Annotated in this window: 44 protein-coding genes and 1 tRNA gene (2 of these 45 cut by a window edge); 12 read left to right on the top strand and 33 right to left on the bottom strand. The window is 34.9% G+C overall.

Translation table 11 applies throughout. The features are described from left to right. Positions 1-574, bottom strand: the 5' portion of a protein-coding gene (locus IWX80_RS10350; RefSeq protein WP_196853375.1) for an energy transducer TonB. It extends 257 nt beyond the left edge of the window; the window shows 574 of its 831 coding nt (coding positions 1-574); its start codon is at positions 572-574; its stop codon lies beyond the left edge, outside the window. Positions 575-830: 256 nt separating this feature from the next. Continuing rightward, complete coding sequence (locus tag IWX80_RS10345; protein ID WP_196853374.1) at positions 831-4,007, bottom strand: TonB-dependent receptor; 3,177 nt, start codon at positions 4,005-4,007, stop codon at positions 831-833. A 266-nt stretch (positions 4,008-4,273) separates the two neighbouring features. On the opposite strand from IWX80_RS10345, the gene IWX80_RS10340 reads away from it, so the two are divergent. Further along, entirely contained in the window at positions 4,274-5,026 is a 753-nt protein-coding gene (locus IWX80_RS10340; RefSeq protein ID WP_196853373.1) for a glycerophosphodiester phosphodiesterase, read from the top strand. A 111-nt stretch (positions 5,027-5,137) separates the two neighbouring features. On the opposite strand, the gene IWX80_RS10335 is transcribed toward IWX80_RS10340, so the two are convergent. From IWX80_RS10335 to recF, 9 genes are all read right to left on the bottom strand, one after another. Then, entirely contained in the window at positions 5,138-5,689 is a 552-nt protein-coding gene (locus IWX80_RS10335) for an RNA polymerase sigma factor (RefSeq protein ID WP_113635168.1), read from the bottom strand. Continuing rightward, positions 5,680-6,786 (bottom strand): glycosyltransferase, encoded by a 1,107-nt coding sequence (locus tag IWX80_RS10330; RefSeq protein ID WP_196853372.1) that lies wholly within the window; start codon positions 6,784-6,786, stop codon positions 5,680-5,682. The genes IWX80_RS10335 and IWX80_RS10330 overlap by 10 nt, the downstream gene beginning before the upstream one ends. A gap of 112 nt (positions 6,787-6,898) precedes the next feature. Further along, positions 6,899-7,054, bottom strand: coding sequence for a hypothetical protein (locus IWX80_RS10325; protein WP_196853371.1), 156 nt, complete (start codon positions 7,052-7,054; stop codon positions 6,899-6,901). 17 nt (positions 7,055-7,071) lie between these two features. Next, complete coding sequence (murB, locus tag IWX80_RS10320; protein WP_334682346.1) at positions 7,072-8,121, bottom strand: UDP-N-acetylmuramate dehydrogenase; 1,050 nt, start codon at positions 8,119-8,121, stop codon at positions 7,072-7,074. A gap of 12 nt (positions 8,122-8,133) precedes the next feature. Continuing rightward, a complete protein-coding gene (asnB, locus tag IWX80_RS10315; RefSeq protein ID WP_196853369.1) occupies positions 8,134-9,981 on the bottom strand; it encodes an asparagine synthase (glutamine-hydrolyzing) in 1,848 nt (615 codons plus the stop codon). Positions 9,982-9,983: 2 nt separating this feature from the next. Beyond that, positions 9,984-11,051 (bottom strand): glycosyltransferase, encoded by a 1,068-nt coding sequence (locus IWX80_RS10310; protein WP_196853368.1) that lies wholly within the window; start codon positions 11,049-11,051, stop codon positions 9,984-9,986. A gap of 5 nt (positions 11,052-11,056) precedes the next feature. Next, positions 11,057-11,728 carry a DUF2461 domain-containing protein gene (locus IWX80_RS10305; protein WP_196853367.1) on the bottom strand — a complete coding sequence of 224 codons (672 nt, stop codon included), beginning with the start codon at positions 11,726-11,728 and terminating at the stop codon, positions 11,057-11,059. A gap of 6 nt (positions 11,729-11,734) precedes the next feature. Then, the gene (locus IWX80_RS10300) at positions 11,735-12,433 is read right to left on the bottom strand and encodes a thioredoxin domain-containing protein (RefSeq protein WP_196853366.1); all 699 of its coding nucleotides are present in this window, start codon (positions 12,431-12,433) and stop codon (positions 11,735-11,737) included. A gap of 78 nt (positions 12,434-12,511) precedes the next feature. Further along, the gene (gene recF, locus IWX80_RS10295; protein WP_196853365.1) at positions 12,512-13,591 is read right to left on the bottom strand and encodes a DNA replication/repair protein RecF; all 1,080 of its coding nucleotides are present in this window, start codon (positions 13,589-13,591) and stop codon (positions 12,512-12,514) included. Between the two features lie 232 nt (positions 13,592-13,823). Here recF and IWX80_RS10290 point away from each other — a divergent pair, with 232 nt between their 5' ends. The 6 genes from IWX80_RS10290 to IWX80_RS10265 all read left to right on the top strand — a co-directional run bounded on the left by IWX80_RS10290 (position 13,824) and on the right by IWX80_RS10265 (position 20,078). Next, positions 13,824-14,600 carry a tetratricopeptide repeat protein gene (locus IWX80_RS10290; RefSeq protein ID WP_196853364.1) on the top strand — a complete coding sequence of 259 codons (777 nt, stop codon included), beginning with the start codon at positions 13,824-13,826 and terminating at the stop codon, positions 14,598-14,600. A 106-nt stretch (positions 14,601-14,706) separates the two neighbouring features. Next, positions 14,707-15,282, top strand: a complete 576-nt coding sequence (gene ribH, locus IWX80_RS10285; RefSeq protein ID WP_113635146.1) for a 6,7-dimethyl-8-ribityllumazine synthase — start codon at positions 14,707-14,709, stop codon at positions 15,280-15,282. Positions 15,283-15,469: 187 nt separating this feature from the next. Beyond that, positions 15,470-17,311, top strand: coding sequence for a DNA mismatch repair endonuclease MutL (gene mutL / locus IWX80_RS10280; RefSeq protein ID WP_196853363.1), 1,842 nt, complete (start codon positions 15,470-15,472; stop codon positions 17,309-17,311). Next, the gene (locus IWX80_RS10275) at positions 17,308-18,054 is read left to right on the top strand and encodes a rhomboid family intramembrane serine protease (RefSeq protein WP_196853362.1); all 747 of its coding nucleotides are present in this window, start codon (positions 17,308-17,310) and stop codon (positions 18,052-18,054) included. Before mutL ends, IWX80_RS10275 begins: the two co-directional genes overlap by 4 nt. Positions 18,055-18,114: 60 nt before the next feature. Continuing rightward, a complete protein-coding gene (locus IWX80_RS10270) occupies positions 18,115-18,984 on the top strand; it encodes a rhomboid family intramembrane serine protease (RefSeq protein WP_196853361.1) in 870 nt (289 codons plus the stop codon). A 47-nt stretch (positions 18,985-19,031) separates the two neighbouring features. Beyond that, positions 19,032-20,078: an endonuclease/exonuclease/phosphatase family protein gene (locus IWX80_RS10265; RefSeq protein ID WP_196853360.1), complete on the top strand. Its 1,047-nt coding sequence runs from the start codon at positions 19,032-19,034 to the stop codon at positions 20,076-20,078. A 17-nt stretch (positions 20,079-20,095) separates the two neighbouring features. Here IWX80_RS10265 and IWX80_RS10260 read toward each other — a convergent pair whose 3' ends face one another. The 7 genes from IWX80_RS10260 to IWX80_RS10230 all read right to left on the bottom strand — a co-directional run bounded on the left by IWX80_RS10260 (position 20,096) and on the right by IWX80_RS10230 (position 25,614). Further along, the gene (locus IWX80_RS10260; protein WP_196853359.1) at positions 20,096-20,722 is read right to left on the bottom strand and encodes a WbqC family protein; all 627 of its coding nucleotides are present in this window, start codon (positions 20,720-20,722) and stop codon (positions 20,096-20,098) included. Between the two features lie 78 nt (positions 20,723-20,800). Beyond that, the gene (gene lepB / locus IWX80_RS10255; RefSeq protein ID WP_196853358.1) at positions 20,801-22,354 is read right to left on the bottom strand and encodes a signal peptidase I; all 1,554 of its coding nucleotides are present in this window, start codon (positions 22,352-22,354) and stop codon (positions 20,801-20,803) included. Positions 22,355-22,425: 71 nt separating this feature from the next. Continuing rightward, the gene (dapB, locus tag IWX80_RS10250) at positions 22,426-23,127 is read right to left on the bottom strand and encodes a 4-hydroxy-tetrahydrodipicolinate reductase (RefSeq protein ID WP_196853357.1); all 702 of its coding nucleotides are present in this window, start codon (positions 23,125-23,127) and stop codon (positions 22,426-22,428) included. 4 nt (positions 23,128-23,131) lie between these two features. Next, on the bottom strand, positions 23,132-23,332 hold the full coding sequence (locus IWX80_RS10245) for a hypothetical protein (RefSeq protein ID WP_196853356.1): 201 nt from the start codon (positions 23,330-23,332) through the stop codon (positions 23,132-23,134). Positions 23,333-23,382: 50 nt separating this feature from the next. After that, positions 23,383-23,943, bottom strand: a complete 561-nt coding sequence (locus IWX80_RS10240) for a DUF5683 domain-containing protein (protein WP_196853355.1) — start codon at positions 23,941-23,943, stop codon at positions 23,383-23,385. Further along, positions 23,943-24,842, bottom strand: a complete 900-nt coding sequence (locus IWX80_RS10235) for a ParB/RepB/Spo0J family partition protein (RefSeq protein ID WP_113635120.1) — start codon at positions 24,840-24,842, stop codon at positions 23,943-23,945. The genes IWX80_RS10240 and IWX80_RS10235 overlap by 1 nt, the downstream gene beginning before the upstream one ends. Positions 24,843-24,846: 4 nt before the next feature. Then, positions 24,847-25,614, bottom strand: a complete 768-nt coding sequence (locus tag IWX80_RS10230; protein WP_066082046.1) for a ParA family protein — start codon at positions 25,612-25,614, stop codon at positions 24,847-24,849. A 420-nt stretch (positions 25,615-26,034) separates the two neighbouring features. Here IWX80_RS10230 and IWX80_RS10225 point away from each other — a divergent pair. Next, positions 26,035-26,109, top strand: a tRNA-Pro gene (locus IWX80_RS10225). A 130-nt stretch (positions 26,110-26,239) separates the two neighbouring features. Next, entirely contained in the window at positions 26,240-27,187 is a 948-nt protein-coding gene (trxB, locus tag IWX80_RS10220) for a thioredoxin-disulfide reductase (RefSeq protein ID WP_196853354.1), read from the top strand. Positions 27,188-27,311: 124 nt separating this feature from the next. Here the strand turns inward: trxB and IWX80_RS10215 are convergent, their stop codons facing one another. The 5 genes from IWX80_RS10215 to IWX80_RS10195 all read right to left on the bottom strand — a co-directional run bounded on the left by IWX80_RS10215 (position 27,312) and on the right by IWX80_RS10195 (position 31,698). After that, positions 27,312-28,145, bottom strand: a complete 834-nt coding sequence (locus IWX80_RS10215) for a GIN domain-containing protein (RefSeq protein ID WP_196853353.1) — start codon at positions 28,143-28,145, stop codon at positions 27,312-27,314. A gap of 85 nt (positions 28,146-28,230) precedes the next feature. After that, positions 28,231-28,971: a head GIN domain-containing protein gene (locus IWX80_RS10210; protein WP_196853352.1), complete on the bottom strand. Its 741-nt coding sequence runs from the start codon at positions 28,969-28,971 to the stop codon at positions 28,231-28,233. A 2-nt stretch (positions 28,972-28,973) separates the two neighbouring features. Then, positions 28,974-30,710 (bottom strand): PspC domain-containing protein, encoded by a 1,737-nt coding sequence (locus tag IWX80_RS10205; protein WP_196853351.1) that lies wholly within the window; start codon positions 30,708-30,710, stop codon positions 28,974-28,976. Between the two features lie 2 nt (positions 30,711-30,712). Then, the gene (locus IWX80_RS10200; protein WP_091205948.1) at positions 30,713-31,045 is read right to left on the bottom strand and encodes a PadR family transcriptional regulator; all 333 of its coding nucleotides are present in this window, start codon (positions 31,043-31,045) and stop codon (positions 30,713-30,715) included. 197 nt (positions 31,046-31,242) lie between these two features. Then, positions 31,243-31,698, bottom strand: coding sequence for a DUF4870 domain-containing protein (locus IWX80_RS10195; protein ID WP_196853350.1), 456 nt, complete (start codon positions 31,696-31,698; stop codon positions 31,243-31,245). A gap of 193 nt (positions 31,699-31,891) precedes the next feature. Between IWX80_RS10195 and IWX80_RS10190 the strand changes: the two genes are divergently transcribed. Further along, entirely contained in the window at positions 31,892-32,344 is a 453-nt protein-coding gene (locus tag IWX80_RS10190) for a DUF4442 domain-containing protein (RefSeq protein ID WP_196853349.1), read from the top strand. Between the two features lie 90 nt (positions 32,345-32,434). On the opposite strand, the gene IWX80_RS10185 is transcribed toward IWX80_RS10190, so the two are convergent. From IWX80_RS10185 to IWX80_RS10165, 5 genes are all read right to left on the bottom strand, one after another. Then, positions 32,435-32,668, bottom strand: a complete 234-nt coding sequence (locus tag IWX80_RS10185; protein ID WP_113635439.1) for a hypothetical protein — start codon at positions 32,666-32,668, stop codon at positions 32,435-32,437. A 142-nt stretch (positions 32,669-32,810) separates the two neighbouring features. Then, positions 32,811-37,871: a LamG-like jellyroll fold domain-containing protein gene (locus IWX80_RS10180; RefSeq protein WP_196853348.1), complete on the bottom strand. Its 5,061-nt coding sequence runs from the start codon at positions 37,869-37,871 to the stop codon at positions 32,811-32,813. 367 nt (positions 37,872-38,238) lie between these two features. After that, positions 38,239-44,589 carry a T9SS type A sorting domain-containing protein gene (locus IWX80_RS10175; RefSeq protein ID WP_196853347.1) on the bottom strand — a complete coding sequence of 2,117 codons (6,351 nt, stop codon included), beginning with the start codon at positions 44,587-44,589 and terminating at the stop codon, positions 38,239-38,241. A 482-nt stretch (positions 44,590-45,071) separates the two neighbouring features. Next, a complete protein-coding gene (locus tag IWX80_RS10170) occupies positions 45,072-45,293 on the bottom strand; it encodes a hypothetical protein (RefSeq protein ID WP_196853346.1) in 222 nt (73 codons plus the stop codon). A gap of 58 nt (positions 45,294-45,351) precedes the next feature. Then, positions 45,352-49,296, bottom strand: coding sequence for a M14 family zinc carboxypeptidase (locus IWX80_RS10165; protein ID WP_196853345.1), 3,945 nt, complete (start codon positions 49,294-49,296; stop codon positions 45,352-45,354). A gap of 247 nt (positions 49,297-49,543) precedes the next feature. Between IWX80_RS10165 and IWX80_RS10160 the strand changes: the two genes are divergently transcribed. After that, positions 49,544-50,218 carry a TonB-dependent receptor plug domain-containing protein gene (locus tag IWX80_RS10160; RefSeq protein WP_196853344.1) on the top strand — a complete coding sequence of 225 codons (675 nt, stop codon included), beginning with the start codon at positions 49,544-49,546 and terminating at the stop codon, positions 50,216-50,218. A gap of 192 nt (positions 50,219-50,410) precedes the next feature. Here the strand turns inward: IWX80_RS10160 and IWX80_RS10155 are convergent, their stop codons facing one another. Both IWX80_RS10155 and IWX80_RS10150 read right to left on the bottom strand, forming a co-directional pair. Then, entirely contained in the window at positions 50,411-51,040 is a 630-nt protein-coding gene (locus tag IWX80_RS10155) for an MCP four helix bundle domain-containing protein (RefSeq protein WP_196853343.1), read from the bottom strand. A gap of 94 nt (positions 51,041-51,134) precedes the next feature. Beyond that, complete coding sequence (locus IWX80_RS10150) at positions 51,135-51,695, bottom strand: DUF6642 family protein (protein WP_196853342.1); 561 nt, start codon at positions 51,693-51,695, stop codon at positions 51,135-51,137. 365 nt (positions 51,696-52,060) lie between these two features. On the opposite strand from IWX80_RS10150, the gene IWX80_RS10145 reads away from it, so the two are divergent. Then, a complete protein-coding gene (locus IWX80_RS10145) occupies positions 52,061-53,785 on the top strand; it encodes a tetratricopeptide repeat-containing sensor histidine kinase (RefSeq protein ID WP_196853341.1) in 1,725 nt (574 codons plus the stop codon). 263 nt (positions 53,786-54,048) lie between these two features. Here the strand turns inward: IWX80_RS10145 and IWX80_RS10140 are convergent, their stop codons facing one another. From IWX80_RS10140 to cphA, 3 genes are all read right to left on the bottom strand, one after another. Next, positions 54,049-54,960, bottom strand: a complete 912-nt coding sequence (locus tag IWX80_RS10140) for a DUF6268 family outer membrane beta-barrel protein (protein ID WP_196853340.1) — start codon at positions 54,958-54,960, stop codon at positions 54,049-54,051. A 426-nt stretch (positions 54,961-55,386) separates the two neighbouring features. After that, a complete protein-coding gene (locus IWX80_RS10135; RefSeq protein WP_196853339.1) occupies positions 55,387-56,007 on the bottom strand; it encodes a YciE/YciF ferroxidase family protein in 621 nt (206 codons plus the stop codon). Positions 56,008-57,069: 1,062 nt separating this feature from the next. Then, positions 57,070-57,671, bottom strand: the final stretch of a protein-coding gene (gene cphA, locus IWX80_RS10130; RefSeq protein ID WP_196853338.1) for a cyanophycin synthetase. The gene runs 2,023 nt beyond the window's last position; the window shows 602 of its 2,625 coding nt (coding positions 2,024-2,625); the start codon falls outside the window, past its right edge; it ends in the stop codon at positions 57,070-57,072.

Below are 57,671 nucleotides of genomic sequence, written 5' to 3'. Positions count from 1 at the left end.
ATTTACTAATTCCGCCAGGGAATTCAGGGAGTTTATCTAATGATAAGCTGTTGACAATAGTATTTCCTGAATCCACAGTTGTTATTGCAGTCTCCGTTCCAACTCCCGATGAAGAGGTTGGATTGATTCCTACAGTTGCTGTTCCCTCCGAAGTCGTATTTGTCACACTGCTATTATCGATATTTTTAGCAATATCCTGATTGGCTTGCGAAGCCTGAACAATTACAGGATTAACAAGTTGGGCACTTTCGACAGTTTTTTCTGGAATTTGTTTTTTTATTTCTGGCAAAACTTGTTTTTGGGTTTCCAAAATTTGGTTTGGTACAATATCCGATAATTGAACTACTGTATTTGAAAAATCAGGTATGGTGGCAGTAACACCATTATCCGAACTAAAATGATTAATTAATGTTGGAATACTAAAAAGCGAGGCTAAAAGAAGTGTTCCCATAAAAAGTGCTCTTAAAGAAGTTTTAGTAGCTTCCTGGCGCAACTGATACGCTCCATATTCTTTGTTTCTGTCTTGAAAAACTAGGTTGATCCAACCGGTTTCGTAAATGCTTAATTTTGACATAATTTATGGATTTAAAGGTTAAGTAGTAATTAAATCATAAGCAAAAGATGTTTTTATTTTACAACGTATAAAATAGGAATTGTAGTATATAAACTTAGTGTTTATTTTTCATTAAATTAAATTTATGTTTATTTATTTAACAAAAAGAGTAAATAATTATTACCTATGTTGATTTTAGGTCGTGTTATCCATAAAAAAAGCGCATCCAAGTTAATGAATGCGCTTTGCAATTGTGTAAATATTTTATCAATGTGATTTAGAAAGCATATTTAAATCCAATTTGTATTTGAAATGGATTTCCTGAAAGCGAAGGAAGTCCGGCATTGTTTACTCTGTAATTAAATTGTTGTCTGGCGCTGTCAAATCCGGGAACTGCTGCTGTTGCTCCTGAAGCTGGTGTTCCTAAAGCATATAAAGATTGACTTCCCAACGATTTATTTACACCCCATTCTTTGTTTAATAAATTGGCAACATTAAATACGTCTGCTGTAAATTCCAAGAATTGTTTTTTGTCTAGCATAATCTTTTTGCTGATTCTGACATCTACAAGACCATAAAAGTCATTTATTCCGCCGTTTCTTTCGGCAATTTTACCGGAGTATTTATTGATATAATCTTTCAAACTTTGGCTGGCAGCCGGATTGTCAAGTATGGTTTGTAATCCCGTTTTTATATTTTGAGGAACTGCCGGATTATTAATATCAAATATATAAGCTAAATCATTGGATGAAGTTACAAAATCGGCATTTGTATTTCCTCCTGACAATAAACTGTAGCGTGTACCGCCAATACCAGAATAACGAACACCAACATTGAAACCATAAAAAGTAGGCAATGTTCCGTAAAAAACTACTTTGTGACGGAAATGGTTATCGGAATAACTCATTTTGCTCAAGTCTCTAGGATCATCATCAACCGGTAAAACTAAAGTTGCTGTGTTGGCTACGTTTCCGTTAAATGAAGTATTGTCTTTGGTATCATTCAAGGTATAACTGGCAGATATTTCACCATCTTTAAAATAGCGATACGTAGCATCTACCACCATAGCAAATTGATTGACTTTACCTTCGCTGTTTAATTCTAAAACACGTCCTAATTTATTGCTGATACGCCCTTGCATCCAGTCTCCGGCACCATTTGCAGGCATTGAACTTGCTGGAACGTAAACGCCACGATTGCCCTCATTTGCCAAAGTAAAAAATGGATTCGCTACCATATTGCGGTCTACATAAACATAGTTATTGCGTCCTAAAGTGGCATAACCCGCAATTCCTGCTTTTAATCTATCAGTAAAAAAATGCGAGTAAGATGCATTTGCTTTATAGACAACCGGAACTTTAGCATCTGTTCCCGTGAAATTAATAGTTGGTAATTGGAACGCATCCAAAGTTGGAATACTAACATAATTATTTCGATAATCAATGAAATTTGGCATAGGAACATTTGGAGATCTTACATCTACAGTTGCGGTGTGATTTCCATCAAAATATAAGTTGTTGATGACCGCATAATTATTTAAATCAGAAGCAAAAATTCCAGCTCCAAAGCGAATATAATCTTTGTGGTTCTCATTTACATCCCAAGACAATTGCACTCTTGGTTGAAGAATTGCTGACTGAAGTTTATTATCCGTACGAATAGCCAATTCATCAAAAACTAATTGATTGAAGGTAGCTGTTGGATATTTAGCATAATCAAATCGCAAACCTAAAGTCAGGTCTAATCCCACGCCAATTTTAGTTTGCAACTGACCATAAATTCCAGCGTTTAATATATTAGAAATCACAGTAGGATCAGCTACCAAAGGTACTTCTCTGTAATATCGATATGGCGTTAGGTTGTCAAAATTTGCAACACTGTTGAAATGAAAACGACCGTTTACCTCGCTTCCATATAAAGATTTTGAATTGGTTTGCATTAAATCAACCCCAAAAGTATATTTCACTTTGTCCGTGTTGTAGTATATGTTGTCAACAATTTGAAAAACATTATTAGTGAATTTTTCTTGTGCAAATCGATGTCCTCCAATTTGGATATTTGTAGTTCTTACTGCTCCATTAATAGTTGAAGCAACATTTTCTACAACAGCGCGTGGAATATTGTAAGAAGGCAATTGGTCTCCCGGATAACTGTCCTGAAACGTATATAAATGCTGAACTTTCAACTCATTCGTAACTCTTGCGTTAACTTTTGTTCGTAAAGAAGCTAAAATACTATTATCAATATTTAAATCGTTACCAAATGACTCGTATAAATTGATGGTTGTATTGTCTTGTAATCCCAATTTATTATTATCATAGGTGAAATTATTTCGCACCGTTAATAAATTATTGCTGTTAATTTGCCAGTCAATACGAGCGAAAGCAGCATCAGAGTTCCTTTTTTTATCAAATGTTCCATATTGTGGAGAGTTTGAAACGCCATATTTATTGCGGGCAATAGTCACAAAATTATCTAATGTCGCTCTTGTAACATTGAAACGCAATTCATCCTCTGGAGATTGAACATCAGCGATGATCAAGGGACGAGAATCTTGTTGGTGGTCCCAAGCTATGAAAAAATGTAATTTATCTTTAATGATTGGTCCGCCAAGAGTGAAACCATATTGGGACGTAGAAAAATCATTTTGGCGTCTGTTTCCTCTAATGTCGTACGGACTTGACAACCAATCTGCACGATTATAAGCGAACATGCTTCCTGTAAATTCATTTGTTCCTGATTTAGTCACCGCACTTACTGTTCCGCCGCCACTTCGACCGTAACTTACATCATATTGATTGGTAACCACCTTAAATTCTCTCACGGCTTCTATGGAAATTGAGTACGGAGCGCCGCTTCGACTGGTTGTAGATCCTGCCGAAGTTGGGTTTTTGGCATTCATTCCATCCAATGTGTAATTTGTAGAGGAAGCTAATTGTCCAGAAATATTCCCGCCTCTGGTTAAAGGTGATAAATCCATTAAGCTGGTGAAATTTCTTCCGTTGACCGGCAACGCATTAATTAGTTTAGCAGTGACAGCTGTTGCTGCTCCTAAATTTCCGGTTTTGTTTTTCAACCCTCGTCCTACAACTTCAACGACTTCCAGATTTTGAATGTCATCCTGCATCAGAATTTCGATATTTATTAAATCTCCTTGATTTAATGTGTAACCGGAACGCTGTTGTTCTCCAAAGCCTAAAGCTGTAACGCTAATAGTGTAAGGTCCGCCTAAAGGAAGTTCTTTGAATGTAAAAACACCTTTGAAATTAGACAATGAATTGGTTTTGAATCCTGTTGATTCATTCCGAATTTGCACTGTTGCATCTTTAAGAGGTTCTGAATTATTACCTAAAACGACACCTGAAATAGAGGCTTGAGTAGTTTGAGCAAAATTTGTAGCGCCAACAAAAACGGTCAGAACCATCGTAAATAAAAATAATTGAAGTTGTTTCATGAATACTATTTTTTTTGTTTTTTAGTGCCGACAAAGGAATTGACTAATTGAAAAAAGACTGTTATTTTAACAATAACTGTAAAATACTATTGTGTTAATGAAACCTTAAAAATCGAGTGTTTTATGAGCTTTTTTTAAGATATTGTTAACCAAAGCGGACCAAGAAAGATCGAATTTCTTTAGGTAAAATAGTCTTAATTTAATCCTTTCTTAATGTTTGGTTCCGGCGGTTCATCTATTTTTACGACAAAACTTAAATGGAAATTATGAAATTCACTACACTATTATTGGCTTCAGCAGCGGCCTTATTATTATCGAATTGTACTTCTAATAAATTTGTGGTTTGTGGGCACAGAGGTGCGATGGGACACGAAACCGAAAACACATTGGCATCCATAAAAAAGGGAATGGAATTAAAAGCTGATATGTTAGAAATCGATGTTTTCAAAATTAAAACGGGTGAAATGGTTGTTTTTCACGATGATGATTTGGATCGTATTACAAACGCAAAAGGAAAAATTGAAGAATATACTTTTGAAGATTTGCGAAAAGTTTTGGTTGCCGGAAAACATCAAATCCCAACTTTACAAGAAGTGATTGAGACTATGGATAAAAAAGCGGTGCTAAATATTGAATTGAAAGGAACGAACACCGCAACGGATACGTACAGAATTATAGAAGAGTACAAGAAAAAAGGGTGGAGAAATAAAGACTTTTTTATATCCAGTTTTCGAATAGGTGAATTGCAAAAAATGAGGTCTTTGAGTTCTGAAATTGCGATTGGTTTACTAACTTATAAAGATCCTATTGAGACAATTATTAAAACAGGAAAAGAACTGAAAGCACAGGCAATTAATCCCTATTTTAAAACTTTAACGACCGAGAATGTTGCGATAATGAAAGCTAATAATTTTAAAATATATCCTTGGACTGTTAACGAACCTGCGGATATTAAGAATTTACAACAACTTAAAGTAAGCGGAATTATAACGGATTATCCAGAAAGAATTATAAGATAATTTTCAATAATCTATAATTGCTTTTGATTTAATGAAGTGGTCTAAAATTAATTTAGATCACTTTTTTGCTTTTAGATAATTAAGAATCGATGCTGATTTTTTAAAATAATATTACCTTTTATTCTGAATGATTTCTGCCAGAAGTTTTTTGGCGCGAAGCAATTTAATTTTTACATTACTCAAAGGTTCATCAATTTTATTGGCAATTTCCTGGTAACTCATTTCCTGAAAATAGCGCAACTGAATCACTTCCTGATAATGTGGTTTCAATTCTTTGATGAATTGCAGTAATTGAGATAGATTTTGTTCCGTAATCAATTCGTCTTCCGCGGATGGAGTGGTGTCGGCAATATTGTAGGCTTGCTGATCCTGATCATCGGTAATTTCGATGAAAAGACTGGATTTCTTTTTTCGCAATAAATCGATGTGCACATTTTTTGCAATGGCAATAAGCCAAGTATTGAACTGGAATTCTGAGTTGTACGTGGCTATTTTATCAAATGCTTTGGAGAATGTTTCAATGGTTATATCCTCGGCATTGGTTTCATTTTCGGTACGTTTCAGCATAAAACCATACACTTCATTCCAGTAATGATTCAATAGAAAAGTAAAGGCAACCTGATCGCCTTGTTTCGCTTTTTCTATTTGTTTGTTTATTTCCAATGTACCGGTTTTGAGAATGTATTTGTTATAAAGATATTGATTTGTGTAAAGAGCAAGACCAATTCAAGTATCGGATACCAATATACAACATCTTTTTCTTTTAATTTACCTGCCGAAAATCCAACGATGATCCAAGTTACAATATATCGGAGAGCTATCAAACAGAGCACTAAAATCCATTGGAATTGAAAAGAAAGCAATACAATAGGCAATAAAATAAAAAACAATTGCGAGCAATAGAATGCTCCTAACTGCAATTTGTCAAAAGGTTTGTAATAATTTGCCGTTGCAACATGTCTTCTTTTTTGAATCCACCAGTCATTAAAAGTCGTTTTTGGTTTAGAAACCGTAAAACTTTCCGGACTATAAGCAATGGTTGTATTTTTAGCTTTTGCGGCTTGGTTTACAAATAAATCATCATCACCAGATCGAATTTGCATGTGTTCGATAAATCCATTTACATTAAAAAACTCTTCTTTTTTATACGCTAAATTCCTTCCTACACCCATGTAAGGATGTCCGATTTTTGCCCACGAAAAATATTGAATTGCAGTCAATAAAGTTTCAAAACGAATTATTTTATTCAGGAACGAATTAGGAATTTTTTCATATTTACCATAACCCAAAACTATTGTTTTTTGCATTGTAAACTGAGAACTCATGGCCGTTATCCATTCCGTTGAGGTTGGGTAACAATCTGCATCCGTGAATAATAAATACTCTTTTTTGGCAGCTTTTATTCCTAAAGTTAAGGCGTATTTTTTGTTTCCCCAAAAAGCTTCGTTGTTCTCCACTTTTACCAGACGAACATTTGGATATTGTTTTTCAAAACCTTCAAAAAGATCCAAAGTAGCATCACTTGAAGCATCATCAATCAAAACGATTTCAAAATCCGGGTAGTTTTGTTCCGCCAGCAACGGAATAAAATTGGCCACGTTTTCTTCCTCATTTTTGGCACAAACAATCACCGAAATGGGAATTCTTTTTGGTGTTATCTTTTGCGTTTTGGCGAAAGCGAATTTCCCAAAAACACCCAGATAATACAAAATTTGAACCACGACAATAAAAATAAAAAAGTAAAGAATTAGTATAAGCATTTGAGTTTAATGAGTGTTTAAATGCCCAATCCCGAAGCTTCGAGACGGCAGAGTGCAAAGGTATGAATAGAATTGTGAATTGTTAAATACAATCTGTGAATTTCGAAATAATTTATCGAGGGCATTTCCTCATTTCATTTGCAACAGCAATGGATTGAAAATCTTCTGTTTTTTCTAACTCAGAAATGATGTTTTTAAGGTTTTTTTCATCCCTGTTTTGAGACATCTTTTTGGTAGCTTGAATTTCAGTAATAATCCAAGGAGTCAAGCATTCTTTTTTTTTTGTTAAATCACATTAACTTCGGCTTCAATATGAATACCAAACGTTTTAAAAATTGTCTCCTGAATATCCTTAGAAACATTCAAAATTTCCTGACCTGTTGCATTTCCATAATTCACTAAAACCAAAGCTTGGTTTTTATGGATTCCGGCATCACCAAAACGTTTTCCTTTGAAACCAGCCTGTTCAATAAGCCAACCAGCAGGAACTTTTACTTCAGTTTCAGAAACATCATAGTATTTCATTTCCGGAAATTGCTGATGAATTTTTTCGAAATCAGATTTCAATAAAATTGGATTTTTAAAGAAGCTACCGCTGTTTCCTAATTCTTTCGGGTCTGGTAATTTACTTTTTCTAATGGCAATTACGGCATTGCTGATATCTTTTAAAGTAGGATTTGTGATGTTATTTTTTTCTAATTCAGCCTTAATATCTCCGTAAGAAGTATTTATTTTATGATTCGTTTTTGTCAATTTAAAAACAACCGAAGTAATAATATATTGATGTTTTGCTTCATTTTTAAAAATGCTTTCTCGGTATCCAAAATGACATTCTTCTTTTGTAAATATTTTTATTTCCTGATTTGCTATTGTCATTGCTTGGCAGGAAACAAAAGTATCTTTGATTTCAGTTCCGTACGCTCCTATGTTCTGGACCGGCGTAGTTCCTACATTTCCCGGAATCAGTGACATGTTTTCTAAACCACCAAAATTTTGATTGATGGTCCAAAGCACAAATTCATGCCAGCTTTCGCCAGCCTGACTTTCGACCCAGACAAAATCCTCATTTTCTTCAAGGATTTTTTTGCCTTTCAAATCGATATGAATCACAAGCGCATCAATGTCTTTTGTCAAAAGCATGTTGCTGCCTCCGCCCAAAATAAATTTTTGCTGCGTTTTATTTTCTTGTAAAATAGTTTTCAATTCTTGCGCAGAATGAACGGCGACAAACTGTTTTGCTTTGGCTTCAATGCCAAATGTATTGTATTTTTTTAAAGAGAAATCAGATACTATTTCCATAAAAGAAAGTTCTTTTTTTGTTGTTGAATGCTGCACCAAAAGTAAGAATTAAAATTTAGTTGCATACGTTTTCATCCAGATATGCATCATAAACAACGGCATTATGTACGGCGTCATTCTGGTATCTCCTTTTTGTAAATTCAGTATCAGTTTCTGTATGTTGATGTTCTCAAAATAAGGCATTTGAAAAATATCACTTTTTGAAAAAGACTCTAATTCCTCTTTAAAAGCATGACTTTTTGTAATGTAATCGCCCCAAGGCGCACTCAAACCCACTTTTCTGAAATTTAGAATTTCGTCTGGCAAACGTTCTTCCATTGCTTTTTTTAGAATAAATTTCCATTTTTTACCGCTAAAAAGCCATTTGTCATCCAATGATCCTAATCCTACCACTAATCTTGGATCTAGAAAAGGTTCCCTACATTCAATGGAAGCGCCCATAGTACAACGGTCGTTCCTGTCCAAGAGCGAACATAAATAGGTGTGTTGATCAAAATAAAGGGCTTGTCGGCGTAAGTTTTCAGGATATAATGATTTCGCTTCTTTGTAGATTTTTTTCCTGTATTCATTTGTTGGAGCGTTATTAATTCCAAAAGTTTCCGCAATATCATTTGGATAAATATTGGAACCATTGTAAATAACCAATTCCGATTTCTTACTGATTTGCGCATAACGGCTAAGCTTTTCATAGCGCGGTTTTTTAGCGAATAAATCAATGTTGCCAAAAGTGGCTATAGAATTCAACAAGGAAGGATATTTCAAGGCTTTGTAGCGCACATAACCGCCCATTAATTCATCAGCGCCTTCACCAGAAAGTAAAACTTTTACCGACGGCTTAGCCATTTGAGATACTGCAAAAAGATGCGGTTCACTCAAGTGCATGATAGGTTCATCCTGAAAATAAGTCGAGCGTATTAGCTTATCATAAAGATTTTCGTCCTCCAATTGCATCGTGTGAAATCCATAATTGAACCTCTCAGCCATCATTTTTGCCAAATGTGATTCGTTGTGTTCCTTTTCCTTGAAACCCATATTGAAGGTCTGAATGTCCTTATGTTTTTGTTGGTGCAATGAAGCTAAAACCGAGGAAGAATCCAGTCCGCCACTTAATAAAACTCCAACAGGAACGTCGCTTATCATTCTCATTTTTACCGAATCATCAAACGTTTCCCGAAACCATTCGACCGGATTTTTTATTTCAGGCTGGTTTTGTATTTCCTTTTTTAGATTCCACCATTTCTCGGTAGTGGTTTTTCCGCCTTCCTGAATGGTCATTATATGCCCAGGCAATAGTTTTTTTATGTTTTGGTACAGCGTATTTTCTCCTGCTACAAATCGGTTAAAAATATATTCTTCCAGTCCGTCTTGTGCCATTTTTAGCGGAACTCCAGCGGTAAAAAGTGCTTTTTGTTCCGATGCAAAATAAAAAGTTTCATTGTGAAAAGAGTAATACAATGGTTTAACGCCCATTCTGTCGCGAACAAGAGTCAGCTTTTTTTCTAATTTATCCCAAACAGCAAAAGCAAACATTCCGTTGAGGCGGTTGAGCATTTTTAAGCCGTGCAATTGAAATAATTTCATCAAAACTTCCGTGTCTGATGTCGTTTTGATATCAAAGCCATTGCTTTTTAGCTCTGGATAAAATTCTTTATAATTATAGATTTCGCCATTGTAAACCATACTATATCTTCCGTTTTCCGAAAGAAAAGGTTGGTGTCCGGCTTCAGAAACATCCAGAATTGAAAGTCTCCGGTGTCCAAAACCAATGTTGCTGTCAAGGAATAACCCTTGATCATCAGGTCCGCGATGTTCCAGCGAATCCCGCATTTTTATAAGAATGCGTTCGTCTACTTTTCTCTGGGATTGTAAATGCAAAATTCCATTAATTCCACACATAATTAATTGGAGTGATTTGTGTTAATTAATTCGTGGTATTTATTGGCAATAATTTTCATATTAGTAGTGTAATCTACATTTTTTACAACAAATTTTCTGTTTTCCGAAACTGCTTTTTCTCTATGTTCTTTATTCTCAAATGCCCAGATTAATTCTTCGGCAAGTGTTTTATAATTATCAACAGGAATTAATAGACCGTTTTTGCGGTGCTCAATCCAGCTTTTATTTCCGGAAATATCACTTACAACTGGATAACAATTTGTAGCCATTGCTTCAAACAATGAGGCCGAAACGCCTTCTGTTATTGGCATACTGATGTATATGTTAGATTCTTGTAATAGCTTTGGTAAAGCAGTGTTTAGAATTCGTCCGGTAAAATTGACTTTATTTTCGATGTTTAATTTTTTTGCTAATTCTTTTAATGCAGAAAGTTGTGTTCCGTCACCTATAATTGTAAGTACGAAATCTATCCCTTTTTGGTTTAAAATGGCAAATGATTTTAGAATAATGTCATGTCGGTATTCCGGGAGCAAAGAACGCGTCACGATAGCGGAAATTTTTTCTGGATTGGCCATGTTTTGATTTCCAAATTGAGATAAATCAATTCCCTTTGGTAATACTAAAACCTTGTTCATATCAACTTTTGCCTCCATCATAGAAATAGTCATCACGGGACCCCAAGCATGAATTAAGTCGGCTTTTTGAAAAGCATACTGTTGAATGATTCTTTTTAGCGGAAGTGAAATAGATTTTTCAGGCCATAAATCGGTTCTGCCTTGTTGTGCTATTGCAACTGGTTTTACACCGGATAATGCAGCAAGAAAACCATAACTGGTGGTTCTTTCGGCAATAACCATGTCCGGTTTTTGGACTTTTATTAGTTTCCTGATTTTAAAAATGGCTACTTCAAATTCGAAAATTCTTAAAAGTCGATTTTTAAAACTAGTATTAGGTGTTTTTAATTCCCAAGTAATAATTTCGAAATCGCCAAATTCCTTCAGTCCGTTCATCCAAGTGATGGCATCGGCTCTGTAGGATTCGCCAAGAAAAAGTATTTTCTTTTTTTTCATTAGAATTACTCCGAAGTTAATGCGCGATTGATGAAATCGTTCAGTGGTTTTAGCGCAATTAGTTTTTGGCTCATAACGGCAACAAAATCTTTTTTGGATGCTGCGCTGAAATCAATTTTTTGAGAAGCTTCAAAGCTTTTTAATTTTAATAATTCAATCGCCGGATGTTCTTTATCGTAACCTCGAGGTGGATTTTTTAAAGTGTCTTTTTCATTGCGGTCAAAATCGCCAAATTCACTTTTGAAATCTTTTTCCTTAAGGATCGCTTCTAAATCATCATAAAAAAAGGCTATTTCTTTGCGCATTTTTTTTAAATCTTCAGATTCAGGACAATACAATCCGCCGGCAATAAAACTGGCTCCTTTTTCAAGGTGAATGTAATAGCCGGAACGATTCAGCCCTTTGGCGCCAGACGAAAGCCATATTCCCAAGTGTGATTTGTAAGGTGTTTTATCCTTAGAAAACCGAATGTCACGATTGATTCTGAAGGTGCAATTTTTAACTTCCAGCATTTCCAGCGATGGATCCAGCGGTTTCATGGCGTCCAGTAAATCAGCAACTAATTGTTGGTAATCTTTCTTGAATGCTTCGTATCTTTTTTTGTTTTCCAGAAACCAATCCCGATTATTATTGGCTTTTAAATCATCTAGAAATTGTAATGTGTCTTTTGAAAGCATCTTGAGTTATTGTATTTGTTTTCTTAATTCCTCTTCGCTTATAAAACCGGAATGTTTCCATTGTACCGCTGCATTTTCATAAAGCAATAAAGTAGGAAGTTCGCTGATTTTCATTTCGGTCATCAAGGTTTTATTTTTGTCAGCATCTAGGCGAATAATTGTTACTTTATCTGCTAATTCTTTCTCCATTTGCAAAAGATACGGTTTCATTTTTTTGCAGGGCGCACACCATTCCGCATAAAAGTCAATCAATACTTTTTTGTCAGAGTTGACTAGTTTATTGTATTCCTGCACGGTCATTCCTGTGATTTTGTTATCGGGTTTAGACAAACCTGCAGCATCCCATTTTAATATTCCGCCTTGCAATTGATAAATATTCGTAAAGCCAAGTTCTTCCAGTTTTTCTACGGCACTCTGGCTTCTTCCGCCGCTTTTACAATACACGAAAACAGGTTTTGTTTTGTCCATTTTTTCGGCACCGTCAACAAAATTGTCTCCTAACCAATTTACATTTACAGCCTTGTCAAGATGATTGGCGGAAAATTCTTCCGGTGTTCGGACATCTAGAATTTGTGGATTTGGAGTAGCAGCGATTTTTTCGCTAAAAGCTTTCGCATCGATTGTTTGGCTTTCTTTTGAAGTTTGTCCGTTACAAGAAAATATTACAAATGATATGATTATGAGGAATATTGGATGTAATTTCATTGTTTTTTGATTTAAATTTGAATACGCTAAATTAGGTAATTTTTCAATTTTCAGACCTTATAAAGTACTAAATAAAAGTTATAAGTTAAAAATTTTATAGCTCTGATGTGTCGATTTTACAATCACTTCGGTACGTTCCGGATGTGTATCTGAAATGAAAAGCTGTCCAAAAGTATCGCTGTTGACCATTTCAATTATTTTTGCCACACGACTTTCGTCCAATTTGTCAAAAATATCATCAAATAGCAGAATGGGTTTGACACCGCTTTGTTTTTTTAGAAACTCAAACTGCGCTAATTTTAAAGCAATTAGATACGATTTTTGTTGGCCTTGTGAGCCAAATTTCTTTATTGGATGTTGGTCAATTTCAAAAGCTAAATCGTCTTTGTGAATTCCCACACTGGTATAATGCAAAGCACGATCTTTATTGATGTTTTCCTGCAAAAGGGCCAATAGATCTTTTTCGAATAAATGACTTTGATATACGAGTTGAACCGTTTCCTGCGAACCTGTTATGGCTTGATGATGGATATTGAAAATAGGAATGAATTGTTCTATAAACTCTTTCCTTTTTTCGAAAATATAGTGGCCGAAACCGGTCAGTTGCTCATTATATATAGATAGCGTGTCAGTATCGAAAACATGATTTAACGCAAAATATTTCAGTAAAGCATTACGCTGGCTCATTACTTTTTGATATTGGATAAGTTGCTGCAAATAATGGGAATCCAGTTGCGAGATCACGCTGTCCATGAATTTTCGTCTGGTTTCGCTTCCTTCCACAATCAAATCTCTGTCAGCGGGAGAAATAATCACCAGTGGAATAAACCCAATATGATCTGAAAATTTATCATAGGCTTTACCATTCCGTTTCAATATTTTTTTCTGACCTTTTTTAAGACTGCAAACAATTTGTTCCGTTCTTTCGTTCTTTTCAAATTCAGCGTCAATGACGAAAAATTCCTCTCCATGTTTGATATTTTGAACTGCTAATGGATTGAAATAGCTTTTTCCGTATGACAAATGATAAATAGCATCCAGCACATTTGTTTTACCAATTCCGTTTTTGCCTACAAAACAATTTATTTTAGTGTCAAAATCGAAGTTGGCTTCGGAGAAATTCTTATAATTGAACAGTGAAATTTTTTTTAAATACATGGGTAAGGCTTGCTGGTATTGAGAACTTTGCTGTTTTTGAACAGGTTTTTCAAAGTGGGTGCAAATTATTGAAAAATATCGATAAAACCCTCTTTTCTATTTTTTCTATCAGAATTATTTTGTCTTTGGAAACAAAGAATCTGGTAGTATATTTTTTTTAAATATAAAAGCATATTTTTTGTGTGGGTTTGAATAAAAATTTTATTTTTGCGACTCACTAAATTAAATTTAAATGGCTACTTACAATAAAAGAGGATATAAAGCACCAAAAGAAAAAGAAGTAAAAGAAGAAGGAGTTGAAGCAGTAATCATTGATGAAAAAGACAGTACAACAGCTGAGGTTTTTTCAAAATTAGACGAAACGGCTACAATAACTGAGGATTTTGTTGCTAAAAATCAAAAAGTTATTATTGGATTAGTTGCCGTTGCCGCTTTAGTTACAATCGGTTATTTAGCGTATCAGCGATTTATTGCTGCGCCAAAAGAAGATGAAGCTGCTAATGAAATGTTCGTTGCACAACAAAATTTTCAAAAAGCTACTGATGGAGTTGCGAGTGACTCATTATATAAGTTGTCTTTGAATGGTTCAGAAGGAAAATTTGGATTCTTGAAAATTGCTGATGAATATTCTGGTACTGATGCTGGAAATTTAGCAAACTATTATGCTGGAATTGCGTATTTGAACACAGGAAAATATACAGAAGCGATTGATTATTTAAACAAGTTCAAATCAGATGATATTGTTTTAAGTGCTTTGGCAAAAGGAGCAATAGGCGATGCTTATTCTCAAAAAAACCAACCAAAAGAGGCTTTAGAGAATTATGTAAAAGCCGCTGGTACTAACAAGAATGATTTCACTACGCCACGTTTCTTATTGAAAGCAGGAAAAACGGCTCTAGCTTTAGGTAATAAAGCGGATGCATTGAAATACTTCACAGATATTAAAGAAAATTATGAAGCTACTCCAGAAGCTGCTTCAGTTGACGTTTTGATAGGATTAGCACAATAGTAAAAAATGATATAAGATTGCTGATTTAAGATTGTAGAATTTTGATTTCAAAATACTATCTTTAATATCTGAAATCAAAATTCTAAAATCAAAATTCTAAAATCAAATGGCTACCGAAAATAAAAATTTATCTGAATACGACAAAAACACGGTTCCTAATGCGAAGAAATTTCGTTTCGGAATTGTAGTTGCGGAGTGGAACGAAACCATAACCGAAGGTCTTTTTGATGGTGCGTTCAAAACACTGTTAGAAAACGAAGTTCCGGCTGGGCAAATTATTCGTTGGAATGTTCCAGGAAGTTTTGAGCTAGTTTATGGTGCTAAAAAGATGTTGCAAACTCAGAATGTTGATGCCGTAATCGTTATAGGTTGCGTCATTCAAGGTCAAACCAAGCATTTTGATTTTGTATGCGAGGGAGTAACACAAGGAATAAAAGATTTGAATGTTCAAACGGATGTTCCGGTTATTTTTTGCGTGCTTACAGACAACACGATGCAACAATCGATTGACAGAAGCGGAGGAATTCATGGAAACAAAGGAACCGAAGCTGCTATTGCGGCGATAAAAATGGCTTATATTCGTCAACAATCCTCATTGTCACATCAAATAGATAATCAACATTTATTGTCTGCAGGTGCGATTCAACTTGAAGAAGGTACGCCTTTAGAACTGAAGGAATAAATAATAAAAATACAAGTTGTTAAACCTATATTATCTCAAAAATAGTATAGGTTTTTTTGTTTTTTTTATGATTAAATAAGCTACCGTTACGAGTTGAAATTCCTTAAATTTGTACCTCTTGGTTTTATAATAAACTATTGTCACCCTGAGCACAGTTGAAGGGTTAACTTTAAATCTGAATTTTTTAATGTCGAGTATAATTCAATTACTTCCTGATCATGTTGCCAATCAAATTGCTGCTGGAGAAGTTGTTCAAAGACCGGCTTCGGTTGTCAAAGAGTTGCTTGAAAACGCTGTAGATGCAAGGGCAACAGATATCAAATTAATTATTAAAGATGCCGGAAAAGCCTTGGTACAGGTAATTGACAATGGGTTAGGGATGAGCGTTACGGATGCACGTTTGTGTTTTGAACGTCACGCTACTTCTAAAATCCGTCAAGCTGAAGATTTATTTTCGTTGCACACGAAAGGCTTTCGTGGTGAAGCATTGGCTTCTATCGCTGCGATTGCGCATGTAGAAATGAAAACCAAGCAAGACCAGGAAGAACTGGGGACACATATCATCGTTGAAGGGAGTAAATTTGTGTCGCAAGAGGTAGCCGTTTTGCCAAAAGGGACTTCTTTTGCAGTCAAAAATTTATTCTTTAATATTCCGGCGCGACGCAATTTTTTGAAGTCGGATACCGTGGAATATCGCCATGTGATTGATGAATTTCAGCGTGTGGCTTTGGCTCACTCCAATATTCATTTTACGTTTTATCACAATGGGAGTGAAATGTTTAATTTGCCACCATCAACTTTACGCCAGCGAATTGTAAATATTTTTTCGGGTAAAACCAATGAAAAATTAGTACCAGTTCAGGAAGAAACAGAAATAGTGTCCATTCAAGGATTTGTTAGTAAACCTGAATTTGCTAAAAAGAATCGTGGTGAACAATTTTTCTTTGTCAATGACCGATTTATAAAAAGTGGTTATTTGCATCATGCTGTTATGGCCGCCTATGACGGAATCTTAAAAGATGGCGCTCAGCCCAGTTATTTTTTATATTTAACAGTGCCGCCAAATACCATTGATATCAACATTCATCCCACTAAAACCGAAATTAAGTTTGATGACGAGCATGCATTATATGCTATTTTAAGAGCTTCTATAAAACATAGTTTGGGTCAGTTTAATGTAGCGCCAGTTTTGGATTTTGATCGCGATTCTAATTTAGACACGCCGTATCATTACAAAGATTTAACGGGAGAAACGCCAACAATTCAAGTTGATGGGAACTTCAATCCGTTTTCCGACGAAAAACCCAGCAAGCAATTTTCCAGTTACAGAAAACCGGAACCAACTGCTAATTGGGAAAGTCTCTATGTTGGTTTAAAACAAGATACGGATGAAATAGGACAGATGACTTTTGAGAATGAAGAAGTAACTTCGTCTTTGTTTAATGATGAAGAAGTAGAGCATTCTGTTCATAAAACATATCAAATTCATAAGAAATACATTGTTTCTTCCATAAAATCAGGAATGGTAATTGTGGATCAGCAACGGGCACATCAACGTGTTTTGTACGAACAGTTTTTGGTTAATATGACCGTTCATCAGGCTTCAAGTCAGCAATTGTTATTTCCTTTGAACTTGTTTTACTCGTCAAGCGAAATGGAACTTATTGGAGAGTTGCAATTATCATTACGAAACACAGGATTTATTTTTGAAGAAAATAATGCGGATCATATTGTTATTTCCGGAATACCGGTTAACGTAACGGAGAGCGAAGTTTCACTGGTTTTAGAACAATTATTAAGCGATTTGCAGGACGGAATTCCGGAAAGCAGTTTTAGTCAGAACGATACAATTGCCAAATCAATGGCCAAAAGTTTAGCAGTGAAAACTGGAACACACCTCACAGAAAAAGAACAGGAGAACTTGGTCAACGGGCTTTTTGCCTGCAAAGATCCCAATGTATCTCCATTTCATAAACCCACTTTCATCACCATGCGTGTGGAAGATTTAGATAAAAAATTTGCAATATGAGAAACGTAACTGAAACCGTAAAACAATTAATTATAATCAACGTATTGTTTTTTGTAGGAACTTTAATAATTGGCGATGCTGCCTATAAAATATTGGCGTTATATTTTCCTGAAAATCCTAGTTTTCAATTGTGGCAACCGCTGACGCACATGTTTATGCATGGAGGTTTTATGCATATTTTCTTCAATATGTTTGCGTTATATTCTTTTGGATCTGCTTTAGAGCAAATTTGGGGAAGCAAAAAGTTTTTGTTTTTCTATATTTCCTGCGGATTAGGAGCAGCGTTGTTGCACACAGGTGTTAATTATTACTACTTTCAAGAAAATTTGAATACACTTATTGCGAATGGGTTTCCTAAACAAGAGGTTTTACAGTTATTGAATGAAGGGAAAATCAACACAAGATGGCAGGAAATCTTGTCTGTTTCTGATTTTCAAAATTTCACTAGTGCTTACATGGGAACAGCTGTTGGTGCATCTGGAGCTATTTACGGAACGATAGTGGCGTTTGCTTTTATGTTTCCAAATGCAGAATTGGCTTTGATGTTTATTCCCGTGCCCATAAAAGCAAAATATTTTGTCCCAGGTTTAGTATTGGTCGATTTGTATTTAGGTATTTCCGGAAAATCAATCTTTGGTGGTGGTGGAATTGCTCATTTTGCTCACGTTGGTGGAGCTTTGTTCGGTTTTATTATTATGTGGTATTGGAAGAAAAATCAGTTTAATAAAAACCGTTGGAATTAAAATTGTAATTTCATTTAAACAATACGAATTCACTATCAGTTTTTAAATCCCAATTACCTTATGAATATTATTGACGACTTGAAATTACAATATAAGATAGGAGGAATTGTGACTCAGCTAATCTTTTGGAATGCTGCTTTGTTTGTTTTTCCGTGGTTATTTTTTGCGCTTTTATCTTTGTTAGGCGTCAATATTGATTATCTTCATTATGTGAGTTTGTCCTCTAATCCGGCGCTTTTGCTCTGGAAACCGTGGTCGTTGCTTTCGTATGCTTTTTTTCACAGCGGCATCATGCACATCGTTTTTAATATGATTGTTTTAAACTTTTCAGGAAGATTATTTATGACTTTTTTCACATCGAAGCAATTATTAGGTCTGTATGTGTTAAGTGCTATTTTTGCTGGACTATGTTATATTTTGGTTTTTTATATTTTAAATATTAATGCGCCTATTGTTGGAGCTTCTGCGGCAATTATGGCTATTTTAGTCGCTACTACAACTTATTATCCTTTGATGGAGCTTCGTTTATTGATTATCGGGAATGTCAAGTTATGGCATGTTACTGCTGTGATAATTATTATTGATTTGATGCAGCTGCGTTCCGAAAACATGGGTGGACATATTTCTCATCTTTCAGGTGCTTTATTTGGTTTTATTTTTATTAAATTGCTACAAAATGGAACTGATTTAAGTGTTAGTGTTTCTCGTGTAATTACTTTTTTTGCCAATTTGTTCAAGAAAAATACTTCGACACCCTTCAAAAAAGTGCACAAAAATTACAGCAAGCCAGTAGAGAAAAGCGTTTCGAAAATAGTTACAAAAGATAAATCACAACAACAAATTGATGAAATTTTAGATAAAATTAGTCAGTCTGGTTATGATAGTTTGACAAAAGAAGAAAAGGAATTTCTGTTCAAAGTAGGAAAATAATTTTCAAATCGGCTGTCAACTATTTGTACTAATAAAAAATTGAGAAAATGAAAAATTTGTCATGGTTTAATAAAGGGATGTTTTTTTTGAATATTATTTTAACCCTTGTCACTTTTATTGCTTATGTTTTGCCTTTTTTGGCGCCAAAATCATTTCCGCTTTTGTCTGTTTTGACACTTTTTATGCCACTTTTTTTTGTTTTCAATGCGTTGTTTTTTATTTATTGGGCATTCCAATTCAAAAAGCAATTGATTGTATCGGGTTTGGTTTTATTAATAGGAATCACTTTTATAAATAAGTTTTACAAGTTTTCGTCTCCTAAATTTTCTAAAGAAGAAAAAGATTTTACCGTCATGAGTTATAATGTTCGGTTATTGAATGTATTCAGGTGGATCGACAGAGATGATGTTCCTTCGGATATTCTAGCTTTCATCAATGATAAAAACCCCGATATTTTATGCATGCAAGAGTATTCTCCTTCTGCCGATATTGATTTGAAAGTTTATCCGCATCGGTATATTTTTACCGATGGAAACCAAATTAAAACTGGTCAGGCAATTTTTTCTAAGTTTCCAATTATCGATCAGGGAAATATAATTTTCCCTAATTCCAGCAATAACGTAGTCTTTGCAGATATTAAAAAAGGGAAAGATATCATCAGGGTGTACAATATGCATTTGCAGTCTATCAAGATTTCTCCTGATGTGAACGAAATTGATGAGAATATTGATGCTATAAATCAGCAAAAATCACAAATGCTTTTCATCAGAATAAGTAAAGCGTTCAAGCAACAACAGCAACAAGCAGAATTGTTTAAGGAGCACAAAATGAAATGTATTTACCCAACTATTATTTGCGGAGACATGAATAATAGTGCTTTTTCGTATGTTTATCGAAGTATAAAAGGTAAGATGAAAGATAGTTTCGAGGAAGCGGGAACTGGTTTTGGAGAAACTTATAAATTCAGGTATTATCCAGCGCGTATTGATTACATTTTTGCTGATGAAAAAATGAAGGTTAAGAGTTTTGAGCATTTTCCAAGTTTTGTAAACTCAGATCATTTTCCCATAATGGCAAGATTATCGTTAGAATAAAAGCCGACTTTAAAAAACTATTTGATAATCAGTTTTTGGGTTTTTAAATATTCAGCAGCATATTTTCCTTCATTGAAAAGTAAATCCAGAGCACTCAAATTGTTGATAAATCCATATTTGTCATCAAAAACCTGTGTGTAGTTTTCAAATATCGAAAGGTCTTTTTTTCCGTTTACCAACGCTCTGACATCTGTAATTACAGCTTTGTCTACATCATGAAAATATTCAGTTGTAGTTTCATAATCAATTTTCATTCTAAGACATTTGGACAGAATAGCCAACGCTTCAAAATTTAGATCCAACAAAAAATCATATTTTTTTTCAAAAAGAGGTCGGATATCATCTTCAAAAAATTCGAAAAAAGGAGAATTTCTATAAGCTGCTTCCAGTGATTTGAAATGTTGTTTCTGCCAGTCAAAATCACTTTCGATTCTAATATCTTTCGTTTTTTGATGGCTTTCTTTCGAATGTTTTACAGGAATATTCAATAACTGAATGCCGTTTGGACTGTAAATATAAGTGCGATTGCGGTTTGTCTGTTTCTGGAAATTATCTTCTATTTCAAATGTAATATTTTCTGATTGAGCCATAGCCACAAAATGGCTGATTGATGGGAAATAGGTGGGATGGAGGAGAATTTCCATTTGATGATTTGTTATTTTAAAGTTTAAAGTTCAAGGCAGTCGTCTGACTTTAAACCTTAAACTTTAAACCTTTTTTATTTAAACTTTACTCGCTTTTCTTTTTTTCCAAAAATATTCTCCTACGAAGAAAATTATCAATCCAAGCAGAAATAATTTGAAATAAGATTGTGGTTGACCTTCACCGCTAACGGTTGTGAAAACTCTGTCCCAACGAATTTTATTTATTCCTTTACCGTTTGGATCGATACTTAACCAGATAAAAATAGGTTTCCCTACGATATGATTTTCAGGAACAAATCCCCAATAGCGGCTGTCCTCTGAGTTGTGACGGTTGTCACCCATCATAAAGTAATAGTTCTGATTGAAAGTATAAGTAGTAGCTATTTCGCCGTTTATTCTAATTTCGGAACCGTTTACTTTTAAATCATTATTCTCATAATCGGTAATAATGGCTTTATAAAATGGCAATGTTTCGGTGGTTAATGCTACTGTTTTTCCTTCTTCCGGAATGTAAACGGGACCATAATTATCACGATTCCATTTATTGATATGTGGGAAAACACTATTGTCATCTTCTCGAGAAATTTGTCTGATTACAGCCGTAATTCCGGGTGTGCTTTTTAATCTTTCCGCTCCGGCTTCAGTCAATGCACTCATAAAAATAGTATCTCTTCTCGTCTGGTCTATAAAACCAGCAGGATCCGTTACGTCTAAATCTTTAAATAAAGATTCAAAATCGATTGGTGTTTTACCGTCTAATGCTATTTTATAAGAGAATTGTGGTTTCGCTCGTTCAGGTAATTGCAATATTTTACCATCAATGTAGACCATACCGTCTTTTATAGATAAATTATCACCCGGAATTCCAACGCATCTTTTTACATAATTTGATTTTTTGTCTACGGGTTTATAAGCACGTCTTTTTGAAGTGTCAAAAAATCTATAAACAGTATCGACCGGCCAGTTAAAAACTACGATATCTGTACGATCAATATTTTGAATTCCCGGCATTCTCATGTAAGGCAATTGAGGCCAAGTCAGGTAGGATTTGCTTTTTGTCAAAGGAATAGAGTCGTGAACCATTGGTAAAGCTACTGTTGTCATGGGAACTCTTGCGCCATAATTCATTTTGCTTACAAATAAAAAATCACCTACTAATAATGATTTTTCCAATGAAGGAGTTGGAATTGTGTACGGTTGAATAAAATAAGTGTGCACGATTGTAGCTACAACAATAGCAAAAAGTAAAGAACTAACGGTGTCCGCAGCTTTATTTTGCGGGCTTAAACTTCTATCCGAAATGTAATTTAATTTTTGTGTGTAATTGATATAATATAGGTACAATCCCAAGGTTATCAATACTAAAAAAGTATCTAATCCAGATCTTTTTCCAAAGCTTCTCAGTGTTTCTACCCAAACGACCGGAAAAATAATCAAATTGATAATTGGTATAAATAATAAGATTGTCCACCAACTAGGACGACCTATAATCTTCATTAAAACAATTGCATTGTAAACGGGCACTGCAGCTTCCCATTTTTTTCTTCCTGCAGCTTCATATAATTTCCAGGTTCCTAAAAAGTGAACTATTTGTAAAAGCAGAAAAAATACAAACCATTGATATACTGACATAGTTTTTTTTGTTTAAAGTTTAAAGTTTAAGACTGTTTTCGTTGGAAATTTTCTTAAACAGGCGAATAATTTTATTTTAATTCTAAAACATCTTTCATGGTAAAAATGCCTTGTTTTCCCACAATCCATTCTGCTGCAATTACAGCACCAAGTGCAAATCCTTCGCGATTGTGTGCGGTATGTTTAATTTCGATTGCGTCTACGGAGGAATTATACGTTACGGTGTGCGTTCCCGGCACAGTACCAATTCGCTTTGCTTCAATATGAATTTGCTTCGCTTCCGCATTTTCTAATGTCCAATCCATGTATGAACTATTTTCGATGATTCCTTTAGCCAATGAAATCGCCGTACCGCTTGGTGCATCCAGTTTCTGTGTGTGATGGATTTCTTCCATTGAAACTTTATAGCTATCGAATTTTGACATGATTTTAGCCAAATATTCGTTGACTTCAAAAAATATATTTACGCCTAAACTAAAGTTAGAACTCGAGATAAATGCTCCGTTTTTTTCATTACAAAGTGCCGCTACTTCATCATAGTTTTCCAGCCATCCTGTTGTTCCTGAAATTACGGGAACATTTGCTTGGAAACAATTTGAAATATTACTAACAGCTGCTGTTGGAACACTAAAATCAATTGCCACATCAGCATTTGAAAGGCCATCAAAAGTGTTGTTTTCATCTTTTTTCAAAACGATTTCATGGCCTCTTTCCAGTGCAATTCTTTCAATTACCTGGCCCATTTTTCCGTATCCTAAAAGCGCAATTTTCATTTGTTTATTTTTTAAATTTTGAATATTTTAATAGTCCTGCAGCCAATAATGCTAATAAAACTCCGGCAATAAATCCTGAAAAGAAGGTATTCATTCGGATGGGATCGAATGTTTTATTTTCGGAATAGTTTACTAAAGTGATTAGTAATAAAATTGTAGTTCCAATAAAAAAATATTTCTTCCCGATTTTATTGAGTAATGACATGACGAGCTGTTCTTTTTATTTAATTCCGTTTTTAAACTAATATTTGGGTTCTAAAAACTGTAATTAAAAGTTAGTCCCACATTTGTCTTTAATGTTACATCATTCGGATAAAGAACCGGTCTTACGGACAAGTTTTCATCTACATTAAATTGGATTAAAGCGGCATCCACATTAGCATCAAGAATATTCAATGCGTAAAATGCCAGCGTAACCAAAGCAGATAAATCGCGGTTGCGTTGGTAAAATTTCTGTCCGGCAATTAATCGATTGTTGTCCAGAAAAGCTAAATCGTCTGTAACATACCCTTCCAGTCTGCTTTTGTAAGCATCTCTGTACTGATGGTATTTTTTATTATTGTCAACATAAAAATAAATACTCGTTCCCAAAGCCCCGTATACGAGCGGTATTTTCCAGTATTTTTTATTGTAAGCCTGCCCCAAACCCGGTAAAACAGCTGAAAAAAAAGCGGCTTTTGCAGGAGTCAACGGATCTATATCATTTGATTTCAAAGTATCTTTGGCGACCAACATCGCTTCTGTTTCCGTTTGTGCAAAAACAGCAGTGTTTCCTACTATAAAAAGGAATAGAGCGATGATAATGATTTTATTCACTATTCGTTTATTAATTTGATGATTCTGTTGAAGTCTTCTTCAGAGTGAAATGGAATTGTGATTTTCCCTTTACCGTTTCCGGCTACTTTCACATCTACTTTGGTGCCAAAATAATTCGTAAAAGTGCTTTTTTGAGCATCAGCGATTTCAAACGAAGCAGCTTTTGGTTTTCCGGCAGGTTTAGGTTTTAAACTTTCCTGGTAGTTTTTTACCAAAGCTTCGGTATCACGAACGGACAGATTTTGGCTGACAATTTTTTGGTAAATATCAGTTTGAATGTCTTGATCTTCGATATTGATTATTGCACGACCATGACCCATACTGATGAAACCATCGCGAATTCCAGTTTGGATTATCGGATCCAGTTTCAAAAGTCTTAAGTAATTAGCAATAGTAGAGCGTTTTTTTCCTACGCGCTCACTCATTTGTTCCTGAGTCAGTTGAATTTCGTCAATCAAACGCTGGTAGGAAAGCGCAATTTCAATTGGGTCTAAATCATGGCGTTGGATGTTTTCCACCAAGGCCATAACCAGTGATTCGTTGTCATTTGCAATCCTAATGTATGCAGGGACGGTTTTCAATCCTACAAGAGTGGATGCGCGAAGACGACGTTCCCCTGAAATCAATTGGTATTTATTGAAGTCTAGTTTACGTACGGTAATGGGTTGAATAACGCCTAATTCTTTGATAGAAGTCGCTAATTCTCGCAATGATTCTTCATTGAAATTGCTTCTTGGCTGAAACGGATTTATTTCAATCGCCTCAATTTCAAGCTCAATAATATTTCCTACAACCTTATCGGCATTTTTATCGTCAACAGATTTAATATCGTTTTCCGGATCTTTCAATAATGCGGATAATCCTCTTCCTAAGGCTTGTTTTTTAAGTGCTTTTGCCATAAACCTATTTACTGTTTTTCTTTATAACTTCTTGAGCCAGGTGCAGGTAATTAGTTGCGCCTTTGCTTGTTGCGTCGTAGTTTATAATGCTTTCGCCAAAACTAGGTGCTTCGCTCAATTTTACATTTCTCTGAATAATAGTCTCAAAAACCATGTCGTTAAAATGTTTCTGAACTTCTTCAACCACTTGATTTGACAAACGTAAACGGGAGTCAAACATGGTCAATAATAATCCTTCGATATCTAAATCCGGATTATGAATTTTTTGTATACTTTTTATGGTGTTCAGTAATTTTCCTAAACCTTCCAATGCAAAATACTCACACTGAATAGGAATAATAACCGAGTCAGCTGCGGTCAAAGCATTCAAGGTAAGTAATCCCAGCGATGGCGCACAATCAATAATGATGAAATCATAATCATCTTTGACACTTTCCAATGCTTTTTTAAGCATATATTCCCTGTTTTCTTTGTCGACTAATTCGATTTCAATGGCAACAAGATCAATATGCGATGGAATCACATCTACATTTATAGCAGAACATTTTATGATGGCCTCTTTTGGGGTATGACTATGTTCTAGAATTTGGTACGTTCCTATTTCAACAGATTCAACGTCAATTCCTAATCCTGATGACGCATTTGCCTGTGGATCAGCATCTATAAGTAATACTTTCTTTTCTAAAACTCCTAATGAAGCAGCAAGATTAACTGATGTTGTAGTCTTTCCAACTCCTCCTTTTTGATTAGCAATCGCGATGATTTTGCCCATTTATTTTTCTAAATTTTGAACCGTAAAAATACAATTATTTATGGTTTCTAAAAATCTATTTTGTTAACATTCGTTAAAGCTTGATTCCTTGCCCTTTGACAGATTCCTATTTTTTTAAAATGGATTTTATTGAATAGGAGCTATTCCAGCTGTGCGCTACAAGTTCTTGAGCTGCTCCCGGTTTTTTCTAATGCCATAAAAGGAGCTTCCTTTGGTCGCTCTTTTCTGTCAAGAAAAAATGGGAGCAGCTCATCGAAGCTTTTTACTGCCATCCGGGCTAAGAGAGTTGTGATTGAATAATGCTTTGGAAAATAAAATTATTTGTATTTCCGAACTAATTTTCGCAATAAATAAATTTATTTCTTATTTCTGAAATAGTTTTGCAGAAGCCAAAAATAGTGCTATATTTGCACCCGCTTTCGGGGTGTAGCGTAGCTCGGTTATCGCGCCTGCTTTGGGAGCAGGAGGCCGCAGGTTCGAATCCTGCCACCCCGACAAATTGATCCTTTCTGTTCTCACAGAAGGGATTTTTTTATTCCAGAATAATTAAAACTGATACTTCTAGTTCAGTAGTACAGCAATAATATTCTATTTTTGCACTGTTAAATTCAAAAGAAACACCAATATGTCAGATACAATCGAAAAAATTAAATGTCTTATTATAGGTTCTGGTCCAGCAGGATATACTGCCGCAATTTATGCCGCCAGAGCAAACATGAATCCTGTTTTGTACCAAGGAATGCAGCCTGGTGGTCAGCTAACAACAACTAATGAAGTAGAAAATTGGCCTGGAAACCCAGAAGGAATTACAGGTCCAGAAATGATGGTTGGGTTACAAGCACAGGCTCAGCGTTTTGGAACTGATGTACGTGATGGTTGGGCTACAAGAGTTGATTTCTCGGGCGATATTCATAAAGTTTGGATCAATGATACGATAGAATTGCATTGCGAAACAGTAATTATTTCTACAGGAGCATCGGCTAAATATTTAGGGATGCCATCAGAACAACACTATTTGAAAATGGGTGGCGGAGTTTCGGCATGTGCTGTCTGCGACGGTTTTTTCTATAGAAATCAAGAAGTTGTAATCGTGGGAGCTGGTGATTCAGCTTGTGAAGAAGCTCATTATTTGTCCAAACTTTGTAAAAAAGTAACGATGTTAGTACGCAGCGAAAAATTCAGAGCTTCTAAAATCATGGAAGAGCGCGTTCGTAAAACGGAGAACATTACCATATTAATGAATCACGATACTGTTGAAGTGTTAGGCGATGAACAAGTAGTTACTGGTGTTAAGGCTTTAAATAAAACGACTAATGAAGTTTTTGACATTCCTGCCACAGGTTTCTTCGTAGCGATTGGTCACAAACCAAATACAGATATTTTCAAAGATTTTATCACATTAGATGAAACAGGATATATTATCAATACTCCAGGAACTTCAAAAACAAATGTTGAAGGCGTTTTTGTAGCAGGTGATGCTGCGGATCATGTATATCGTCAAGCGATTACTGCAGCTGGAACAGGTTGTATGGCTGCTCTTGATGCCGAAAGATATTTGGCTGCTAAAGAATAATCTTAGTCAGAAAAGTTAAAATTTAAAAAGTCCCATTTGCATAGCAAGTGGGACTTTTTATTGGTTATTATATACTATCAATCCAGTTTTTCTCCCTCTCCTTTGAAGAGGGTCGGGGAGAGGACTATTTCAACTTTTTAATCAATTTTGCTTCATCGGCAAATTTTCGTATTTCAATTTTGGGGGAACCCACCAATTGGATTTCTGATTTATTAGCGGCATCAATAATCACGGCTGTTTCGGTAAATAAACTGCAGCTGGAATAACTTTCAGTGGTGATATCCGCATTTTTTGTTGTGAATTTGTTTCCGGTAAATGAGGCGTTATTGTCCAATCGTATCATCGTATTTATAGAACTCCCCTCCAATGTAGCATCTGATTTTTGATACATATCCACTTTTAAATCAGTAGTGTTCACTAAGGCTTTCAAAGATGCATTTTTACTTAATTCGATGGCCGCATTTTCGGATTTTAAATTCAATTCTGTTTTTGATTTATCGTCTGATTGAAGTAAGAAATCCTTGGTGTTGACATTCAAAAATAATTTGGAAGCATCATGTGCTTTTAGTGTAATGGTATTCAGTAAAAGTTCCTGTATCGCGTTGACGGTCGATTCATCTTTTGAGGTTATGAGATTCAAATCTTTGGTATACGTAACTCTGACGATGATTTTTTTATAATTTGTGGCTTGCTTTGTGGTATAAATTCGCAAAGTATTATCACTTAAATCCAAAGAAATAATATCGTGCAGGTTGTCATCAGCTTCAATTTTTAGTTCGGTTCTTTCGCCTCTTTGCAAATGGACTTCGAGGTTATCTTCGATTACCAATGCTTCAAAATTCCCTACCTCCCGTTGCTCAACCGTGACCGTTTTTGATCCTTTTATTTTTTCCTTTTTCTGTGCCAAAGTCAATGCGGTTGATAAAAGGAGCAGGAGTATAAGTGTATATTTTTTCATGATTAGTTGGTTTGAGTCTACACAAATATAAAAAAATCATCCACTTGTGATGGATGATTTCTATTATATTTACTTGAAGTATTTGCTATTGTCGGCTTATACTGCCCCCAGAACTTGTTTCTTTTTGAATCGATTTTGGTTGTACGGCGTAGGAGATATTTCCCCCGCTGGATGCTTGTGCCACTAATTTTACAATGGGATGAACACTTATGGAAGCTCCACTGGAAACATCGGCAGTTACCTCATTAGCTAATAATTCATCAGCATTAATTTCGCTCCCACTTGATGCGGTGGTTTTCATCTGAAGTGCTTTTCCATTTATTGTGATTGTACTTCCGCTGCTGGAATCACAAGTAATATTATCCGATTCGATACTAATATCAATGGAGGCAGCACTAGAGGTATTCAAACGGATATTTTCGCCTTTCAGTGTATTCTTGCTCGTGATTGTAGCGGCGCTTGTTGCTTCTAATTCATCAATTATAGGCATTTTTACTGTTACTTTTTTAGAACCAGCATTCGAAAAAGAATTTTTATCAAATGAAATAACAAGAGTCCCATTTTCTACTCTGGTAGTAATGTGTTTTTGTAAATTATCATCAGCTTCAACCACTATTTCCGTTTTATCTGATTGTTCTATGACAAGATCTATCGAATTGTTAACTTCTATGCTTTTGAAATCATCTTCAACATTTCTTTTCTCGGTGGTGACATTTCCGCTTCCTTCTATTGAATTCAAGTTAATGGAGTGGTTGCAGGAAGCGAATAACAAAGCCGTTAAGACAACCAGAATGAATTTGGTAATTAATGTGATGACTTTTAACATGATTAGTTTGTTTTAATGATGATACCGTCTTTATTTATTTTTAATTCTTTAAGATTCTTTTTTGAATTAATCAAAGTGTCATTCGTCACAGAAACTCCGTCTTCATTAATGGTAACTGACGTTTCGATGCTGTCATTTTCAGTATCAGTATCAACGTCATTATATTCGTTTTCATCTGCGGGACAATTTAAACATTTTATTTGAGAATTTTCTACTTTGTAAATGTAATTGTCTGAACTGTAGTGTAAATTAAAATATTCATCGTCTGATCTGTCGTAATTTTGAACACTAGAATCAACTTTTAACAGTAGTCCTTCTGGTACAAATAATGTTATTTCAATCTCTTGGTCTCTGTATTTGTTTTTTAATTCCGTTAGTAAATAATTGTCTAAAATCAATTGGTTACCAATAATTTTGTAACTGTATTTAATTTGTTCGGCTCTGTTTTTTGCCTCAGATAACGATCTTCCGCTCGCTTCTTTTTCAACCTGAAGGTAAGGTAGTTTTTCATCTGTTTTTTCAATTTTAAAACTAACTTCATTTGAATAAATGATATCAGTTCCGGTAGAATCTTGTGTTACCATGAAATCATTACGGTCTTCCACATTTTTAGCAAAATAATCATTATGTTTGAATTTGATGAAAAGCGTATCATTCGGATTCAAATTGATTGTTTCTTTTTTAACTACTCGACCATCAACTGCAAATGCGCTGGCTTGTTTAATTCCAATTGATATCGCTAATGAAACTGCAATTAACCACAGTGCAAGCAACGTGTATTTTGCAATATTCCCAATAGATTTCATGTTTGGCGCTAATAATTTGAAACCTAGTAAGGTCAGGAAAAAGAAAGGGATTCCAACAGCAAAGAACATCAAAAGTCCAAAAGCCCACACCGGATAATCCGTAAAATTACCTGCTTCAATAAAACCTTGCCAAGGGAAATCAATGAATGCACCGGAACCTAAGGTGAAAATACCTATTAACAGAAAAAACAATACTGTTATTCCGGTGATGATTAGAATTACGCCTAAGAATTTAGCGAAAATCTTGAAAATGCTCATGATAAAATCACCAAAAGAATTTCCTATTTTACCAGCACCTGATTTTATTTGGTTGCCATATTTATCATAATCTGCATTTTTTATCTTGTCAGAAACATTTTCAAACTCTTCTCTTACTTTTTTTTCAATGTTTGAAATCGTAACCGGTTCTCCAGTCATTTCTAGTTTTTCTGTAGTTGTGATTGCTTCCGGAGTCACAATCCAAAGAATGATATAGGCTAAGATTCCAGTTCCAAATCCCGCAAAAACCAATAGGATAAGCACGATTCTGATCCACACTGCATCAACGCCAAAGTAATGTCCTAATCCAGCCGAAACACCACCTATCATCCCTTTTTCTCGGTCACGGTATAATTTTTTTGTTCTTCTGGTTGTATTGCTGTTGTAGGTATTTGCTCCTTTCAATTCATCTTCAATGATGTAATCTTCCGGTTGTCCCATTACGGCAATCACTTCATCTACATCTTTCAAACCAATAACATATTTGTCTGATTTTTGTTTTTCGTTCAATAATTCCGAAACACGCATTTCAATATCTTTGATAATCTCATCGTGTCCTGATGAATTAGATAAAGAACGTTTTATAGCGTCAAAATAGCGTGTCATTTTTTGGTATGCATCTTCATCTATATGAAAGAACATTCCGCCTAGGTTTATATTTACAGTTTTGTTCATGACTATTGTTTTTGGTTGGTTATTAGGTTTACGGCATCGGATAATTCAGTCCAGGTACCATTCAATTCGTTTAAAAAAGTTTGTCCAATTTCGGTCAGACCATAATATTTTCTTGGCGGTCCTGACGTGGATTCTTCCCAACGGTAGTTGAGTAATCCGTCGTTTTTAAGTCGCGTTAGCAGCGGATAAATGGTTCCCTCTACGACTAATAATTTTGCGTTTTTCAAAGTGTCCAGTATTTCCGATGTGTAGGCATCTTTTTCTTTTAAAACAGATAGGATGCAAAACTCGAGAACACCTTTTCGCATCTGGGCTTTTGTGTTTTCAATGTTCATAATTTCTTTTTTTTTGATTTTGTGTTGATTAAATAGTTCATTTTTTGATTGATGATTGATTTATTTTTTGGAGCATATTCCTGCTTTCCACTTTATCTTTACTTGCTTAAAGAAGCAAGTAAAGGATGCCGTTTTAATCAGGGCTAGTTCGTTTGCTTTAAGTATTACGTCTATTTTCTTTTAATCTGAATGCTTCCTTATTTAATGAACGGAATCGTTATTGGATATTTATATTTTTCTCCGTTTGATGTTTTGATTGAAGCGTAAATAATCAAAAAGAATTCAGCTACTTTCAAAAGTCCAAAAATCAAAACACAAATTAATCCAACTGTTAGCGCTCCAATATTATTTTCAAAGTTGAAATTTGAAAGCGTAATATCATGATGATTTACTAATGTTTCAAATGAAGTGTCTCTAAATACTGAAATAAGAAACGCAGGAACTGCAATCATAATCAACAGTAAAGAGTACAAAAGTAAACTCAATTGAAAATTCAGGACTTGTTTTCCGTGGTGATCCACAAATTCAGATTCCTCTTTTTTAGTACTCCAAAGCACTATTGGGAAAATATAATTTCCAAAAGGAATGAAGTATTGAGTTAATGAACTCAAATGTGTAAATGTTGCGATGTTTTTTTCAGTAGTTGTTTCCATTTTTTTTGATTTTGATGATTGAAACTGGTTAACTGTAATAGCAAATAGGCTACATAGTAATTTCTTATGCAAATATATGTCTAAAAGACAGTATCTTGTTTCGCATAGTACCAAATATTAACATAATATTAACAAATTAATTTTATATGTACGCATACTATTTTTTTGTATTTTAGCAAAAAACCTAGTAAAAATGAAACTTACAGCATCAAAACTTAATAAATTTCTATTGTTCAAATTACCGTCGGCATTTATATGTGGAGTACGCGTAAAAACAATAGATGAGAACCAATGTGTAGTTTCTGTGAAACACCGTTGGATCAACCAAAATCCATTTAACTCCATGTATTTTGCGGTACAAGCCATGGCGGCAGAGCTTTCTACGGGAGCTTTGGTGATGTTTCAAATTCAAAAAAGCGGCAGGAAAATCTCGATGTTGGTAGCCAATAATAAAGGAAATTTCACCAAAAAAGCGACAGGAAGAATCACTTTTACCTGCAAGGACGGGCATTTAATAGAAAAAGCGATTCAAGAAACTATTGCGACCGGAGAAGGGCAAACCTTTTGGATGAAATCTATAGGAACAGATGAAAAGGGAATACAAGTCTCCGAAATGGATTTTGAATGGAGTGTACGAATCAAATAAAAAACAGTTAACTGACAGGTTTAAATAAACAGAAAACGCCTCTAAATTTTAGAGGCGTTTTCTGTTAAATATAATAAGAATCTTTTTAGATTAGCATTTTTTACCACTTGTTTTAGCCATAGAAGCATCACATTTTTTTCCATCAGCTTTGCATTTTGTTTTGCATTTTTCAACTTCAGCTGCAGTCATTCCTTTTGACTTAGAGTCTTTTTTTGCACAACAGGATTCTTTTTTTGCTTGGTCTTTAGCGACAGCTTTTATTTCTTGTGCATTAACGCTTATGGTAAGGAATGCAATTGCTACAATTGTTACTATTTTTTTCATTTTATATTATTTAATTGGTTTTCTTTCTTTGGATGTTAATCTTAAATTTCCATCCAAATATAAATAATAATTCAAATTAATCAGTTCAAAATATCTTAATATTTACTTAATTGAATTTGTTTTTTTCAAAGCAAAAATCGAATTATTTAATAATTATCTTTTTGCTGAGAACTCCTGTCGAGGTTTTAATTTTTGCAATATAAACTCCTGAATTCACTTTCTTAATAGGAAGCTGGATGTTTTCCTGACCTTGGTTTTCTACCTCCCACATAGCAACAGCCTGTCCCAGAATATTGAATAAGGTAACTTCTTGAACTGTCGTATCTAGTAATTTATTATTGATTACAAGTGCATTTCTATTTTGTGAATGTAGAATTATAATATCATTTGTGCTCCTGTTCTCTTCATTTGTACCAAGTGTTTTGTCTTTGAAACGCAATGAAAAACGGTTGTGAAATTCCCCTATTGGAAGCGTAATTTCAAAAGTTTCATTCCTGATGTTATGATATAATTTAGTCTCATCATCATACACAAAAATGGGTTGGTTGGTTTCAAAATTCTCTATATCATCGATCATGAATTTTATTTTTCCTTCGCGATCTGTTTTTACACCAATAGGGTAGGAGGACTCCATGTCAAAATAGCCTTCACCTTGAATCACCAGCTGATCTGCTCCGTTTAAGAAATACATATCGTTCGGAAAATTATCTAAGATATACCCGTCATACCCATAATCAATTGCACTAGTTGCTTTCTCTTGCATGAATGCTAACAATACTTGACGGTGAAAATTATTAGTTGAATTGAATCCCAAGCGAATTCTTTTTAACGTGTCTTTCTGTATCGGATCATTTGCATTTGTATCCCATGCATTTTCTGTTTTGGCTTTAGCTTTAATTTTAAAAAGGGTATTGGAGGTAGCATCCGTTTCTCTCTGAAATGCCCGTTGCCCATTATTAAAGATTACAGTTCCGCCACCACCTGTTTTTCCGTACACAAAGAAACCTTGTCCTACAGGAATATGTTGCTTTGGAATTTTATTACTCAACCCAACACCACTGATCAAATCAGGAACTACTGGTGGTAAACCGCCGGATAAATTGAGTACGGAGTATCCACCTAAATAATCTTTTAAAATATGTGTATTATTATTAGAGGAATGTTCCCAGAAATAAATAGTCCCGTCTAAACCAACATCTTCAACTCGGTCTACTGAATTGAGATTGTCATTTATGAAAGCATACGCATCCAGAGCGGATGGGTATGGATTTCCGGTAAGTAATAATTGGTCGGCACTTACACTATTAGTCAGTATTGTTCCATTATTTGGTTTACCTGTAAAGGTATAATTTTGAGTTCCAGATGCTGCTCCGCTACCTTTTAGAGTAAATCCCTGACCAGCTCGCAACGGACTTGTTTCATTTATTTGCACCCAATTTGCGTAAGTGCTAGCATAATTGTCAAATTTATAAAGCCAGTAGCGCGCCAAACTAATTGGGTTTGTAGGTGCTCCGTTGTAACCGCTTATCCAGGTAATATTTGCAGGTGCTGCAGGGTTAGTTCCGTCTCTAAACACCCCATTTACTGTATAGTCCGTATTGTTAGCCACTGTGTTTATAGGGCTTACTGGTGAACTCCAATAGTTGTAATTGTACAGATTAGATTGTCCTTGCTGGTCTCTTTCAATAGATCCAGCGCTGGCCACGTCTAAATCACTCTCCGAAGTTTGGACTAATTGTGACATTCCTGTTAAATCAATTTTACCGTCTAATTTTAGATACCAGTCATTTTGTATTTTGGTATCGTTATTCATTACAATTTTCTTTCCAGAATCGACCAGCATTCCTAAATCGATGTTGTTTGCCGTTTCTGTAATGTCATGTTGTACTTTGACAATGGACCAATCGTTTTCCATAATGTCATTTCCTCGGATTTCTTTAGTAGGACTGTTTACCGCTGTAGCAAAAGTTCCTGTTCTTTCAGTTACGAAAGGCAAAGGAGCCTGTTGCAGGTAAATGTTTTTATGATTGTAAATTTTCGTTCCTGTTACATCAATCGTCGGTGTTGTCAAGTCATCAATAATGTCATCTTTGTAGGTGTCCATTCTGTAATAACGCAATAAGTTTGAAAAAGGCAGTGTAGCAGGAGTCGTGGCAATATTCTTAGGGATGACCGTTCCTCTAATTTGTGAACCAAAGTCCTCAATTTCCTGATAGACCATTCTTTGTAAATGTGAATCCGTCAGCGCAACATTGAAAACGCGTACTTCATCTATTTTTCCTTTAAAATATTTGGTGTTTGCAATTGGATTTTTTCCTAAGGTTAGTAAAGATGCATCAGCAGCGATACTTCCGGACGCTGCTTGGGTAGACACTAAAGCTCCGTTTAGATATAATTTTAAATTATTTCCGTCATAAACTGTGGCAACATTATACCATTGGGAAACATTAAGCGGCGTATCAAAAGTAATTGTGGTTCCATTAACGACTGCTTCCAGTTTTCTGGCTGCTATAATGCGAATTTGGAATTTATCCTGACCCACGATAACGCCTTCTGTTGAAAAAGCAGGATTCAAATTGATCCACGCCATTAAGGAAGCATTGGCTAAACCACCAAGAATAGAAGTGCTTTGTCCGTAATCATTTCGACCGTCGAAATCAAGAAATAATTTGGTACGCAAATCTCTTGGAGAACCAAAAACAGCGGTATTGGTATCAAATGCATCCATTATTCCGTCTTTGTCGGTATCAGTTGTTCCGTCAATGATTCCATCGTTGTTAGTATCTAGAGTTTTGTAATCATAAATTAACAACGTATTTGCGATATCAAAAGTAATTCCGTTAGATTTTACATCAATATAATTCGGAATTCCATCACCATCAGTATCCAAAAGATAATTCAGAAAAGGAGCAATTGTACTTCCTTGTCCTAAATTTCCGTATTGATTGGCTCCGGTACCGTAATCGTAAATGTCTAATATTCCATCACCAAAAAGTTCCGAAGTTCCATTGCCGTCAGTGTCTTTGCTTCTAAAAGCTTCCGTATCTAATCCATCTCCGGTTCCGTCTCCGTTAATATCACCATCACCATTGATGAACCCAGCAACTGCATTAGAGTTTCCAGCATTGGATTCATCCACATCAAAAAGACTGTCATTATCACTGTCTAAATCCAAATAGTTTGGAACTCCGTCACCATCTGAATCCAATGCAGCTAATGCTGCACTTGATTCGGCACTGTCATGTAATCCATTACCGTTTGCATCGGTCCAAGCCATATCAATTTTGCCTTTACCATTGCTTAAATTTCCTAAACCAACTTCAATTACGTCTTCAATTCCATCATTATCGGCATCTAAATCAAACATATCAGCAACGCCATCGTTGTCTAAATCGCATAAGGTTTGTGTAATTGAAATGTCATCTAAAGCTAAATCGTTACCCAATCCTCCAGTTTCATTATTGATGAATATAACTTTAAAAGCACTTACATTGAGAGTTAAATTAGCTGTAAATTGCTTCCAGTTTCCATCTGCATTTATAGAATTTGTAGTAACTGTTTGTAGTAATACATCATTAAGATCTCTAAATTCGACTTTGATGTTAGGTCGTAAACGCGTTGCTAATCCAGGAGCGTCAGTTCTGTCAAGATTCAACACCCAAAAGTTATATGTAATAGGAATGTTGGGTAAAGCACCGGTTATTAGTGCAGTGTAAAATATACCTGGAGTATAGGATGCATTGAAGAGTGCCATTCTTCCATTTGGATCAGCTGGTGTAGTATGATCTTTACCTGTATACCAAAACTGTGCAGCCCATGAGGCAATTTGTGCGCTGGATCCCACAGTGTATTTACCATCATTCAAATCTGTAGTACTTAAGTCCGGACAATCTGTAGTGTTAGCGCCTGCTGAGCCATCTTCAAAACAATAACTGGAATACGCATCGTACGTCGTATTAATAGTAGTTCTAGGTCCTGATCCAAAAGTTTCATTTAAAAATTTATAGTTCACTCTGTTTGCACTTGCAGATTCACAGTTTAATTCTTCAGTATCATCCTTGATCCCATCATTGTCATCATCAATATCTACATTGTCTAGCACGCCATCTTCGTCACTATCAAAGAAAGTTTGTGTTCCTATTCCTTGTAAAGTAAAGGTATAGGGATTCTCATTTGTATCGGTATTAGAAATTGATACTGTGGCTGTTTTTGTGCCAATGGTTGTAGGATTAAAAGTAACTGATAAAGAAAAACTACTTACTCCAGATACGGCAGCAGGAAAACTTGGTGCGGAACTAACTGTAAAGTCACTTCCTGAAATACTGATTGAATTTACAGTTAAAGTACTAGAACCAATATTTTGAATGGTAAAGGTTCTAATGATTGTACCTGAATTTGTATCTACGGACCCAAAATCGGTATTATCAGATGTTACTGGAGTTATATCGCCGCTGGGAATTGTTATTGCATTTCCTAATACATTAATTTCTTGTGCTCCCCAAGTTATTTTTAGTTGTCCGGTGGCTCCATTTCCTCCATTTGAAGTTCCTGTGGTTGTTCGATAAGCACCACCACCACCGCCGCCAGGGACAAGTCCCACATTTCCTGAACCATCAGTAATTGATCGTGCATCTCCGCCTTTTCCTCCACCGTTTGGAGCAATTGCACCCGATGCATTTGAAGCGTCAGTACCAGCAAGAGCTATACCTGCTGAAGAGCCGCCGCCGCCGCCATATTTACCTATGGTACCGTCAGCTCCTCTTCCTCCTGATAAAAGCGTTCCTATTGATCCTGTTCCGCCTCCATTGGCTCCAGTAGCACTATTGTTGGCAACACTATTACCTCCTTTGGCCAATACCGTTGTTGCGTTTGAAAACCAAGTATCGCTTGCAATTGTCGTTGTTGCTGTATTACTTCCTGCCCCAACTTGTAAATTATAAGTTGTTCCAGCAGTCACAGGGACCGATTTTTTTACATAAGCACCGCCACCGCCGCCACCACTTGTACCTGCTGTCGTTCTAGTTCCTCCTTTTCCACCACCTCCCCAAGCTTCAATCTGTACCGTGGTGATTCCAGAGGGTACAATGAAAGTATTAGCACCAGCAGTTGAAAAAGTTTGTGATTGTGAAAACAAAAGAAAAGGGACGAATAGAAATAGTAGAGTTGAATAAAGCTTTTTATTCGTAAGAGTAGTTTTCTTCATAATTTAATTCTTGTTTAATTAAATATGGTTTTTAATTTTCGTTTTAAAAGGCGAGGCGAAATATTAGAAATATTTTGCACGGTTTAAAATTAAAATTATTATTGTAATAATCAGTTTAAACGCAAATAAAATCGACTAAATACATTGAAAATAAAAAAATGTAAGTTTATTTTTGTATTTTAATCATAAAGATTTTCTTTTAATTTAGTAAGAGGATAGAAAAGGATGATGTGATTTTTCAGATAGTTTTATTTCAGATTTATGGCGTATTCCTTCATTAGATTTTATTTTAGGAGTACTATTTTTTACAAAAAAAAAAGACCTCCCGATTAAGAGAAGTCTTCACGAAATTATACTAGATTTGAAATTATTTTACGATAATTTTCTTGCTAATAGTACCTTTTTCCGTTTTCAATTTTACAATATATACTGCAGAAGTTTTGTCTTGGATAGGGATTTTAATATTGGATTGTTCTTTTTCCTTCACATCCCATTTGGATAGTAATTTTCCTTGAATATTGTATAATGAAGCAGTTAAAACGGTATTGTCATTGGCACTATTTTTAATATTCAAAGTGTTATTTATGCGTGTAAAAAATACAGTAACAGCATTGTCATACAAAGGATCTTGTACAGCAAGACTTTTATCAATGAAACGTAAGGAGAAACGCTCGTTGAATGTTCCTTCCGGAATTTCTACTTCATAAGCTTTATCTTTGATACTATGGTAAGTATCAGTTTCGTTGTCATGAATGAAAATATTTTGACTTTCGTCAAAGTTCTCTAAGCCATCTAAGACAAAAGAGATTTTCCCTGTTGTTCCAGATCGTAAACCAATAGGGAAGGAGGTTTCTTCATCAAAATAACCTTCTCCTTGTATGGCTAATTCATTTTTGCCATTCAATAGATACATGTCACTTGGAGAATCATCTATGTTTACGGCATCGTAACCATCATTCATCTCATTATTTGCTTTTTCATCCATAAAGGCTAAAAGTACCTGTCTGTGAAAACTTTGGTTATGAAAATTGAAGCCTAGATGCACTTTTTTGTGCATATCTTTCTGTATAGGTGCAGTACTAGTATAGGTCCAATGATTAGCTATTTTTGGAGTAGTAGGGATTCTGTACGTTGTTTGCGAAAAGCTGGCATCATCCTCTTTAACAAACTCTCTTTGACTATTATTAAAAGTAACTGTTCCGCCAGATCCAATTTTTCCAATCACAAAAAATCCTTGTCCAACTGGGATGTATCTTTTTGGCTCTGGTCTTGATGAAACCCCAGTGGTATTTATATAATCTACACCTAAAGAACTTGGTGGTACTCCTCCGGCTAGATTTCTTATACCATATCCACCTAGATATGCTCCTAAATTATGCGAATTGTTGGAAGGGTAGTGTTCCCAGAAATATAATGCGCCGTCAATAGCTGGAACTGTTGTAGAGGTTTCTATTGAGCTAATATTATCCGTTATAAATTGATCAGCGTCCAGTGCTGATGGATACGGATTACCTACCAGTAATAGTTGATCTGAACCAACTATATTTGTTATTGTACCATTGTTTGGTTTTCCTGTAAAGGTAAGGTTTTGTGTTCCTGATATTCCTGGGCCTTTTAAGGTGAATCCTTTCCCTGCTTGAAGTGTTCCTGTTTCACCTATTTGAGTCCAATTGGCATAATCTGTTGCATTCAGGTTACTATCAAATTTATAAATCCAGTAACCTGCTAAGCTTATTGGAGTTGTCAGTGATCCGTCATATCCAGGAATCCAGTTTATCGTTCCTAGTGATCCAGGATTTGTTCCATCTCTTAACACTCCGGCTACAGTAAAGTTATCGTTATTGGTAGTGGCGTTAATAGTACCTACAGGAGATCCCCAATAGTTATAATTGAATTTATTGGCTTGTCCTTGTTGATCCCTTTCTATTGAACCCGAACTGGTAGGGTCTAAATCACTGCCTAATTTTTGTACCAATTGTGATCTTCCTACCAAATCAATTTTCCCATCTAATTTTAGGTAATGAGAAACTTCAATTTTTGTTCCGTCCATTTGTAATCCACCGGTGGTTGTAGCAATTAAATTGGCATTTGGTTCAATAAATAGTCCTAAAACTTTTTTATCTCCTACTGAAGTTATCGTGTGATTATTTTTAATTCGTACAATATTCCAGTCAATTGTTACTGGTAGACCTGGAGGTGCAGGAGGAAATGGAGTGACAAGAGGATCTTCTATTGAAGCACTATAAGGTAAATTTTGTACAGTGTTATTCATCCATGATGCTGAGGTTTGCCACAATCCATCAGCTGCTGATTCGTAGGGTAGTGGTGCTGTTTGTCTATCTACCGTTTTTAAATTTCTTAATGCAGCAGTTAAACCATAACTGGATTTATCTTTAGCATTTGTGTACGTGTAAGTAGACATTGGATAATACGCATTCAGGTTTGTCCAATCTACAATTCCGATGTCGTTTTGTGATATACCAGTTGGTATTACTACTCCTTTGGTTTTAGATGCGTCTTGCAAAATTTCCTGATTCATAACAAAACGAAACTGTGCTTCAGTAAGAGCTACTTTCCATACCCTAACTTCATCAATAGAGCCATTGAAAAAGGATGTAGTAGCTACGCCATCAGCAGCGGCGATTAAGAAGGATTCTGTTGTTGCTGTAGGAATTCCGGATAAATTTGAACTTATTTTGTTTACGCCATCCACGTACATTTTGGCAGTAGTACCATCAAAAGTTACACCTATATGGTGCCATTTTCCTATAGGAATAATTGCATTAGAAACAATTGTATTTTTACTGGCTCCAACATGCCAACTCATTTCTGCTTTTCCCGCACTATTAATACTTAGATCATATCCTCGAGAGAAGGAGCTATTTCTTTTTGAAAGTATCGATTGATTTGTTCCGTTTCTATTTACCCATGCCGAAATAGTAAAGGCAGGACTTAAGTTTAATACTTTTCCAGCGTCCATATAGTCAGTTGAACCGTTAAATTTAACACATCTTTCAAAAGTTTTCTCGGGTGCATACCCAAAAGTGATGTATTTAGTACCGTCAAAATCATAGGTTGTTTCCAGATTTGAACCATTAACAGTCATCACACGGTACTCAGCTGTAGGGTCAAAATTAGGAGTACTTGATATAAACATTAAATAATCTCCAGGAGGTGTTATGGTAGCTGTCAGCATTATGGAAGGAATAGATATTTTGGTTGTAGCTACATTTCCACCCGTTTCTACCACTTTCCAAGTTCGGCCTACAGAAATAAAACTAACTTTTGTTCCATCTGGTGTTATAGCAGGAGTTATTCCAGAACTAATATCAACTATTACTGCTGATTGAGCTGCTAAAGTACCATGATTATTTCCCCAAACAAGAAATTTTTTATCAGTATCGAAAGTGTTTGTGTTTGCTGTATTTGTAGTATAAATATCAGTTAAACCTATTGTAATATCATCTGCAGTATTGATTGATTTGGATTGTTTTTGATTTAATTTTGAGATATCGTCTCTACCAATACCGGCTATATCAAAGTTAAAAACATCATTAATAGCTATTCCTGTATTTCTATTCCAAATAGTTGTTCCATCAGAATTGGTATAATTAATGGAGGTACCGTTAACGCCTAATGTGATTCCGTATTTTATTGCCAAATAACTTTGAATATTGCTTCTTTGTGCATCTGTTGCTCTAGTGTCTAAAGTGATGATTTCAGCCACTCTTCCATCTAAACTTCCATCCCATCCTTCACTGCGACCAATCCAATATTGACTGTTTGAAACAGTTGCGAAACCTCCCGAATCTGATATAGAAGTGGTTAAGTTATTAGCATTAAAGCTAAGGTTAGTTCCGTTACCTGTTGCATTATTACTTGCGTTTATAATCCCAGCTGTTGAATAACTTATACCTGTACCTATTTGTGCTACTCCGTAACCATTACCGAGTCCGGTAGTTGTTCCTACTGCATAGGTTAGTACCTCATCAGTAAATCGGTTTGTATACGATCCATATCCAATTCCAGTTCCATCAGTTTCGTTTGTGCTAGAATTTCGATCTCCACAAAAGATGTCATTACTGGCTATTGCAGAGGTCATTGTTACATCGGGCATCACTACGGCAAATATATCTCTGCTATAAAATCCGCTAGCGCCTTTTAGATATTGTCTAGTAGGGTCGTTATCTGTATATACTTGTGGTGTAGTAGTATAATTATTTGTAAAATCAACAACAGCATTAAAATTAATGTTTGCCGTAGCGTTATTTTTATAAACAGGAGAACCAACTGCACTAGGTTTAATTGCATTAGTACCAAATGCCTGAGTGTTCCATGTTGAAACTGCTGTATTATCTGCAATGCTTGTTGTACCATTAAGTAAATCGGCGCGAAGCCATAATTGTAAAGGAGTTATTACGCCTCCAGGCCCTTTTGTAAGTGTTGCTGCTCCAGTTCCTCTAATCGAAAAATTATAAGGGTTCTCATTGCTGTCATCATTTGCAATGTTTAAGATAGCATTTCTAGTTCCTGTACCAGACGGTGTAAAGGTTACTATAAAAGTGGTGCTGCTCGCACTGGCCACCGTAGCATTAGGTACTACTGTTGCGCTAAAATCAGTATTATTGGTGTCTGTGAAAGTGATCGCGCCTACTGCTAGCGGACCAGGACCTGTGTTTTCTATGGTAAATGTTCTTGTTATGCCTACTCCAATTGCGGTTGAGCCAAAATCAGTTAAGTCTCCAGTATTTGGGGAATTTGCACCATCAACAATAGATGTTGTACCTCCTATAATGTTAATTTCGGGAGCGGGAGGTGCTGTATAGATTACGGTTATTTCGGCAAAACTTGCAGTACAAGGCGCATTGCTAATTGTCCATCGCAATACATACGTTCCGTAAGCAGTTACGGTAGCAGTTGAAATACCGGAGTTGATAGCACTAAAAGCAGCGGTTCCAGGTCCAGATGTTTTAGACCAGATTCCTGTCCCAGTCGTTGGAGTATTTCCTCCTAATGCATTTGATACTAATCCTAAGACAGATTGATTGCTTCCTACTGTAGCAGTAGTAGGGGGTACATTTATATCTTGTGTTTTTGAGGCTGTTGTTGTCCCGCAAGATCCTCCTGCTGTGGTTAAGACTAAAGTAGCTGTTCCTGTGAAACCGGCTGGGGGAGTCCAAGTTGCTGTTGCGGGCGTACTTCCTGTATTGTTCGTAAATGTTCCTCCTGAGATTGTTGACCATACCGCACTTGTAGCACTACCGCCAAAAGAACCGTTTAAGGCTGTTGTGGATCCTCCTTGACAAATAGCTGTTAGGACACTACCTGCATTAGCAGTTGGCTCTTGAATGAGCTGTGTTTTTGTAGCTGTAGTTGTCCCACAAGTTCCGCCTGTAGTGGTTAAAGTTAAAGTTGCTGTTCCTGCATATCCTGTTGGGGGAGTCCAAGTTGTAGCATTTGGAGTGCTTCCTGTATTATTTACAAATGTACCTCCAGCTACATTTGAGGACCAAATTCCTCCTGTAGCACTACCACTTACAGAACCGCCTAAGGTTACTGTTGTGGTGTTTTTGCAAATAGCGGCGAGCGCTGTTCCTGCATTGGCTGTTGGTAATGGGCTTACGGTTATCGTTGCGGTGTTTAATACGCTAATGTTTGAACTGCAACTTCCTTTGGTTAAGTTGTTTATAGTGATGCCTGTTGAACCACTATTAACTATTGTGGCAGTGTTAAAGGAACCTGTACCTGCTGTGCTTACGGTCATATTAGCTGTAAGGCCTATAGCAGCATTTGGTGCTCCCATATTATAAGTAACGGTGTACGTGCCAGTTGGCAAATTGGCAGCAAGACCAGTAAGGTTGATTGTAGACGCAGTTCCAGCGCAAATAGCGGAACTTGCGGCAGTAGATGATAAAATATATGTCGTACAGGGTGTTACTGTCCAGCTTACAATAACTTGACCTCTAAAACCATTTCCGCCAGCCCTTGTTTGTGCTGTATCATTACCGTTGTTTCTAGCTCCGCTACCACCCCCACCAACAGCTGTGGCAGAAATTCCTGATAATGATCCGTTTGTAATTCCATTAGCTCCGGATGATCCTCCCCCTGTACCAGCTGTTCCACCGGTTGCTCCACTTGCATTTCCACCATTTCCTGTTGTGCCAGCGCTTCCACCACCACCACCGCTATCACTATTGCCACCGCTATTCCCATTAGCTCCATTACCTCCATACCAATTTGTAGTTCCTCCAGTATTTCCAGTATTTGGTGATATACCGCCAGCACCAATATTGTTATTAGTACTATTTCCACGATTACCACCTGGTCCTCCTAAAGCTATAATAGATGTACCGAATTCAGAATTTCCTCCAGGGTTACCGTTTCCATCTACAACACCAACTCCTCCCAGTCCTACTGTGACATCAAACTGATCTCCAGGTGTAACAGCAATAGTAGCACTTGCAAATGATCCTCCTGCTCCACCTCCGCCTCTTCTATCTTGATTATTTCTTGTACCTCCTCCCGCACCTCCTGCACCCCAAACTTGCACTGTAATATTTGTAACGCCAGCAGGCACAGTGAATTTGTTTGTAGCGGAACCATTATTTGCGGGATTATTAAAAGTTTGTGGTGAGGTTTGTGAAAACCCAATAAAGCTAAAAAATAATAAAAGGAAAGTAAAATAGAATTTTTTTGAAAAAAGTATAGTTCTTTTCATATTTTGGAAATATATTAATTATCGTGGTTATAATTATAAACTGGTTTTGGTACACTAGATTAATTACGCTTTATTCATGAATTTTAATCCTCATTTAATTAGTGTTTTAACAGTTCAAATGTAAAATATTTTTTAGTACGTTATTCTTTTTTTATCGATTAAAAACCATTATTGTCGTTTAAACTCATAAAATCATATTTTCTACTGAATTATTTATAAAAAAAGTTGCAATTTATAGTTGTATCAGATTCGTTTTTATTACCATTGCTAACTATGTTTTTAATTTATTAATATCACAGTGATTGAATTAAAATTTCTATTAATATTATAATAATTACCATAATTACCATAATTAATTTTTTTAGTTAGTACATAAGTAATTGGATTCATATTAAGAAAAAGCTTTAATAGATATTTTAAATTTTTAATCTGATTAAAGCTTTTATTCTTAGTAAATAAAGTCGAGAGGAATAGCTTACGTTCTAGACGGCTTGTTTCTCTCTTAATTTTTTAAACGTGTAATAGGCGAAAATTATTCCTGCAATGGCCAGTACAAACAATTTACCGTTTATTGGAGCAGCAGGTGCATCAACAGTTTCTAAATCGCCAGTGTCATTTTCATCTGCAGGTGGAATTGCAAACATTAGGAAACTGGAGAAAAGACAAAAGAGTGTGCTATATGTTTTTAATAAAGTGTTTTTCATTTTCATTTTTAATGATTATTATCTGATGTATTTGGTTATGGTAAAGTTTAAAATTACCCTAAAACATCAGCTTTTTACTGACTACTTTATTTTCGTCAGATGTTATTTGGACAATCAAGGTTTGATGAGCAGCCACAAATTGAGCTAGTGCCGCTATAGTCGAATTGATGTTGTTTTCTTCGTAAATTAATCTTCCTCGAATATCAAATATTTTTACAGAAGCTATTATTTTTTTACCAGCGCTGATATTTATAATTCCTTTTTGATTGTAAACAAGGACCGTATTCTCACTAAAAACAGCATCTTCAAGACCAAGTGTCGAATTTCCTTTGTATACAATTTCAAATCGATTGTTGAATGTTCCGGCTGCCGCAGTAAATGAATAGCTGGTCTTTTTTAAGTCATGGTTTGCACTTGTAACCTTGTCGTTCAGGAAAATATTTTGACTGTCAGTGAATAAACCGTCAACATGATCAATAGCAATGGTAAAATTACCTGCAGTGTTAGTTTTGAAAGTAAGCGGTACAACATCCGTATCAGAAAAAGGCAGGCTTCGTCCCTGAATCACAAATTCTTCATTTTCAATCAGCGAATTCAAAGCTGTTGCGTTATCATTAATATATCTTCCGTCTATCGTGGCATCAATTGCTGAGGTTGCTTTAGGCATGTAGGCAATCAACATTTGGTTTACCGGCGTAGCATCTTTGGAAAGATTCATCCAAATTCGGTGTAACTCCGTTTCTTTAGTTTTCAAAAATTGGTTGGCAGTATTGGCTACACGCATAGTATTAGCAAACGAAATGGTTGGTGTTGTCGCTTTTACAAGAAATCCCTGACCCACCTGAATAATTCCGTTAGGTACAATACTGCTTAGACCTCCTGCATTAGCAGTTCCTCCCGCAGTGGTGTAAGTGGCATAGGAAGATGTTGCTGTATTATTCGTTTTTCTCCAGAAATATAATGCTTCAGTAATATTATTTGTTGCAATAAAAGTATTGGCATTTATGGTAGAAGGATATGGATTCCCAACGGCGTTATACGCATTGTTTGTGACTGATATGTTATAATTCCCATTGTTAGGAAGGCCTTGAAATTGTCCTTCCCAAATAGTGGGTGAAGTAGGATGATTATTTGGCATGCGAATTAAGTAACCAATTCCAGTTACAAAATTATTTGTAGGAACGATAGCGTTGTACAAATTTGTACTTGGATTATACGTGTAAAAACGATTGGATAGAGTAGATGGGGAGAAGGATTGTAATTGTTGTCCAGAAACTGGTGATGACCACAATACATAATCTGATAATTTTAAATCCGATGTTTGTCTTTTTACAATTATGTTTCCAGTGTTGCCATTGGTATTTTTAGTTTGTAATAGGTTTGTGTTGTTTTTAAACGTCAATGTAGACCCTGAAGCAACAGTTACGTCCCCAGCAATATTTAAATTGACTCCTGATTTTACTATAACCACTGCATTATTATTTACTGTTAAGCTACAGGCTGATAAATCTGTTGTTGCGGTGTAGTTTCCAGAAAGGATAACTTTAGTTGTTGCTGTTGGGATGCTATTAGACCATTCGGTTCCATTCCATGTTGTAGCATTAATGCTAACGGTTGTTGTTGCTGATGCGAGTTCATCACAAATACCGCTTTTTATAATTGCTCTGAATTGTGTAGTTTCAGTTAAAATCCCAGACGTAAAAGTATTATTGGTATTGGCAATTGGTGTCCAAACTGTAAAAGGATTTACGGATTTTTCCCAACGAACGATATTCCCAGTATGTCCAGCTAAAGTCAATAAGCCGCTTGCTGAATTAGAACAAATTGATGTACCACCAGAAATTGTACCTCCAACTGTTGCTGGATTTACCGTAACAATTACTTCTTTACGATTACTTTTGACAGGTTCAAATTTCCAATTAAAAAATTGATAAAAAATTCCGGTTTCACTATTACCAGTTATTGAAACAGTTCCATTTGTTATTGGATAGGTGATTCCTGAAGTTGCTACTGTTAAATCTGTGTTTGCAATTTCTCTCAATACTAAACGTAAATTATTATCAGCCGGTAAAAAGAAATCCAATCCTATGTCTTGAATACCGGAAGATGTTAGTCTAACGACCTTTGATTCTAACATTATACCAGTACTGTTTTGTAGTTCTACATGAATTTCTCCAGCTGCAGAGGATGAAATAAGAACAGACTTTAATTTTGTAGGTGTTGTGCAATTAAAAATTAAATATTTGTTTTTTAAGGTTGCATTTACAGTAGCACTTCCAGATACAGCAGTTGGTCCAACATTAGCTAACGGTACAACGCTTTCAACAAAATAGGAGGAATTTGCAGTTAATGCAGGAGTAGTGAGCGTCGCAGTCGATGCCAAAGGAGTTGTTGCAGTTGCAGAAGTGTACCAGTTGAATGTTCCGCTTCCGGTTGCTACTAATGCAGTAGTTTGTCCTTCGCAAATGGTAGTGTCAGATGCTGCTGGAATTGTAGTTGTTGGTTCCATTACTATATTTAACGTTGTAGTAGCTCCATTGGTAAGTGTTACAGATTGTGTATGACTTACATAGCCGGGAGCTTCAAAAATAACGTTATATGTTCCTGCAATTTGGACTTTATGATAGTCTCCAAGGCTAGTAGAAGTTTCGACCCAAGAACCAAAACCATCTAATGTTCCGCTAATATATACTTTAGCATGAACTGGATTTCCTGATGCATCTTTTACAGTACCATGCAAACCATAGCTTACCTGTTTTACATAATTGAGTAGCGCTTGTCTGTTTCTGTTCCAAAAAAAAGGTAAGTTTGAGGCTGTGGGTGTTTTTGCATTTGAAATTTCAACAGTAACTTCCTTATTATGATTAAAAAAATTATTGTAATCCTGTCTTCCTCCGTAAACCGAGTACCAGGCAGCTCCATTTGTAGTTCCTGGGAATTGTCCGGTGTTGTAGACTTCATCCATGTAATTTAAATTTCCATCGGCAGTCTGACAGAGTTGTGCATATTCTTTAGAAACATATTTAAAATAGTTGTCATGCGGATGGTAGCTGAATGCTCCTGTGCCTGGAGTGTTAGAAGTATCCCACGGGAAATTAACTACTTCTGTGCCTCCATGATAATTGGCGGCTAAAACAAAATTGCGGGTAGCTTCAAAATTTAAGAAAGCGGTTGTTTCAGGTTGGTAACCATTCCCATCTGGATGTATCCCGCCAATGGCATCTGCATAATTTCTGTTTAAATCAATACTATTTGCATTAGATCTAGTGGCTAAATATCCAGTTATATTATACGTGTCATTCACTGCAGCTCTATAGGAACCATCTGGATTTGCTAATGGACAAATGAAAAGCTCGGTGCCGTTTACAATATTTGTAATTTCAGATAACGTTCCGTAATTGGTTAACAGGTAATCTATAAAATGCAACATCGTAGGATAACCAGTTATTTCATCCCCATGCATGGAAGAAGTATATAAAAATTCTGGTTCTGTTTCATCTGAAGTTGCATTATCAGAAATTTTTAATACATATAATTTTCTACCATTGGGTGTTGTACCAATAGATTGTAGGGTGCATAATGATGGGTAAGTAGCTGCCCAATACTGCATTTTAGCAACATATTCTGAATATTTGGGATAAGCATCCCAAGTTGTATCCCAAGTCCCTGCTGTTTTTTTAATAGATAAATTAGATTCAGTTACTATTTCATTGTCTGAAGTTCTAACTTCATAAGATAATCCGTAGGTGAGGAATTTTTTGAATTGCTCTCTGTTGGCATAAGCCTCAACCTCTAAATTTTTTTGATCTACACGTTTGTGACTAACTGAAAGGATTTTATTTAATTCTAAAAATTGGCTTTGACTATTTGCCTTAAATCGAATAACAACTTCACCTTTTGAATCTAAATATTTTTGGGCATTTTCGAGAGAAACTTTGTTTTGTGCAAACATTAAGTTGTTAAAAAACAATAAAAGTAATACTATTAAGTAATTTTTTTTCATAAAGGTTTGGTTTTGGAACGCCAAAACTAAAATAAATATTTAGCATTAACAATGTGTTTTACGGAAAACCGTAAAATTTATTCGGTTAAAATCTTATATAATTAAATTTTAGATACTATAATTGTTAATTAGTTTATTCTTTTTGAAAAATGTTAATATAAATTATGTTACGTTCGTACTATTTTTATCGAAAAATATTTTAAGAATAATTTTTCCGTACATTTAATAAATTTTTTAAAAAACCGTTATGAAGATTTCTAAATCGTTAGTTTTTATTGTGTTACTTATTGGGTCTTTTAGTTATGCGCAAAATAAGTTAACAGGAAAAGTTATGAATTACAGCAATAAACCAGTTCCCAATGCTAAAGTATTTGTGGATTCTATTTATACCAATATCAACACAAATAAAAACGGAGAATTTGAACTGTTACTCCCTGAAAAAGTGGCTGTGATTAATATTTATTCGGATAAATATGGTTTGCTTTCTTCTAAATTTAGTAATGAAAATAGTATGAGTTTCATTTTTTTAGAATCTGAAAAAGAAATAAAAAACAGAATAAAAAAAGGAGGTAAAATTACCATTGGATATTCAGAAGAAGACCAGGGATATAGAGTAAAAACAGCTCAAACGATGGATGTTCAAAACGATAAAAGCACTAGAATTTTTGTTACTATTTATGATTTAATACGTGGGCGTTTAGCAGGAGTTACGGTTTCAAGAGACAACAAAATAACAATCCGAGGATTGACTTCGATTAGAAATACTTCAGAGCCATTATTTGTTGTAGATGGTGTGATTGTATCGAGTATTGATTATCTTTTTCCAAATAATGTCAAAAATGTGAGCGTTTTAAAAGATGGTGCGGCATCAATTTATGGTGCTCAAGCTTCCAGTGGCGTAATTATAATTACAACTAAATAGTTTAGTAATTGTGAAAATGTCATATAATAACAAAGAAATGGAACGGTTTTTCAAATTCAATTTCTTTATGCTAAATAAAAAAAGTCACGTTTCTTAAACCCGTTTCTACTAGAGCGGGTTTTTTAATTTGGAAAATAATCTATTTTGAAACCGATGATTTTTTTAAAAAAGACTTTAAATTTTAGGTAGAAATTAATTCAGACTATGAGATTCAGGGATTTTGATGCTTATTTTGTTTTTCTTGGAAAGTAGCAAGTATAACGTGATGCCACCCAAAATAACTAGTAAAGCAATCTGAAGTTGGCCCATACTATTGTTGTCGTTATGCAGCGTATTGGAGTGTGTCAATTTTGACCTGCCTTCTTCACTTTGTATTTTGGATAGTTGTTCCAGCGTTTGTAAAGCTTGATTGCTGTTGTAACGTACTTGACTCCAATTTTCGTTTTGCGTTGCTGAATTAACAGCAGAACAAGAAGAGATAAAGGTCATGAAATATGTTTTCTCTTTTGGAGTCAAAACAGTTTCAAGGTATAATTTATCTATATTTTGAATCTTTTTTAAGGCTGCTAGAATTTCATCTCTTTTTTGAAAATCCGTTGTGTTCGTTGCTGCTGCATTTATTTTTATGGAAGAAAGCGTGTTCGCATACTGAAAGATGTAGCGCGCTACGACTAATCGATCCTTATAAATGGCGTTGATATCTTCATTTGTTTTTTTAGAATTTTGCAGGGTATTAAAATTGCTGAGCAGGATTATAAACATAATAACCAGTAAAACAAAAGCGGCTTTTGTTTTATTACTATATTTTTTTAGATCTTTCATTTTGATAGCATTTAGGAGCACTACAATATAGGCGATTGTCTTGGATTTTTTTCTATAACTATTAATTTTACCGCAAAGCAGATGGGTTTTTCTTTTAATAATACAATCTAAAATCGAGTAATTTGCAAAGGGCATACTGTTTTTGATGTAATTCTTCTACGATTTCAATGATGTCATCTTCTTCTTCGAATAAGCCAAAAAAAACTTTATCCAGTGCACTGCTGGTTACTGTATTGAAAGTCGTTCCATAGCCGGAAACCGCACGTGCTCCTGTAATGTCTAAAAAATATTGGGCTTCTTCGGCACTCAAGTCTAAAACTTTTGCATTTGCAAAATGCACTATTTTCCCTTTCATTTTCCCTTCAAAGAGTTCCGCTATTTCTTCTAAACTATAATAATATTCATTAAGACATATTGAGTTTCCTTCGCCTTGCATGACTAAGTAGATTATTTCATAATTTTTAAAGTTATGATCATCGTAAAGTAGCGCATTTAAACTTTCTTCTAAACCTTCGATAGTGTCACAGGTTTTATAAATACTGGTTATGCCTCGCTCAAAGGCTAGTTGCTCTAAGTTTTTGACTACTTCGGTTGTCGTATTAATTTCTACATCGGGAACTGCTTCGAGGCAGAAAATAAAAGTATCAGAATCCATGAAATTTGGTTTATGTAGATGAATTAGTAAAATAAATTTTTGTTGAAATAAAGGAATTGACTTTGTTTCATTTCCAAGAATTGAAAACACAATCTAGAATTTTAATATTTGCTGTGAGTTTTTAAATTTTTTCAGCACCTGCTTCATGATTTCATTTTACAAAATTACTCAACAATAAAATTCATTGTTAGCATTTAACACTAAATAGTTGTTAAAGGTTTGCTGTCGTACTTTTTTAAAAATAAGAAAATAACTCAGGAGCGATGATAATTTTAATGTGGTGACGCCACTATTAAAATAATAGTCGATAATTTAATTTCGGAATATTACTTATAAAGTACTAATTTCGGAAAAAAGTTACAATTATGTATCGTTCCCTAATTTTTGTTTTTTTACTCCTTTTTACTCTTTATTCCTGTACAGAAACTTCAAAGTCTAAAGCCTCAATACCCACTGAAGATACGACAACAACGAATAACGTTGAGGCGAGAAAGTTTTTAGACTTAGGAATGGCAAATTATGCAAATAAAAAATTTGATAGTGCTTTTTATTTTTATAACCGATCCAAAATTTTATACGAGTTAGAAAACGATAGTCTGATGATTGCCTATAATTTAGTTCAAATGGCTGTTATTCAAGAAATTTTTGGTGATTATTTAGGGAGCGAAAAAAACCTAATCGAAGCCTTGCCTTACTCACAAGGGGATTTACTCTATCAAGCATCCGCGTATAACCAGTTGGGGATTTCGTCTAAACAGCTTTCAAATTATGAGGATGCCTTATATTATTATGACAAAGCTAAAAGTATAACGAAGGATACTTTACCTAGAATTACCATTGAAAATAATAAAGCCTCTGTTTATATTCAAAAAAAAGAATTCAACACTTCAATAAAAGTTTTAGAAGCAGTTATAAAGTCGGATGTTTTAGACACCGTTAATGTAACTAAAGCAATAGTTTTAGACAATCTGGGATATTCGTATTATAAAGTGAATCGCAATCAGGAAGGTTCATACTTGATGAATCAGGCATTAACTCTCAGAAAAAAAAATAATGACATCTATGGAATTCTTGGAAGCTATTTGCATCTTTCGGAATATTTTTTAAAAAGAGATTCTAAAAAGTCGAATGAATATGCACTAGCAGCGTACAAAACTACTATGGCTATTGGTAGTATTGACGAGAGACTGGAATCGTTATCTTTTTTGGTTAAAAATAATTTTGAGAAGGGGAATAACAAGTATGCTTTAATGTATATAAAGCTCACTGACAGCATTATTAAAGTCCGAAACAATGCTAAAAATCAATTTGCAAAAATCAAATATGACAGCGACCAAAACAGAGCGGATAATCTAAAATTATCTGCCCAAAAAGCACAAACTACCTTACAATTAGAAAAACAAAAAAATAGTACATTGCTCTTGTATTTTGTAGTATTGCTGTTGGTTTTTCTTTCTGTTTTTATCATTAATTTTTTGAAAACTAAAAGCAAAAGAGAAAAAATCAGAATATCGTACAATACTGAAACACGGATTTCCAAAAAACTTCACGACGAATTGGCAAATGATTTGTACCAGACGATGACTTTTGCAGAAACGCAGGATTTATCTACTGAGAATAATAAAGAAACTCTACTCAATGATTTGGATAGCATTTATTCCAGAACCCGAAATATTTCCAGAGAAAATAGTTCTATTGATATTGGACCTAATTTTGTTCCCAATCTGAAAGAAATGATGTCAAATTACAGTAACGATGCTGTCAATATATTGGTGAATGGTCTGGATGTACTGCAAAATACAGCTTTGGAAACCAATAAAAAAATTACAATATATCGCACTCTTCAGGAATTGCTAGTCAATATGAAAAAGCATAGTCAATGTAGTTTGGTCGTTATTACTTTTAAAAATATCGATAAAAAAATTCAGATAGAATACACGGATAACGGCATTGGGGTTTCACAGGAAAAGATAAATTTAAAAAACGGACTCCTGAATTTAGAAACGCGTGTAAAAGCTATAGATGGAACTCTTGCTTTTGATAATGCGCTCCAGAAAGGATTTAAAGTGAATATCATATTTCCAGTATAATGTTTGTTCCGGTCTAAAATAACGGTACATATAAAAAAAACATACCTAATAAAGCAAACCCATATTTTGTAAACCGAAGTCTCGGAGATTGCATGTGTCTAAAGTTCTAAAAATCAGTGTCCAATCTTGTGAAGCTCCGTTTCTGTTACCCAAGCGATTAATTAAAAGTACGGTTGAAAAAATTAATGAAGAGTAACAGGAACTTAGTTAGCTTTTGATTCTAATTTATATTGCGCACTGAAGCCATATCTGAGTAGTTGGATTTATTTTTTAACGTTGCTCAAATCAAAACGATAAATTGCTTCCAATTTCAAAAGTAGCGTATTTGATTTGTTATCTAAAATAGGAGTTCGGTTATCCCCAAATTTTAACGCTAGAATTTGTAAATCAAGTTTTTGATCTATTGGATACACTCTAAACTGGTTTAAAGAGTAACCCATTTTTAGACGCAAAAGAATTTTTTTGTCCAAAACGCTTCGTTGTACATAAGTTGAAAAATCTATCGAATTATTTTCGACATAGTTAGCACGAACGTTATCAGTGGTTAGTTTGTAACTGTTTCCATGACCCAAAAAATCTACGCCTACTCTTGTTTTATCAGTTAAATTATAATTGATATCTGCATCATTTGGCATAAAGGCATTTATTTCAAAACGTTTATTTGGACTATGATAATAAAAAGTAACGATGGGAACTACGGACATGCCGTAAGCTTCACTACTGCTGTAAAGTCCTAAACCATAACCAAAACTTTCATTTCTTTTATATTTCAACAAAGCTAATCCCCCCAGGTAAATGTCTTCACTGCTTAGATTGATATAATCAGAGGCGACTTTTGGAAGAAAAAGATATATTCCACTCCAATGTTCAGAATGTTTTACACTCAAACCCGCTCTTAAATTTGTAGAGTATAAATGATTATTTTCAGAATCAGGTAACAATTGTAAATTATAGCTACTGAAATTTACACCGGTAACAGCAATATATTTTTCATTTAAAACAATTGGTAAAATAATATTCGTTTGAAATGTAGTTATGTCGGTGTTAATCGATGAATCTTCGAAAGTTGTTTTTTGCGATTTCCCATAATTGATGGAAAACAGATCGATGTATTCTTGTGCATTACATAAAAAAGGCAGTACTAAAAATAACAATAGTATTAATTTTTTTTTCATTTTAGAAAGTTGATAATATTTAAAATATTTAGAAATGTTTTATTTGTTTTTTTTTGACAATCATTTGGAATACTCCTCTTTAAATAAATCTCAGCGCAAATTTAATAGATAAAGTAGTATAGTTTTTACATCGGGGAAATATTAGCTACTATTTTATTTAGATTTCAAGTTGCCTGCGAAAGCATTTCAAAAGCATCTATTTGTTTCAGCTAAGAAGCACTAAATCAATCGCTGCATTTTATTTTTTTATTTGTGATTGAACATAGGCTAGCTTATTTTGACAAACTTGAAAAAAGAAGTTTTCTACAAATATTTTGACCGCAGTTAAGAAAATAAGAATCCGAAAAAATAAAAAAAATACAAGCGAAAAAATCTTTGATTCCTGCACATTTATGTCATTATAAATTCGGGATCGAAAATCTTTATTTATTTACCACTTTCATGCGCAGCATCAACTTTGCTATGGGATACAGCGATTTCCGTTAATTTTACGTCAGCGTTTTTCTCTTCTGCAAGTGTTTTTGCAAGAAGTAAGGCTGCTTTTGTTTTGCCAAGAGTAACTGCATAAACGCGCAAAGTTCCATAAGTAGCTATTTCATAATGCTCCATTTTCTGTGCTGCGGCAATCATTCCTGCATCGCGGACAGGCCCAACTTCCGTTTCCATCATTATTCTATTGGCTTCAGCTAATAGTCCTGTCATTGCATCGCATTTCTTGGCTACAGCTTGAATACCCAATGATTCAAAAATTTGTTCCAAACGGGTTACATGTTCTTCGGTTTCTTTCAAATGTTCTTCAAATGCCTGAATTAACTGAGTGGATGTAGCATTTTTAGCCATTTTGGCCAGTGCTTTTGTCAATGCTTTTTCAGCCCAATAAATATCTTTTAATCCATCTTCCAAAAAATCTCTCAAGTCTTTCGCTGCATCAGGTTTTGCTGTTACCATCACGTCTTTTGGGGTAGTAGCCGATTCCTTAGCTGTTTTTCCTGCCGATTTGTCCGCTGGCCTAACCGCTTTTGCAGATTCGTCTTTTGTCGTTTTCATAACTTCTGATCTTTGAAATTGATTATGTTAATAATTCATGAACAAATTTAAAAATTAGTAAAATCTATTCTGTACACAATTACTTTTATTAGTTGCAAAATTCACAGTCTTGTAAATTTGATTGAAATGACTTGACAGCTATTGTTAACTTTTTGAAGAAAATGAAAAATAATTTAGTTTGAAAATTCCAATGCTATTGAGGATGAAACTTGCTACAACTAATTGAGAAAAAGTTTATTTATGATTTTATCATCTCTTTCAACTAATGAGGGTTTGAAGAAGTATTATTGAAATCCTACACTTTCATTCGTGATTTCAGAAGGTGCTTTGGAAATTAAAATATTTGGCTAAAACTGAAACGGTAAATATGAAAAAACTACATTTCGTCTATACTTTTACTATTTTATATTTGATAATATTTGTATCTCAATTTATGAAATTCCTCACTCCCTTTCCTTACTTGAACAATCTGAGGTTTATATTTTCGAAACATAATTTCAATATAAAACCCTTAAACAATTAATGTTTAAGGGTTTGCTTTAGTAGCGAGACCGAGATTTGAACTCGGGACCTCATGGTTATGAATTTGATATTTTCAACAAATAAATCCATAGTTATATGCTGTTACAGGACTTTAAAATTAAGTATTCGTGTACGGTTAATATTAAAATTTTAAGGTAAATTAATGGAAATTAATTAATATTTATACTCTAATTATGAAGATAATATAAAGTTGTATTTTTATAAATGACCAATAGAAAGAACAACAGTAAAAGGCAAATTTTATTTTTCGACTTTTTACAGCTTAACTTCCTTTTAAGTCAATTTTCTTCATGCGCAATTAACATTGGTTAGGTTTCAAGAATGTTCGTACATGGGTCGAAAATGAAGTAGGAAACGAATCTTCGTTTTATTTTTCACTGCCGATTACTAAACATTAAGATATGACATATATTTTGGGAAGAAGTTCTGGAATTGATATCAGCCTCATTTTTCATAAATAAATTCATTTCGAAACGTTCTTTCTTGCGCATGGGATAACAGTCAATTTCTTTCAGGACACTACACTAAATCAATCACTATATTTTCTTTTTCTATTTGTTGTTGCACATAGGCAAGCGTATTTTGAATGTCATCGACGCAAACAAAAATAAATTCACCGTTTTGCGCATGATCGATTGCATATTGTACGGATTCTATTTCATTTGAAATAATACTTACTTTGATGTTGCTGTCAATTTCCCGAATTCCATCAGAAAGCATCATGCTTAGATCTTCTGATGTTCTTCCTCTATTGTCTCCGTGTCTTATTATTATTTCATCAAACATTTGAGCGGAATAACGGCCAATGTTTTTTATATCCTCCACACGACGGTCGCCAGTGGCTGAAATAATCCCTGTTTTTTTTGTGGCGTCAACTTGCTCCATGAACTTTTGCATCTGAACGTATCCGTCTGTATTATGAACGTAGTCAATCATTAATCGGAAATTTTTAAACTCGAAAACATTCATTCTGCCAGGAGTTAATGTGGGCGAAGGGATAAATGAGTTAAGTCCAGCCGTAATAGTTTCGGTAGGAAAATTACTTATCGAAGCCGCTAATAATGCAGGCAAAACATTTTTAATCATAAACTCGCAGGTCCCAGAAAAGGTTAGAGGCACTT

The sequence above is a fragment of the Flavobacterium sp. CAN_S2 genome (assembly GCF_015752255.1).
In the GTDB taxonomy this organism is placed as follows: Bacteria; Bacteroidota; Bacteroidia; order Flavobacteriales; family Flavobacteriaceae; genus Flavobacterium.
Note: the sequence above shows the minus strand (reverse complement) of the source record. Positions and strands in the feature narration are given on the sequence as shown.

Coding starts and splice junctions, on each gene's coding strand:
- IWX80_RS10345 (WP_196853374.1), bottom strand. CDS start 4,007: ATGAAACAACTTCAATTATTTTTATTTACGATGGTTCTGACCGTTTTT.
- IWX80_RS10340 (WP_196853373.1), top strand. CDS start 4,274: ATGAAATTCACTACACTATTATTGGCTTCAGCAGCGGCCTTATTATTA.
- IWX80_RS10330 (WP_196853372.1), bottom strand. CDS start 6,786: ATGCTTATACTAATTCTTTACTTTTTTATTTTTATTGTCGTGGTTCAA.
- asnB (WP_196853369.1), bottom strand. CDS start 9,981: ATGTGTGGAATTAATGGAATTTTGCATTTACAATCCCAGAGAAAAGTA.
- IWX80_RS10310 (WP_196853368.1), bottom strand. CDS start 11,051: ATGAAAAAAAAGAAAATACTTTTTCTTGGCGAATCCTACAGAGCCGAT.
- IWX80_RS10305 (WP_196853367.1), bottom strand. CDS start 11,728: ATGCTTTCAAAAGACACATTACAATTTCTAGATGATTTAAAAGCCAAT.
- IWX80_RS10300 (WP_196853366.1), bottom strand. CDS start 12,433: ATGAAATTACATCCAATATTCCTCATAATCATATCATTTGTAATATTT.
- recF (WP_196853365.1), bottom strand. CDS start 13,591: ATGTATTTAAAAAAAATTTCACTGTTCAATTATAAGAATTTCTCCGAA.
- IWX80_RS10290 (WP_196853364.1), top strand. CDS start 13,824: ATGGCTACTTACAATAAAAGAGGATATAAAGCACCAAAAGAAAAAGAA.
- ribH (WP_113635146.1), top strand. CDS start 14,707: ATGGCTACCGAAAATAAAAATTTATCTGAATACGACAAAAACACGGTT.
- mutL (WP_196853363.1), top strand. CDS start 15,470: ATGTCGAGTATAATTCAATTACTTCCTGATCATGTTGCCAATCAAATT.
- IWX80_RS10275 (WP_196853362.1), top strand. CDS start 17,308: ATGAGAAACGTAACTGAAACCGTAAAACAATTAATTATAATCAACGTA.
- IWX80_RS10270 (WP_196853361.1), top strand. CDS start 18,115: ATGAATATTATTGACGACTTGAAATTACAATATAAGATAGGAGGAATT.
- IWX80_RS10265 (WP_196853360.1), top strand. CDS start 19,032: ATGAAAAATTTGTCATGGTTTAATAAAGGGATGTTTTTTTTGAATATT.
- IWX80_RS10260 (WP_196853359.1), bottom strand. CDS start 20,722: ATGGAAATTCTCCTCCATCCCACCTATTTCCCATCAATCAGCCATTTT.
- lepB (WP_196853358.1), bottom strand. CDS start 22,354: ATGTCAGTATATCAATGGTTTGTATTTTTTCTGCTTTTACAAATAGTT.
- dapB (WP_196853357.1), bottom strand. CDS start 23,127: ATGAAAATTGCGCTTTTAGGATACGGAAAAATGGGCCAGGTAATTGAA.
- IWX80_RS10245 (WP_196853356.1), bottom strand. CDS start 23,332: ATGTCATTACTCAATAAAATCGGGAAGAAATATTTTTTTATTGGAACT.
- IWX80_RS10235 (WP_113635120.1), bottom strand. CDS start 24,842: ATGGCAAAAGCACTTAAAAAACAAGCCTTAGGAAGAGGATTATCCGCA.
- IWX80_RS10230 (WP_066082046.1), bottom strand. CDS start 25,614: ATGGGCAAAATCATCGCGATTGCTAATCAAAAAGGAGGAGTTGGAAAG.
- trxB (WP_196853354.1), top strand. CDS start 26,240: ATGTCAGATACAATCGAAAAAATTAAATGTCTTATTATAGGTTCTGGT.
- IWX80_RS10215 (WP_196853353.1), bottom strand. CDS start 28,145: ATGAAAAAATATACACTTATACTCCTGCTCCTTTTATCAACCGCATTG.
- IWX80_RS10210 (WP_196853352.1), bottom strand. CDS start 28,971: ATGTTAAAAGTCATCACATTAATTACCAAATTCATTCTGGTTGTCTTA.
- IWX80_RS10205 (WP_196853351.1), bottom strand. CDS start 30,710: ATGAACAAAACTGTAAATATAAACCTAGGCGGAATGTTCTTTCATATA.
- IWX80_RS10200 (WP_091205948.1), bottom strand. CDS start 31,045: ATGAACATTGAAAACACAAAAGCCCAGATGCGAAAAGGTGTTCTCGAG.
- IWX80_RS10195 (WP_196853350.1), bottom strand. CDS start 31,698: ATGGAAACAACTACTGAAAAAAACATCGCAACATTTACACATTTGAGT.
- IWX80_RS10190 (WP_196853349.1), top strand. CDS start 31,892: ATGAAACTTACAGCATCAAAACTTAATAAATTTCTATTGTTCAAATTA.
- IWX80_RS10185 (WP_113635439.1), bottom strand. CDS start 32,668: ATGAAAAAAATAGTAACAATTGTAGCAATTGCATTCCTTACCATAAGC.
- IWX80_RS10180 (WP_196853348.1), bottom strand. CDS start 37,871: ATGAAGAAAACTACTCTTACGAATAAAAAGCTTTATTCAACTCTACTA.
- IWX80_RS10175 (WP_196853347.1), bottom strand. CDS start 44,589: ATGAAAAGAACTATACTTTTTTCAAAAAAATTCTATTTTACTTTCCTT.
- IWX80_RS10170 (WP_196853346.1), bottom strand. CDS start 45,293: ATGAAAAACACTTTATTAAAAACATATAGCACACTCTTTTGTCTTTTC.
- IWX80_RS10165 (WP_196853345.1), bottom strand. CDS start 49,296: ATGAAAAAAAATTACTTAATAGTATTACTTTTATTGTTTTTTAACAAC.
- IWX80_RS10160 (WP_196853344.1), top strand. CDS start 49,544: ATGAAGATTTCTAAATCGTTAGTTTTTATTGTGTTACTTATTGGGTCT.
- IWX80_RS10155 (WP_196853343.1), bottom strand. CDS start 51,040: ATGAAAGATCTAAAAAAATATAGTAATAAAACAAAAGCCGCTTTTGTT.
- IWX80_RS10150 (WP_196853342.1), bottom strand. CDS start 51,695: ATGGATTCTGATACTTTTATTTTCTGCCTCGAAGCAGTTCCCGATGTA.
- IWX80_RS10145 (WP_196853341.1), top strand. CDS start 52,061: ATGTATCGTTCCCTAATTTTTGTTTTTTTACTCCTTTTTACTCTTTAT.
- IWX80_RS10140 (WP_196853340.1), bottom strand. CDS start 54,960: ATGAAAAAAAAATTAATACTATTGTTATTTTTAGTACTGCCTTTTTTA.
- IWX80_RS10135 (WP_196853339.1), bottom strand. CDS start 56,007: ATGAAAACGACAAAAGACGAATCTGCAAAAGCGGTTAGGCCAGCGGAC.